A 57,671-nucleotide genomic window follows, 5' to 3' on the forward strand; every position below is an offset into this window, starting at 1 on the left:
AGATGAACGCCGCCACCAGGCCGGCCAGCGGCGCGGTCCGGTCGTCCAGCTCGCGGCGCGCGCCGCGCAGGCTCACGGCGATGGCGCCGGCGGCGACGACTCCGGTCACGGCGGAGGTCGGGGCGTTGATGAATCCGTCGGGTACGTGCACCCGACGATGATAGTGGCTTAATGCGAACGGTTCGCAAGAGCGAGAAGCTTGTCTCTTCGGGCGGGCGGGGCTCGCGGCGCCCCTGTGGCAGGCCCATGCCGAACCCGTGTATCGCACATGTGAGATATGCCTGTGCGGAGGAGCGCAATCCGCAAAATATGCGACATTGGAAGGGGAGCGGACGCACAGCTTCCGCACAGGTCACGCTGCGTGAGAGGGTCGGCCGATGTCCGTAGTCGAACAGTACGCGCGAGCCCACATCGTCACCGAGGCCGACCAGGCCGAGGAAGAACGCAGGGCCGTCCCGGTCGTCCTGCGCTACGACCCCGAGGACCCCCGGTCGGTCCGCGTAGGGCTGCCCGACCGGCGCGAGTGGACGTTCTCCCGTGACCTCCTCGAACAGGGGCTGCGTGCCCCGACCGGCACCGGCGAGGTCCGGGTGTGGCCGTGCGGGCGCGTCCAGACCGTCGTCGAGTTCCACTCCCCGCACGGCGTCTCGGTCGTCCAGTTCGAGTCGAAGTCGCTGCTGCGGTTCCTGCGCCGCACCTACATGGCGACGGCGCAGCAGCCCGTCACGCACTAGCCGGGTCGGCCCGGCGGGCGTGCCGGACCGTGCTCCGGCGGGCGTGCCGGTCGGGTGTCAGCCGCCCAGGCGCAGCAGTGACGCCACGATGGGTCCGGCCGTGTCGCCGCCGTGGCCGCCCGCCTGGACGACGCCCGCGGCCGCCAGATCGCCGCGGTAGGCGGTGAACCAGCCGTTGGGCTTGTCCTGGTTGTCGACCTCGGCCGATCCCGTCTTGGCGCCGTAGTCGGGGCCCAGACCGGACATCGCCTCGGCTGCGGTGCCGGCCGCGGCGGTGTAGTTCATCAGCTCCCGCAGCTGCGACAGCGTGGACGACGACATCGTGCGCGAGGCCGTCGCCAGCGTGCGGTCGTCCACCGACGGGGCGACCAGATACGGCTGGTGGAAGGTGCCCGCCTTCACGGTGGAGGCGACCGACGCCATGTTCAGCGGGTTCATCCGCACCCCGCCCTGACCGATCAGCGACGCCGCCATCTGGGCCGCCGACTGCACCGGCACCGAGCCGTCGAAGGACGGCACGCCGATCGCCCAGTTGTTCATCGACAGGCCGAAGACCTGCTGCGCCTGCTTGGTCAGGCTGTCGTTGTCCAGGTCGGGCGCCTGGCTGATGAAGGCGGTGTTGCAGGAGCGCGCGAAGCTCGCCTTGAAGGTGCCGCCGGTGATCTGGAAGTCGTCGTCGTTGTGGAACTTCCAGCCGCCGTACGTGAACGTCTTGGGGCAGGGGTGCACCTTGTCCGCCGACGCCAGGTCCTTCTCGATGAGGAGCGACGAGGTGATGACCTTCATCGTGGAGCCGGGCGCGAGCGAGCCGTTGAACGCGGTGTTGAAGCCGTGGCCGGCGTTGGCCACCGCGAGGATCTCGCCCGTGGAGGGGCGCATCACGACGACCGACGAGCGCGCGGTCTTCGCCACCTGCTGTTCGGCGGCCGCCTGGAGGGTCGGGCTCAGCGTGGTCTTCACGGTGCCCGGAGTGCCCTTGCTGAGCTCCAGCAGCGTCTTGTCGGAGGCCTTCTTCGCCTTCGACGCCTTGCCGCGGACGACCTGGAGCTCCACGCCCGCCTTGCCGCCCGCCTTCTTGCCGTACTTCTCCCGCAGCCCGTCCAGGACCGGCTCCAGGGAGGGGTACTTGGCGGCGGTGAGCTCGCCGCCGGCACTGTCGACGGCCTTGACCGGCGGGGTGCCGGACTCGCCGGTGACGAGCGTGTCGCCGTCCTGGAGGTCCGGGTGGACGACGGACGCGTGCCAGTCGACCTGCGCCTTGCCGTTCTCGGGGTTGCGGACGACGGTGAGGGCGCTGTCGTACGTGAGCGGCTTGCTGACGCCCTTGTACTTCACCGTGCCCTTCACGGAGAACGGGACCTTGGCGCCGGCGGCCTTGCCCGCGGTGAAGGTGGCGCCCGTGACGTGGGCGTCCTTGGTGTAGCCGGTCAGGAGGGCGGTGGCGGCCGCGGAGTCGTCCGTGGCGGCGGCCGCCCCGGACACCTTGCCCTGCTGCCAGGCCGTCAGGAACCGGGCGGCCGTGGCCTTCGCCTCGGCCGCCGACGGCGCGTCGGCCCTGACCCGCGGCACCTGCGTGCCGTTGGCCGCCGCGGCCGAACCCTCGTCGGCCGCCGCTCCGCCCCCGTACAGCGCGTAGACGCCGATGCCCGCCCCGCCCACCACGACGGCGATCATGCCGCCGACGACGGCGGGCCGCCGCTTCTTGCGCCCCTCTTCGACACGCCTTCTCTTGCCCACTGCCAGATCCTCCGGATCCCCAGGGGCCTCCCCCCAGCCCCGCTGCCCTCGTTGCCCTCACTGACCCCAACGACGGCTACCACCCTAGAGTCCCGTCCTGTGAGGGTGACGTCACGTGTGACGTCAGCCACCGTGCCGCCGCTCAGCCCGCCTGCAGCACGTCCACGACGATAGGGCCGGACGCGTCGACGCCGTGACCGCCGTCCTGGGTCATCGCGGCGGCCGCGACATCGCCCCGGTAGCCGGTGAACCAGCTGTCGGACTTGTTCTGCCCGTCGACCTCGGCGGAACCGGTCTTGGCGCCGATCCGGCCGCTCAGTCCGTTCATCACCTCGGCCGCGGTGCCGCTGGTCGCGGTGCGGTTCATCATGGAGCGCAGTTGCTGCACGGTGCTCGACGACAGGCCACGCGCGTGTGCCGGTTCCCGGCCGTCGAGGCTGAGCGGCACGATCACCGGCTGCCGGAAGGTGCCCGTCATCGCGGTCGCCGTGACCGACGCCATGTTCAGCGGGTTCATCTGGATCTGGCCCTGGCCGATCAGGCCGGCCGCGGTGTCCGGGCCGCCGGCGGCCGGGACGGAGCCGTCGAAGGACGGGATGCCGGTCTGCCAGTCGAGGCCGATCCCGAACCGGTCCCGGGCCTCGTTCGTCAGCGAGTCGACCTTCACCTCGTCCGCGAACTTCACGAACGCCGTGTTGCAGGAGCGGGCGAAGCTCTCGGCGAGGGTCGCGTTCTCATTGGGCTTCATGCCCTTGATGTTCTGGAAGGTCTGGCTCTCGGAGACGGCCGAGGGCGGACACGGCGCGGGGCCGTTCGCGGTGGTCAGGCCGTTGTCGATGAGGGTGGCCGCACTGACGATCTTCATCGTGGAGCCGGGCGCGACCTCCCCCAGGAACGCGGCGTTCCAGCCGTCCGTCCGGTTGTTGGCGACCGCCAGCACCTCGCCGGTGCTCGGCTTGACGGCCACCACCGACGACTGGTTGTACTTCTGCACGGCCTTCTCCGCGGCCGCCTGCACGTCGGCGCTGAGGGTGGTGGGCACCTTGCCCGCCTTGCCCTCGGCGAGGGTCAGCAGCGGGGTGTCGGCGGTGTCCGGGGTGGCGTGTCTGATCGCCAGCTCGACACCGGCCGTCCCGCCCGCCTTGTCCCCGTACTTGGCGCGCAACTGGTCCAGGATCGGCCCCAGGGAGGGGTACTTCTCCTTGGTGAGCACCTTGCCGTCACGGTCCACCGCCTCGATCGACGGCGCCGCCGACGAGCCCGTGACCAGGGTGTCGTCCATGGACTTCAGCTCGGGGTGGACGACCGAAGGCGCCCAGTCCACCAGCGCCTTACCGGTGGTGACGCCCCGGACGACCGTCAGCCCGCTCTTGTAGGTGAGCGGCTTGGACTTCCCCTCGTACGACACCGTCGCCCGGACCGTGAAGGGCACGCTGTCGCCCACCGACGCGCCCGGTGTGATCTTCACGCCGGTGATGTGTGCCGACTGGCCGTACGAGGTCAGCAGGGGCTCGGCCTTCGCCGCGTTGTTGGTGAGAGCGGCGGCCGCCACGGCCTGCCCCTTCTCCCAGGCCGCGAAGAACTTGGCGCTCGTGTCCTTCACCTCGGACCCGCTCGGCGGCCCGGTCTTCACGGCCACCGGCTCGCTGCCCCCCGACCCGTCGGCCCCGCTCCCGCCGCCGTTCAGCGCGTTCACGATGTTGAAGGCCCCGTATCCGGCCCCGCCCACCATCACCGCGAAGACCGAGCCGACTATCGCTGCCTTGGCCCCCTTGCGCATGTGTGCCCTCCCCGTTGTCCCCGTCGCCCTCGTGGGCGTTTCTGAACGTGTTCAGAAAGATCCGTCAGGCTCACAGTAAGCGGAAAGGGCGGCGCGTGGGGCGAGAGTTTCCGCAATCGTTAGACCCACGTATCCAGCCACATACGTGAACGCCAGTCGTCGATCGGGATCGCCTGCCCCGTGTACAGGGGCCAGAAGTAGATGAAGTTCCAGGCGATGAGCAGGACGAGGACGCCCACGCCGGTGGCGCCCGCCACGCGGCGGGTGTCGCTGGAGCCCGGGGGACCGATGAGCGCGCCGATCATCATCGCCACCGCCAGGCACAGGAACGGCAGGAAGACGACGGCGTAGAAGAGGAAGATCGTGCGTTCCTGGTACATGAACCACGGCAGGTAGCCGGCCGCGATGCCGCAGACGATCGCGCCGGCGCGCCAGTCGCGGCGGAAGAGCCAGCGCCACAGGACGTAGAGGACCGCGAAGCAGGCCGCCCACCACAGCAGGGGCGTGCCGATCGCGAGGACCTCGCGGGCGCACTTCTCGCCCGCGTCCGTCGGACAGCCGTCCTGGCCCGGGGTGGGGGACTCGTAGAAGTACGAGACCGGGCGGCCGAGGACGAGCCAGCTCCACGGGTTCGACTGGTAGGTGTGCGGCGAGGTGAGGTGGGTGTGGAACTCGTAGACCTCGTGCTCGTAGTGCCACAGGCTGCGCCACCAGTCGGGGAACAGCCAGGTCCAGTTGCCGCCCTTGCCGTCGGTGGCCGCCCAGTTGCGGTAGTAGCCGCCCTTGCCGTCGGTGGCGGACAGGATCCAGCCCGTCCACGACACCAGGTAGGTGACCAGCGCGACCGGGACCGTGGCCAGGAACGCGAAGCCCGTGTCGCGCTTCAGCACCGCCAGGTACGGGTGGCGGGCGCCCGCCACCTTGCGCGAGGAGACGTCCCACAACACCGCCATCAGGCAGAACGCGACCAGGATGTACAGGCCGTTCCACTTGGTGCCGATGGCCAGGCCCAGCATCAGACCGGCGCCCCAGCGCCAGGGGCGCCACCCCAGGCGGGTGGTCTCCGCGATGTGCGGATCGGGGCGGCAGCGGCCGTCCACGTCCCTGGGGAGCGCGGCGGCGAGTTTCTCGCGTGCCTTGTCCCGGTCGACCACCAGGCAGCCGAACGCCGCCAGCACGAAGAACATCAGCACGCCGTCGAGCAGCGAGGTGCGGCTCATCACGAAGGCGAGCCCGTCGACCGCCATCAGCGCGCCCGCCAGGCAGCCCAGGAAGGTGGAGCGGAAGATCCGGCGGCCGATCCGGCACAGCAGCAGGACACTGAGCGTGCCGAGCACCGCCGTCATGAACCGCCAGCCGAACGGGTCGAACCCGAAGAGCAGCTCGCCGAGCCCGATCACGTACTTGCCGACCGGCGGATGCACGACGTACGCCGCGTCCGACGGGATCGTGACGTGCCCGCCGGAGGAGAGGATGACGTCGTTGGCGTTCTTGTCCCAGTTGACCTCGAACCCGCGGTGGACGACCGCCCACGCGTCCTTGGCGTAGTACGTCTCGTCGAATATCACCGCCTTGGGACTGCCCAGATGCCAGAACCGGAGCACGCCCGCCAGCAGCGTGATCAGCAGCGGACCGGTCCAGGACGACCGGCGCGCGATCCGGTCCGCCCGCTCGTGCGAGATGCCCAGCGCCTGCCACAACCGGGGGCTGGGCTGGGCGAACGGCGGCACCAGCCGCTCCCGGACGTCGGCGGAGGGCTCCGCGGTGTATCCGAAACGGCGCAGCCGTTGCTGCCACGACGGCCGCTCGTCTGGCGGTGTCTGGCCCTGCCGGTAGTCCGTGGAGTCCATGGAGGACGCGGTACTGGTCACCGCGCCATCGTAGGGAACAGGTCTGTGTGAGTCCCGTGCATGGGCCCCGACCGGCCTGGTCGATCGAGTGGGACCCCGCCCTGCGAGGATGGAAACGTGACAGCTACGCCCGGAATCCTCGTTCTTGCCGGTACTCCCATCGGTGACGTCTCCGATGCCCCGCCCCGTCTCGCCGAGGAGCTGACCGGCGCCGACGTGATCGCCGCCGAGGACACGCGCCGGCTGCGGCGGCTGACCCAGGCGCTGGGGGTGACGCCCAAGGGGCGTGTCGTGTCCTACTTCGAGGGCAACGAGTCCGCCCGTACTCCCGATCTGGTCGCGGATCTGGTGGGCGGCGCGCGGGTGCTGCTCGTCACCGACGCCGGGATGCCGTCGGTCTCCGACCCCGGGTACCGGCTGGTCGCCGCGGCCGTCGAGCAGGACATCCGCGTCACCGCCGTCCCCGGCCCGTCCGCGGTGCTCACCGCGCTGGCCCTGTCGGGGCTGCCCGTCGACCGGTTCTGCTTCGAGGGGTTCCTGCCGAGGAAGGCCGGCGAGCGGCTGTCCCGGCTGCGGGAGGTCGCGGAGGAGCGCCGGACCCTCGTGTACTTCGAGGCCCCGCACCGGCTCGACGACACCCTCGCCGCGATGGCCGAGGTGTTCGGCACGGACCGGCGGGCCGCCGTGTGCCGGGAGCTGACCAAGACGTACGAAGAGGTGAAGCGCGGTCCGCTCGGCGAGCTGGCCCAGTGGGCGGCCGAGGGCGTGCGGGGCGAGATCACCGTCGTCGTCACCGGGGCGCCCGAGCGCGGTCCCGAGGAGCTCGACGCGGCGGAGCTGGTGCGGCGGGTGCGGGTGCGCGAGGAGGCGGGCGAGCGCCGCAAGGAGGCCATCGCGGCGGTGGCGGCGGAGGCGGGGCTGCCGAAGCGCGAGGTGTTCGACGCGGTGGTGGCGGCGAAGAACGCCGGGGGCCTGTGACGGTTGTTGCCCGGGTGCTGTGAAGGGACTCACACCCCCTCTGAGCAGGGCGCATGTCGTCTGAGCGTGCGCCCCATGTGCGGGCAAAGGACGCCGGGCGTTGTGGCAAGGGACGCCCAAATCGCCTTCAACAGTGCACAGGTCGAGTGCATTCGCTCCGGGCGAGGCGTCCACTGGATGACGGGACTTGAGCGGTCCCACCAGCGGACACCAGGAGCGGTCATGAGTGAGATCACAGGGCAGACCGGCCTCCGCGGCGGCGCCAGCGCCGTCGTCAACGAGTCGTACTCCTTCGCCTGCATGCGCTGTGGGCACGGCTGGGAGCAGGCCTTCGAGATAGAGCACCACACCGACGCCGACGGTCACGAGTTCGTCCTCTACGTGGCGAACGGGCGGGTCGTCCCGTCGCCGCTGAGCCGCCCCGCGTGCCAGAACTGCGACGGGCACGTCGTGCGCATCATGCGGGCGGGGCAGGTCTCGTCGGTGCTCAGCGCGGCCCGACAGCACAAGGCGCCCCCGGCCGGACCGGTCCAGGCGCCGGTCTCGGCGGCCGAGGGGCCGTCCGACGCACAGCCCGACGCACAGCCCGACGCGCAGTCCACGGCGCCGCAGCACCACCACTGGCACCTGTCCGACCTTCTGCACCCGTTCCGCAAGGCGAGCTAGCCGGGCGGGCCGATCGCCCGCCGGGGAGGGCGTGCCCCTTCCGTAGGATCGGGGCATGCCTTCGAACGCCGACAAGAACGCCGACAAGAACGCCGCGCCGCCGCTTCCGGCCCCCCTCGGGGTGCCGGTCGCCGACTCCCACACCCACCTCGACATGCAGTCGGGCACGGTGGAGGAGGCTCTCGCGAAAGCCGCGTCGGTCGGCGTGACCACGGTCGTCCAGGTCGGCTGCGACGTACGGGGCTCCCGGTGGGCGGCCGAGACGGCGGCAGCGCACGACGCGGTCCACGCCACGGTCGCCCTGCATCCGAACGAGGCGCCGCGCATCGTGCACGGCGACCCCGACGGGTGGTCCCGCCAGGGCGCGCGGACGCCGGGCGGCGCGCAGGCGCTCGACGAGGCGCTCGCCGAGATCGACCGCCTGGCCGCGCTTCCGCACGTCAAGGGTGTCGGCGAGACCGGACTCGACCACTTCCGCACCGGCCCCGAGGGCAAGGAAGCCCAGGAGAACTCCTTCCGCGCCCACATCGAGATGGCCAAGCGGCACGGCAAGGCCCTGGTCATCCACGACCGCGACGCCCACGCCGATGTCCTGCGCGTCCTGAAGGAGGAGGGCGCCCCCGAGCGCACCGTCTTCCACTGCTACTCCGGCGACGCCGAGATGGCCGAGATCTGTGCCCGCGCCGGATACTTCATGTCCTTCGCCGGCAACGTCACCTTCAAGAACGCCCAGAACCTCCGGGACGCCGTCGCGGTGGCCCCGCTGGAGCTGCTCCTGGTGGAGACCGACGCCCCCTTCCTGACCCCGGCGCCCTACCGCGGACGGCCCAACGCCCCGTATCTGATTCCGGTCACGGTGCGCGCCATGGCCGCCGTGCGGGACATCGACGAGGACACCCTGGCCACCGCCCTCGCCGCGAACACCGCACGCGCGTTCGACTACTGAGCGCACCCGCCACCCGTCGAACACAACTCTCGGTAGCCGCGCCACTTTGGAGAGTGACCGTCGCTCCGCTAGGTTCTGGGGGCCCGATCCGGACCCCTCCCCTGGAGTGTCGGCGTGAGCAACTCGCAGTACTTCGAGTACGAGCCGTACGCCGGTGGCGGGTCGTACGTCGACCTGCACAACGCCGACGTCGACCTGCACAACGCCGAGACGATCGCGTACGGCGTGTACGCGGCGCCCGGGACGTACGACGACACGTACCGCCCCGCGTACGAGACGTACGAGGCGCCGCCCCCGCCTCCCGAGACGCTCCAGCTCCCCGAGACGCTCCAGCTCCCCGAGCCGGTCCGGTTCGCCGAGCAGGACCAGCCCGCCGCGGCTGCCCCGTACGCCGAGACGGTCCAGCTCTCCGGGGCCGCCCCGTACGCCGAGACGGTTCGGCTCTCCGGACCGGTGCTGCCCCAGCAGGCTCCGCTGCCCCGGCTGTCGCCGCTGCCGCGGCGAGACGTCGGGCCGGACGTGGGGCACGACGTGGGGCGGGCCGCGCGCCGGCGCCGGACGCGCTCCGCCGAGCGTCCGGAGTCCACGATCCGCCGGCTGGTCCCGCAGGCACTCGTCGTCGCGTTCCTGGCCGGCGGCACCACCGCCTTCGTCGCCGAGGACAAGGCGGTCGAGCTGACCGTCGACGGCAAGCCGCGCACGCTGCACACCTTCGCCGACGACGTGAGCGAACTCCTCGCGGAGGAAGGCGTGCGGGTGGGCGCGCACGACGTGGTGGCGCCCGGCCCCGACACCGAACTCACCAGCGGTGACGAGATCGCGGTGCACTACGGGCGGCCCGTCCGGCTCACCCTGGACGGACACCGGCACGAGGTGTGGACGACGGCGCACACCGTGCAGGAGGCGCTCCAGCAGCTCGGGGTGCGCGCGGAGGGCGCCTACATGTCCGTCCCGCGCTCCCAGCCCATCGGCCGCGCGGGGCTCGCGCTGGACGTCCGCACCGAGCGCTCGGTCACGGTCATGGCCGACGGCCGGGCCCGCACCGTCCGCACCAACGCGGCGACCGTGCGCGAGGCGGTGGCGGAGGCCGGGATCACCCTGCGCGGCCAGGACACCACGTCCGTCGCGCCCGGCAGCTTCCCGCGCGACGGACAGACGGTCACGGTGCTGCGGATCACCGGCAGCAAGGAGGTGCGGGAGGAGGCGATCCCGTTCGACGTGCGCCGCACCGACGACTCCTCGCTGTTCAAGGGCACGGAGGTGGTGGAGCGGGCCGGACAGCCCGGCCTGCGCCGGATCACGTACGCGCTGCGCACCGTGAACGGCGTACGGCAGACCCCGCGGCGGATCCGTGACGAGATCGTGCGTGAACCGCGCGATCAGGTGGTGAGGGTCGGGACGAAGCCGCTGCCGGCCTCCGTGCGGGGCGCCGACGGCCTGGACTGGCAGGGCCTCGCGGTCTGCGAGTCGGGCGGCCGGGCGAACGCGGTCGACCCCTCGGGCACGTACGGCGGGCTGTACCAGTTCGACACCCGCACCTGGCAGAGCCTCGGCGGCAGCGGACGGCCCCAGGACGCACCGGCGGCGGAACAGACGCTCCGGGCGAAGAAGCTGTACGTGCGGCGCGGGGCCAGTCCCTGGCCGCACTGCGGGACGCGGCTGCACGGGTGAGAGGTGCGGCGGCGGACGGTGTCCGTGCGCCCCCGTACCCTTGTCCCGTGAGTACCAGCCCCGCCCCCGACGCCCTCCTGGGCCCCGCCGACATCCGTGAGCTGGCGGCGGTCCTCGGCGTGCGGCCCACCAAGCAGCGCGGCCAGAACTTCGTGATCGACGCGAACACGGTCCGCCGTATCGTCCGCACCGCGGAGGTCCGGCCCGACGACGTGGTCGTCGAGGTCGGCCCGGGGCTCGGCTCCCTCACCCTGGCGCTGCTGGAGACCGCCGACCGGGTCACGGCCGTCGAGATCGACGACGTCCTGGCCGGCGCGCTGCCCGCGACGATCGCGGCGCGCATGCCGGAGCGCGCGGACCGTTTCGCGCTGGTGCACTCCGACGCGATGCAGGTGACCGAGCTGCCCGGCCCCGCCCCGACCGCGCTGGTCGCGAACCTGCCGTACAACGTGGCCGTGCCCGTGCTGCTGCACATGCTGGAGACCTTCCCGAGCATCGAGCGCACCCTCGTCATGGTCCAGTCCGAAGTCGCCGACCGGCTCGCCGCCGGGCCCGGCTCGAAGGTGTACGGCGTGCCGTCGGTCAAGGCCAACTGGTACGCCGAGGTCAAGCGGGCCGGCGCCATCGGGCGCAAGGTGTTCTGGCCCGCACCGAACGTGGACAGCGGACTGGTGTCGCTGGTGCGGCGGACCGAGCCGATCGACACCACGGCGTCGCGGCGCGAGGTGTTCGCCGTCGTCGACGCGGCGTTCGCCCAGCGCCGCAAGACCCTGCGGGCCGCGCTCGCCGGATGGGCGGGCTCCCCGGCCCGCGCGGAGGAGGCCCTCGTGGCGGCCGGCGTCTCGCCGCAGGCGCGCGGCGAGGCCCTCACGGTCGAGGAGTTCGCCCGCATCGCCGAGGCCGCGCCGGACCGGGAGACGCCCCTCGCGTCCCCGGCGCCCCTCGCGTCGCCGAAGCGGAAGGACTCCGAGTGAGCGTCACCGTGCGGGTGCCCGCCAAGGTCAATGTGCAGCTCGCGGTGGGCGCCGCCCGCGCGGACGGCTTCCACGACCTGGCGAACGTCTTCCTCGCGGTCGGTCTGTACGACGAGGTCACGGTGACCCCGGCCGACGGACTCCGCGTCACCTGCGAGGGCCCGGACGCCCGCCAGGTGCCCCTGGACCGTACGAACCTGGCGGCGCGGGCCGCGATCGCGCTGGCCGAGCGGTACGGCCGTACGCCCGACGTGCACCTCCACATCGCCAAGGACATCCCCGTCGCCGGGGGCATGGCGGGCGGCAGCGCGGACGGCGCGGGCGCGCTGCTGGCCTGCGACGCGCTGTGGGGCACCGGCGCCACCCGTGACGAACTCCTCGAGATCTGCGCCGAGTTGGGCAGCGATGTGCCGTTCAGCCTGGTCGGCGGGGCCGCTCTCGGCACCGGGCGCGGCGAGAAGCTGGCGGTCCTGGAGACCGGCGGCACGTTCCACTGGGTGTTCGCGATGGCCGGACGGGGGCTGTCGACACCGTCGGTGTTCCGGGAGTTCGACCGGCTGGCGCAGGGCCGGGACATCCCCGAGCCGGTGGCCTCCCGGCGCCTCCTCGACGCCCTGGCCGAGGGGGACCCCGACGCCCTCGCGGCCACCGTCTCCAACGACCTCCAGCCGGCCGCGTTGTCGCTCTTCCCCGAACTCGCCGACACCCTCGCCGCGGGTCACGCGGCCGGCGCCCTCGCCACGCTCGTCTCCGGCTCGGGCCCGACCACCGCGTTCCTCGCCCGCGACACCGCCGCGGCGGAGAGGATCGCGCAGGCGCTGCGCACGTCGGGCACCTGCAGGAGCGTGCGGGTGGCGGCGGGACCGGCGCCGGGCGCGACGGTCGTCGGGGACCGCACGTGACGCGGCAGTCCTCGTCGTAGACCGCCCGTCCCGGCCGTAATTCGGCTGCTCCGAGCGGCCCCTGCCCTCTAGGCTCCCTCGGCCGGTTCCAGCAGGAGGCCGGGCCGGGGCGAAGGGGCATGCGCATGGGGTCGGCGGAGCTGGTGGCGGCGGTTCGACGCGGAGATGTCGACGCCGTCCGTGAACTGCTGGACGGCGGACAGGACCCGAACGCCCGCGACCCGGCCGACGGCGTTCCCCTGCTCTGCGTGGCCGTGGCGGCCTACGACGAACCGGTCGCCGAGGAGCTGATCAGGGCCGGCGCCGACCCGCTGCGGTCGCCGGGCGGGGCGCCCGGAGGGGATCCCGGGCTGCCCGGCGGCGACAGCGCGCTGACCCGGGCGGTGGACGGCGGCTGCTCCTGGATGGCCACCAGGCTGCTCCCCGAACTCGTGCGCCTCGACGCCGACGCGCGGGCCGATCTGCTGGCACGCGCGCGGTACTGGGCCGAGGCGGACCTCGAGACCGAGCTGCGGCGCAGGACCGGCGCGGCCGGGCCGGTCGAGCGCGGCACGGTGCGGGTCGATTCCTGGTCCTCGCGGTACGAGCGTCACTCGCTCGGCGGGCAGACCGTGTGGGACGGCCATCCGGGTGTCCTCACCGTGCTGGAGGAGCGCTTCCGGATCCGTACGCCGTTCGACGAGCTGCTCGCGCGGGCACTCACCCGCCCGGACCGGGACCACGGCGTCTGGTCCGACTCCGTCGTCCTCCTCGCCGGCCGGCTGGACGAGGAGACCTGGGGCGCCGCCCAGGCGCTGAGCGCGCACCCCGACCGCCTGCACCGGCTCTTCGCCGCGGACGTGCTGCGGTGCCTCGTCATCGGGTTCGGCGGCATGTTCTCGCGGCCGGGATCCGTCGTCCACAAACTCGCGCCCGAGGTGTTCCTGCCCTGGGCCCTGGAGGAGCCGGACCCCGAGGTGCTCGCCCTGGTGCTGTCCGGGCTGAGCGAGGAGGGCGACTCGGACGGGAACGGGGAGATCATCGAGCCCGTCGGTCTGTCGTACGCCGGGCATCCAGACCCGCGCGTCCGCCTGGAGGTGCCCGACACCCTGCGACCGGAAACCGCGGGTACGCGCGTGCCGCGCGAGAAGCTCGACGTCCTGTACGCACTCGCGGGCGACCCCGACCCCCGGGTGCGCGAGCGGGCGGCCCACTGGCTGGCGCACTGCCCCGCGGAGGCGCCCGGCGTCACCGACGTGCTCGCCGGACTCCTCGACGACGAGCTGCGGGACACCCGGGTACACGCCGCCTACGGGCTCGCGCAGCGCGACGACCCGCGCTGTGTGGCCGCCGAGCGCGCGCTGCGGCCCCTCGACGTCGACGGCGGGCCGGACGACGGCCTCGTGCGGGCGATGTGGCGCTACGAGGAACGCCACCCGGCGGTCTCCGAGCCGAGGTTCTCCGAGCCGGAGTGACGATCCCGTCCGGCGGCCCGGCGGTCCGGCGGCCCGGCGGCCCGGCGGCCCGGCGGTCCGGCGGCCCGGCGCGCCCGTGCCCGGCCCGCCCCGGCGTGCGCGAGGGGGCGTCCGCCCCGCGCGCGCAACCGTTCGCCGCGTGCCGCCGCCCGACGGGTGTCAGCGGCCGCCCGCGGGAACCACGGGGGCGTGAGCCGCTCGCGCACGCGCCGTTCGTGAACAGCGCGCACGACCGTCGCGATCCCTGCCGCACGCCGCTGCCGCCCTCATGACCGCGAAAGAAACCGGGCACCGAAGGGTGTCCGCCGCGCGGACTACCCTGGAGGGTCGAGCATCCCCCGTGGCAGGAGAGAAATGGCCGTCAATCTGGTCAATGTCGAGAACGTCAGCAAGGTGTACGGGACCCGTACCCTCCTCGACGGCATCTCGCTCGGCGTGTCCGAAGGGGACCGGATCGGCGTCGTCGGCCGCAACGGCGACGGGAAGACCACGCTGATCCGCATGCTCGCCAAGCTGGAGGACGCAGACTCCGGCCGGGTCACGCACTCCGGCGGGGTCCGCCTCGGCGTACTCACCCAGCACGACTCGCTCGACTCGGCCGCGACCGTCCGGCACGAGGTCATCCGGGACATGGCCGACCACGAGTGGGCCGGCAACGCCAAGGTCCGGGACGTGCTCACGGGGCTCTTCGGCGGGCTCGACCTGCCGGGGTTCCCGCAGGGCCTGGACACCGTGATCGGTCCGCTCTCCGGCGGTGAGCGCCGCCGGATCGCGCTCGCCAAGCTGCTGATCGAGGAGCAGGACCTGATCGTCCTCGACGAGCCGACCAACCACCTCGACGTCGAGGGCATCTCCTGGCTGGCCCGGCATCTGCGCGAGCGCCGCTCCGCGCTCGTCTGCGTCACCCACGACCGCTGGTTCCTGGACCAGGTCTGCACCCGCATGTGGGACGTGCAGCGCGGCGACGTCCACGAGTACGAGGGCGGCTACTCCGACTACGTCTTCGCGCGCGCGGAGCGTGAGCGCATCGCCGCGACCGAGGAGGTCAAGCGGCAGAACCTGGTCCGCAAGGAGCTCGCCTGGCTGCGCCGCGGCGCCCCCGCGCGGACGTCCAAGCCGCGGTTCCGTGTCGAGGCCGCCAACGAGCTCATCAAGGACGTGCCGCCGCCCCGCGACAGCAGCGAGCTGATGAAGTTCGCCTCCTCGCGCCTCGGCAGGACCGTCTTCGACCTCGAGGACGTCACCGTCCAGGCCGGTCCCAAGGTGCTGCTCAAGCACATCACCTGGCACCTCGGCCCCGGTGACCGCATCGGCCTCGTCGGGGTCAACGGCGCCGGCAAGACCTCGCTGCTGCGGGCCCTGGCCGAGGCCGCCCGCACCGAGGGCGAGGTGCAGCCCGTGGCCGGCCGGGTCGTCGTCGGCAAGACCGTCAAGCTCGCCTACCTCTCCCAGGAGGTCGCCGAACTCGACCCCGCCCTGCGGGTCCTGGAGGCCGTCCAGCAGGTGCGTGAGCGCGTCGACCTCGGCAAGGGGCGCGAGATGACCGCCGGGCAGCTCTGCGAGACGTTCGGCTTCAACAAGGACAAGCAGTGGACGCCGGTCGGGGACCTGTCGGGCGGTGAGCGCCGCCGTCTGCAGATCCTGCGTCTGCTCATGGACGAGCCCAACGTCCTCTTCCTCGACGAGCCCACCAACGACCTCGACATCGAGACCCTGACCCAGCTCGAGGACCTCCTCGACGGCTGGCCGGGCTCGATGATCGTCATCTCCCACGACCGCTTCTTCGTCGAGCGGACCACGGACCGGGTCTTCGCCCTCCTCGGCGACGCCGCCCTGCGGATGCTCCCGCGCGGTATCGACGAGTACATCGAGCGCCGGCAGCGCATGGAGGAGGCCGCGGCCGCCTCGGCTCCGGCGGCCGTCGCGAAGCCGGTGGCCGAGAAGAGCGCCGCCGACCAGCGCGCCGCCAAGAAGGAACTCCAGAAGATCGAGCGGCAGTTGGACAAGGTCTCCGAGAAGGAGTCCAAGCTGCACGCCCAGATCGCGGACAACGCCACCGACTTCGCGAAGGTCGCCGAACTCGACACCGCGCTGCGTGGATTGGTGGGCGAGCGCGAGGAACTGGAGCTGCGGTGGCTGGAACTGGCCGAGGACGCGTGAAGGGTGCGTGAAGGCGCATAACGACGGCATCACGGGCCGGTCCTCCCTTGGGAACAGGGGTGGATCGGCCCCGGGAGCCGTTCGTCGCGGGTGATAGAAAGAGCCGTCTGAGAACTTTCTGAAGACGGCTCCGGGCGGGTCACTGACCTGGGGGCGTGGCTAAAAACCAGTGACATAGGGGGAACACGCTGATGGCTCAGCCGCCCAATCAGCCGCCGCAGCCGGGTGGTTTCGGAGCACCGCAGGACCAGCCTCAGGCGCCACAGCCGCCGCAGGCATCGCAGCCGCCGCAGGCGCCACAGGGTGGCTTCGGCGCGCCCCAGATGCCGCCGCAGCCGCCCCAGGGCCCGCCCGCCCAGCTGCCGCAGCCGGGTTACGGCTATCCGCAGCAACAGCCGCAGCAGGCCGGCCCGTACGGTCAGCCGCCGCAGGCCGGTCCCTACGGTCAGCCCCAGCAGCCGGGCCCCTACGGCCAGCCCGGACAGCCCGGCCCCTACGGACAGCCGGGGCCGTACGGCCAGCAGCCGGGCTACGGCTATCCGCAGCCGCCCCAGTTCCCCGGCGCGCCCGGTGCTCCCGGTACGCCGCCCGGTGGGCGCAACCCCTTCAAGGGGCGGCCCGCGCTGGTGGTCGGGGCCGCGGTGGCGGCGCTGCTGGTGATCGGCGGGACGGTGTTCGCGGTCACGAACGGCGACGACGACGGCGGCAAGAAGCCGGTCGCCGGGCCGAGCGACGACGGCAAGGCCACGTCGAGCGGCGCACCGGTCAACCCCGGTGACGGCAGCGGCGACGGCGGCGAGGACACCGAGGACTTCAACGCGGACCGCAAGGCCGGCGAGGCGAAGGTGCTCTGGTACAAGGAGGCGCCCGACGCGCCCGCCTCCGGCGCCGACGCCCCCGGCATGTGGATCACCTCCAAGACGGCCGTGAAGGCGGCGTACAAGGAGGTCGTCGCGTACAACGTCGGTGACGGCAAGCCCACCTGGGACACCATCGCGCTGCCGCAGAAGATCTGCGCGGTCACCCCGCAGAAGACGGCGGACGACAAGGTCGTCGTGGCGTACATGAGCGGCACCAGCGACCGCGCCAAGTGCAACCAGCTCCAGCAGATCGACCTCACCACCGGCGCCCAGGGCTGGAAGGGCGTCGTCGCGGACGGCGCGCTGTTCGACAGCGCCATCAGCATCGAGCTGTCGCTGGCCGGCAACACCCTGATGGTGGGCCGCTCGCAGTCCGGCACGGCGTACGACGTCCGCACCGGCAAGAAGCTGTACGACAAGCAGAAGTACGGCGACTCCTGCTTCCCGACGGCGTTCGCCGGCGGGACCCGGCTGATCGCGGTGGCGTCCTGCGACGCGACCGAGGCCAACGAGCACGACGAGATCCAGGAGCTGGACCCGGCGACCGGCAAGGCCAAGTGGACCCAGAAGTTCGACAAGGGCTGGTCGGTCGCGAAGACGTACTCCGTCGACCCGCTGGTGGTCTACAGCACCAACGAGGACAAGAACACCTGGAACATCGCGACGTTCAAGCCGGACGGCTCCTACCGCTCGCAGGTCGGCTTCGACGAGGACTTCGCGCCCGAGTGCGACTCCGGTTTCCTCCAGCGCAACCTCACCGGCTGCACGGGCACGGCCTCCGACGCGAACACGCTCTACCTGCCGACCGAGTCGAGCAGCGGCCCCAACGAGATCGTGGCGATCGACCTCTCCACCGGCAAGGAGAAGTGGCGCGTGAAGTCCCCGACCGACGAGGCGATGCTGCCGGTGAAGGTCGAGGGCGGCAACCTCGTCGCGTACGTCGAGCCGTCGTACGACGCGGCCGGCCGGGTGGTGGGCATCCCGACGGCCGGGTCCGCCCACACGCCGACGACGCTGATGCAGCTGCCCCAGAGCACCGCCGAGATCGAGGACAGCTTCTACTCGCGCGACCTCGCCTGGGTCGACGGGCGCCTCTACCTCTCCTCCACCCGGCTGACGGGCAACGACGAGACGAAGGAGAAGCTGATGCTCGCCTACGGCAAGTGAGGCGAACCACCCTTCCCCGCCCTGTCGACGTCCCCGCCCGTCCGCCCGAGCCTTCCGAGCGTTCTCCCGAGGTATCCACACCATGACCCAGCCGCCGCCCCCGCCGCCGAACCAGCCCCCGCAGCAGCCGCAGCAGCCCGGTTTCGGCCCGCCCCAGCCGCCGCAGGACACGCCGCCGCAGGACGCCGTGCCCAAGGACGCGGCCCCTCAGGACGCCGCGCCGCAGCCTCCCGCCCCCGACCTGACGAAGGCTCCGGAGCCGGGCTACGGCTACCCGCAGGCACCCCGGCCGGGCCAGGCGCCCCAGCCGCCCCAGGCCCCGGCCCCGGCGGCTCAGCACCCCCAGCCGCCGCAGACGCCTCCGCCCCCGGCCCCGTCCGGGCCCCCGCAGCAGCCCCAGCCGGGGTACGGCTACCCGCAGGCGCCCGGACAGCCGGCGCCCCCGGCCGCCGCCCCCGGTTACGGCTACCCGGCCCAGCCGGGCACGCCCGCGCCCTCCGCGTACGGTCAGCCCCAGCAGCCGGGCCCCTACGGCCAGCCGACGCCCCCGTACGGCCAGCAGCCCGGGTACGGCTACCCGGGGCAGCCTGGTCAGCCGGGGCAGCCGGGATATCCGACCGCTCCGGCGGGTTACGGCTACCCGGGGCAGCCCACCATGCCCATGCACCCGCAGGCCGGCGGCCCCGGCCAGGGACCGGGCGGCGTCGGCAAGAAGTTCAACGCGCAGGTGGCGATCATCGTCGGGGCGGTCGTCGCGATCGCGCTGATCGTCGGCGGCGGCGTCTGGTACGCGAAGTCCAGCGACGGCGGCAAGAAGGAAGAGGCGGGTCCCGCGGGCCCGACCGGCGGCGGGGGCGACACCGGCGGCACGGGAGGCACCGGCGGAACGTCCTCCGGCGGCAAGGAGAAGGTGCCGGCCGACCCCGCCTCGGACGTCCTGTTCAAGGTCCCGATGCCCGTGATCAAGAAGGACGACAGCGTCGGCGTCAAGGGCTCCTGGCTGACCGACAAGGCGTACGTGAAGACGGGCGTCAGCGAGATCGCCGGCTACGACCTGGACAAGGGCACCAAGCTCTGGTCGGTCCCGCTGCCCGGACCGGTGTGCGAGGCCAGCAAGTTCGCCACCGACGACTACCGCACGGCGGTCACCTTCCAGGCGAGCGCCGCCGAAACGGCGTCCTGCGACCAGGTCGCGGCGATCGACCTCGCCGCGGGCAAGCAGCTGTGGAAGAAGACCGTCAACTCCGGTGACTACCCGATCAGTTTCAATAACGTGACGGTCAGCGCGAACACGGTGGCCCTCGGCAGCACCAACGGCGGCGCCGCCTTCGACATCGACTCCGGCAAGGTGCTGTGGTCGCCGAAGCCGGCCGACACCTGCTACGACGCCGGCTACGGCGGCGGCCCGAAGCTGGTGGCCGTGCGCAAGTGCGGCGCGTACGACAACCCCGAGCTGCACATCCAGACCATCGACCCGGTGTCCGGGAAGGTGATCTCCGAGTACAAGCTGGCCACGGGCATCGACTACGCGTCCGTCGTGTCCAGCGACCCCCTGGTGGTGGCCGCCGACGTCGGCGACAGCGCCGGTGACGGCAGCGGCATCTCGGACTTCTTCTCCATCGACAACAAGACCGGCAAGCTGCGCACCCGCATCTCGGTCCCGGGCGACCAGTACGCGGCCGACTGCGAGGGCATCACCAGGATCGAGGCCTGCACGGGACTGGCCGTCGGCAACGACCGGATCTACGTCCCGACCGAGGAGCACGACGGCACCGGCGAGTACAGCCGGACCAACGAGGTCATCGCCTTCGACCTGGCCACCGGCAAGCAGACCGGCCAGCGCGCGGACGCCGGCGACGGCTACACGATCTACCCGCTGCGCATGGACGGCAGCAACCTGATCGCCTACAAGCGGCCGCCGTACGACAAGGGCGGCCAGGTCGTCAGCATCGCCGGAGGCTCCTTCAAGGAGACCAAGCTGCTGGAGAACCCGGCCACGGAGGCGGTGCACGACCTGGAGACCAGCATGTCCCCGGAGTACTCCGAGGTCCTCTACTCCCAGGGACGCCTGTTCATGTCCGAGGTGTACGCCGACGACGGCTCGCTCTCGAGCGGCGACCCGCAGTACCTCGCCGTCGCGTACGGCGCGGGCAGCTGATCGTCTTAATCGCCGTGACGGCCCCGTCCCTGCTCAGGGGCGGGGCCGTTCACTTACCGCCCATGCCCCTCGAATGTGAGGAATTTCGGCGATCCGGGGCACTTCTCACCGGTAGGGGGAGCGCAACGTCGAACAAGCGTGTAGCTTCCGGGGGCATGAAGGACAGGGTGCCGGGGGGCACCCTTTGTTGGTCCGTGTGAGTCCGTGTGAGCCCGTGTGGGCATCCATGGGGGGACTGGGGGGTTGCTCGTTGGGAGTGCGGCTGATGGTGGTCGACGACCACCGACTGCTCGCCGAGGCACTGGCCTCGGCGCTCAAACTGCGGGGGCACCGGGTGCTCGCCGCGGCGGCACCTGCCGCGGGCGCGGCCGAGCTGGTGATCACCCGCGCCCCGGAGGTGTGTCTGCTGGGCACGGCGGTCCCGGCCGAGCCGGGCATCTTCGACCCGGTGGTCCGCATCAAGCGGGAGCGGCCACAGGTGGCGGTGCTGGTCCTCGGTCCGGTACCGAGCCCCCGAGGCATCGCCGCGGCCTTCGCCGCGGGCGCCTCCGGGTACGTACGCCACGACGAGCGCATAGAGGGCGTGGAGCGGGCCATCATGAAGGCGCGGGCGGGCGAGGCGGCGGTGGCTCCGGCGCTGCTGCAGGGCGCGTTCAGCGAACTGCTGAACCCGGCGGCCCAGCCGGACGACGAGGGCCAGCGGCTGCTCCAGATGCTCACGCCCCGCGAGGTGGAGGTCCTGGTCCGGGTCGCGGACGGCGAGGACACCCGCCTGATCGCCGCCGGTATGGGCATCGCCCCGTCCACGGCCCGCACGCACGTCCAGCGGGTCCTGATGAAACTGGGCGTCGGCTCCCGGCTGGAGGCGGCGGCGCTCGCGGCCCGCACGGGTCTGCTGGACCGCGCGGGCCCACTGCCGCACACCTCCCGGGACACGGAAACGGGTACGGGGCCGGAGTTCTGACGAACTCCGGCCCCGTACCGGGCAGTTGCGGGCGGGTCAGCCGAAGCGCAGCTTCGTCGTCGCCCACGCGCTGTCCGCGCTGATCACCGCCGTGCCCGTGCCGATCACCGCGGCGCCGCCCTTGTAGAAGTAGATGCTTCCGGCGCTGGACAGGGCCCAGAGGTCGGGGACGCCGTCGTCGTTGACGTCCGGGGTGCCGTAGAGGTGGCTCGTGGGCACCGTGGTGGTCGACCATCCCTCGGCGTAGACCTCGTCGGCGCCCGTCTTGGAGGCCGCCGCCGTCGACAGGGAGGCGATGGTCGAGCCGCCGGCGCTGTCCTTGATGCCGAACCGCAGGTAGAGACGGCTGGAGGAGCCGGAGCGCCACAGCAGGTCGGGGGCGCCGTCGGCGTCGTGGTCGCCGACCGAGACGAGGTCGCGGTCCAGCCACGCGGTGCTGGCGATCTTGGTGACCGCCAGGAACGTGGCGCCGGTGTAGCCCTCGAAGGCCCACATCTCGCCGCCGGTGGCGGTGGCGAACAGGTCGACGCGGCCGTCCGCGTCGTAGTCGCCCACGATGATCTGGTCGAAGGTCGCCGGGTCCGGGGAGCCCGAGGGCAGCCGGAGGGTCGTGCGCCGGGAGATGTCGACGCTGCCGTAGCCGTCGCCGGGGTACACGTACAGCTTGCCGTCGGGCATCCGGGCGAAGACGTCGCCGATGCCGTCGGCGCCGAGCGCGTCGCCGCCGTGGGCGATCAGTGCCGCCGTGCCGTCGGCGCCCATCCAGTAGGCCGGCGCGTGGTCCACGCCGTCCTCGTCCGGGTCGGAGAGCAGGCCGACGCCGTCGTCATGGGCGGCCTCCATGCCGACGTGCAGGTCACCGGCGGTCGACGAGGGGTACATCCACAGGTTGCCGCCCGAGCTGATCGCGAACAGGTCGGGGGTGCCGTCACCCGTGGTGTCGCCGGCCACGTCGGCGGTGTCGCGCGGGGTGACGTAGAACAGGTACTTCGTGCCGATCGAGACATTGCCCGCGCTGTCCACGGCCCGCGCGTACAGCACGTTGGGGCCGGCCAGCGGCGGCGGCAGCGAAACGGTCGTCGAGGCGCCCGCGGTGACGGTCTTGCTGCTCGCGTAGGTCGTGGTGTTGAACGACCACTGGAACTTGGTGACGTCGGTGTCCTCGTCCGGCGCGAAGGTGAAGTTGCCGGACGTACCGAACTTCACCGTCGACCAGACCGTGCCGTCCTCGTCCGCCGCCGGGAAGGCGGTGGAGGTGATCAGCGGCTCGTTGGGCACGCTGCTGTCGTAGATGAACCGGCACACGTACGGGTCGGAGGTCGGCGCGTACGGTGAGGCGGCTCCGCTGGAGTCGATCGCGCGCACCCGCCACGAGTACTGGTAGCCGTTGGTGAACGACGACTTGGCGACCGTGACCGACGCCTTGCCGGCGCTGGTGACCGTGACGTTCTTGTCGAGGATCTTGCTGTCGCCGTAGCCGGTCCGCCACAGCTCGAAGTCCAGGTACTTCAGGTCCTGGCGGGTGGAGGTGTCGTCCGCGTCGGAGGAGGCGGCCGACAGCACGAGGTCGCGCTTGCCGATGTGGAGGTAGGGGGTGGTGCGGTCGCAGGTGCCGCCCGGGGTCTGGACGACCGAACTCGGCGTCTTCGGCTTGCGGTTGTAGACGAGGGTGAGCTTGGGGGCGCTGTCGCCCTCCGCGCGGAACTTCTTCCAGGCGTACGCCGAGTCCTCGGTGCTGGCCCGCAGCCCGATGGTCATCGAGGACCAGCCGCCGTCCGCCGCGTCCTGCGCGACCGACTTCGCGTCGTAGCTGACGTAGGAGTCCGGGCAGGAGGAGTTGTAGCCGTACGCGAAGGACTTGGTGCCGATCTCCGACTTCCAGTCCGGCTGGTTGTTCCAGGTGGTCTTGGAGGAGATGCCGGAGGTCAGCCAGACCTGGGTCTCGCGCGCGGAGCACGACCAGGAGTAGGTCTCGCGCAGCCGTATGGAGGCCGACGAGATGCTGGCGCCCTTGATGTTGGTGGACCAGCCGAGCTTGAAGAAGGAGCGGGACAAACCCCAGGTGGTGGACTCGAAGCCGACGCGGGCCTCGGTGGTGCCGCTGTTGTAGTTGGCGCCGTCGTAGAAGCTGGAGCTCGGGTACTTCTTGTAGGCCGTGGTCCAGTTCTTCGTCTTGCCGTAGATCGTGGGGTCGACGAAGACCGGGTAGACGGTGTCCGCGTCCGCGAGCAGGTCGGCGTCCGGCACGATCGACAGGGCGGTGGAGGCGGCGCCCGGGACGCTCAACGCGGTGCCGGCGACGGCCAGATGGGTACCCGGGTCGGGTCCGGCGAGGCCCGGCAGGGCGAACACCTGGGCGTCGGTGAGGGTGGCGGAGGACGCCGGGTGGAAGGCGGCCGGGTCGGCGTCGGCCGCGCCGGAGTCCCCGGTGGCGCCGTCCTCGGACTCGCCGCTCTCGGTGGCGGTCGCCGTCGGCGCGTCGGTGTCCTGCCCGTCCTCGGGCGCGGCGCTCTCCTCGCCGACCGGCGCGCCGGGCTCCTCGGAGTAGGACGGCGCCGGCTCGGCGGTCTCCTCGGCCGGCTCGGGGTCGGCGCCCTCGGTGGCCGCGTACGTGCCGGCCGAGTCCCACAGGTAGGGGGTGGGGGAGACGGCGATCTCCTGGCCGTCGCGGTCCGTGCCGGTGACGATCTTCGTGACGGGGTCGAGGTGGAAGGTGAGGTCGGGGGAGGAGAGCCCGTAGGACAGCCGGGTGAGGGCGGGGTCGGCCGCGGCCTCGGCGCTGTGCACGACGAGGACGTGGCTGAACCCGCCGGCCTGGGCCGTCAGCATCAGGTCGACGCCGTCGAGGACCTCGCGGTACAGCGCGCTCGCCCCGCTGATCGTGGGCTCGGGCAGGGCGCCGGGCCAGCTCAGGGTGATCTCGTGGCCGCCGCTGGTGAGGGTGGCGAGCTCGGAGAAGCCCTCGGTGGCGTCGGCGACCCGCACGGCGTCACCGCCGCGCGCGACGGTGTAGACGGCGGCCCGCACGGCCGTGGACGCCGAACTCGTGCCCGAAGCGCCTCGTCCACGCGTGGTGCTCCGGCCGCTCCCGCTGTCCTTGCCGCCCGCCGAGAACACCACGGGATCGACGGTCGCCCTGGCGGCCCAGCCCTGTGCGGTCCGGGCCAGGCTCGTGTCGATGGGCTTCCAGGCGCCGTTCACCCGGGCCCGCACCGGCGCCCCGTGGGCGACCAGTTCGAAGCTGCCGTCGGGGCGCGCGTACGTCGTGGACGTCTCGTCGCGCAGGGCGGTGACCTCGACGCGCCTGCCCGCGGCGACGGCCTGTTGCTGCGCGGTGTCCTGGTCCAGCGGACGGGCGGCGGCCTTCTTCGTCCCGGCGGGGGCGTCGGCGGTGCCGGGGTCGTCGAACAGCGGCACGGCCAGCAGCCCGACGCCGATCGCGCCGGCGACGGCTGCGGCGACCCCTGCCCGGCCGCGCCCGGACGCGGGCAGGCCGAAGCGACGACGTTCCATGGGCTTGCGCCCCCTCCCCCTGAAATCCCGGGCGAGCCAGGATTCTGTGAATGAGCTATGCCGCACCCGGGGGCCTGCTTTTCGCATCCCACGCCCGGAAAGCGCGCACCAGAGCATTGCCGATGCCGAGGAGATAGCGCCACACCGCTCGTTCGCCTTTGCCTTTCTGTGACCTTGGAGATGAGACGGGACGGCCCTCGCGTACGTCCAACAGGTAGGGCTGAGCAGGGAGTTCACGTCCCGGGCGTCTTGCGTCAAACGATCACAATTTGCCCGCACGTGGCAGTGCATTGACCGGCATTTGACCTGGTCTTTCAGCGATTGAGCCGTGCTCATATCTTTTTATTCGGACTGTGGAATTTATCCGGTGAGCTAAATCACGCGCCTTCTTGGACCTGTTGACTTTCCATGAACATTTGCCAGAACATTCGTGCTCATCAATGGCCGGAACTGTGGGCGCGGGGGCTGTCGCTGTGTGGGGATCGCTGTCATGGAGCGGCAGGGGGTGGCGTGTGAGCACGCGTGCCGAACGCCGCAGACGGGCGCGGATGCGCGCCGGTGTGGTCGGTGCGCTCGCCGTGGCACTGGTGGTGGGCATCTCGCCCGCCGCCGTGGCGCTGCCGCCGGGTGACGACCGCAGCGGCGTCGATCTGGTCGACCTGCCGGACGCCGAGCAGGCCGAGGGCGAGGCCGGCGGTCAGCTCGCCGAACTGACCACGGCCGAGGCCGAGCAGCCCCTCGAGTACGACCCGAGCCAGGTCACCGCGCCGGTCGGCGGCACCGCGACGAAGGACCTCACGGGACTTGCGCCCGGCGATCTGGTGCCGCTCACCCAGGCCGACGGCACCGCGCTCCCCGTCGAGGTCGGTGCCCCCGAGGACGCCACCGCGACCGAGGCCACCGCCCTGGAGGGCGAGTGGCAGGTCACCCTCGCCGGCCAGGGCGAGCTGGCCACCACCGCCATCGAGGGCGTGGCCCTCACGGTCACCCCGCCGGCCGAGGCGACCGGCGACGCCGTGATCGCCCTGGACTACACCGACTTCTCCGAGCTGTACGGCGCGAACTGGGCCGACCGGCTGTCCTTCGTGCAGTACCCGGCGTGCTTCCTGACCACCCCGGACACCGAGGGCTGCTCGGAGCCGACCGAGGTCTCCACCGACAACGTGGTCGCGCAGACGGGCACCGACGCCGACGGCGGCGCGGTGTTCGAGCGCCGCATCCTGGCGACCGTCGACACCGAGGTCCTCGCGGCGGGCGGCACCAGCGCCTCGACCGCGTCCACGGCCGCCGCCACCGGCGCGGGCACGGTCACCGACGGCGTGTACCGCGAGGCGAAGGCCGGCGACGGAACCCGGCTGGCGACGCTCGCCGCCGCGACCGCCGACGGCTCCGGCTCCTCCGTCCTGCTCGCCACCGACTCCGGCTCCGGCTCCAAGGGCGACTTCGGCGCGACCCCGCTGGTCAGCGCCGGTTCCTGGTCGGCCGGAGGCAACTCGGGCGGCTTCACCTACTCGTACGCCCTGCAGACCCCGAGTGTCCCCGGCGGCCCCTCGCCGTCGGTGTCCTTCGGCTACAACTCGCAGGGCGTGGACGGCCGCACCTCCGCCTCCAACAACCAGCCCTCCTGGGTCGGCGACGGCTGGGAGTACAACGCGGGCTCCATCACCCGCACCTACGCCTCCTGCCGCGACGACCAGACGAACGGCAACAACACCAAGAAGACCAGCGACCTCTGCTTCGGCTCGTACAACGCCACGCTCACGCTCGGCGGCACGACGACCGAGCTGGTCCTGCCCGACGGCGCGAGCAGCCCCTACGGCGACAAGTGGGTCACCGCGAACGACGACGGCTCGCGCGTCGAACTGCTGCGCAGCACCGCCCTGGACAATGGTGACGCCGACGGCGAGTACTGGCGCGTCACCACCCGCGACGGCACCCAGTACTACTTCGGCAAGCACAAGCTGGCCGACGACTGGGCGAGCGGCGACCCGGTGACGAACTCGGTCCTCACCGCGCCCGTCGCCGGCAACCAGAGCGGCGAACCCTGCTACAAGTCCGGTGACTTCGCCGGTTCCTTCTGCGACCAGGCCTGGCGCTGGAACCTCGACTACGTCGTCGACACCAACGGCAACGCGATGACGCTGTGGTGGGCCAAGGAGACCAACCTCTACGCGAAGAACAACAAGTTCAAGACGCCCGTCTCCTACGACCGCGGCGGCTACCTCAAGCGCATCGAGTACGGCCTGACCACGGCCGACCCGTACGCGGCCCCGATCTCCAAGGTCACCTTCGACGTCGACGAGCGCTGCTTCAAGGAGGGCGAACTCGCCTGTACGGCGGAGGGCGACGAGAACGACAACTTCGCCTCCGGCGACTTCGCGAAGAACCGCATCTGGTACGACACCCCGGCCGACCTGCACTGCGCCGCCGGCAAGGAGTGCTACGTCCCCGTCCCCACCTTCTGGTCGCGCAAGCGGCTGGCCCAGGTGACGACGTGGACGCAGCGCACCCAGGGCTCCACGGCCCTGTCGAAGGTGGACAGCTGGACGCTCCAGCAGTCGCTGCCCGCCGACCTCACCGACGAGGGCACCGCCCTGTGGCTGGAGTCGATCACCCGCACCGGCTACGACACCGAGGGCGAGTCGCTCACCCTCAACCCGGTGCAGTTCCTCGCCAACAGCCAGCCGATGCCCAACCGGGTCAAGGAGGGCACGAACGACCCGAACCCGGCCTTCGACCGGCTGCGGATCGCGCGGGTCGTCAGCGAGTACGGCGGCGAGACCGTCGTCACCTACAAGGCGCCGTCGGGCGCGTGCAAGACGGGCAGCGGCTTCCCCGCCCCGGACGCGAACACCGGCCTGTGCTTCCCGGTGTTCTGGAACGCCGACCCGGACGTCGAGACGACCGACTGGTTCAACAAGTACGTCGTCGAGTCCGTCCAGGAACTCCCCGCCCTCACCGGCGTCGACGCGATCACGACCACCTACGACTACCTCGGTGACGCGGCCTGGGCCCTGAACCAGGCGGAGTTCAGCAAGAAGAAGACCCGCACCTGGGACCAGTGGCGCGGCTTCGCCCGCGTGCGCACCTACACGGGCGCCGACAGTGACGCCGCGTACGTGTCCACGAAGCGGGGCATGACGGAGACCCGCTTCTTCCGGGGCATGGACGGCGACCCCCTGTCCGGCGGCGGTACCCGCTCGGTCACCGTCAAGGACTCCGAGGGCGCGACCATCGCCACCGACGAGGAGCCGTTCGCGGGCCGCGTCGCGGAGTCCCTCACCTACGCCTCGGCGACCGCCTCCACCTGGCTGACCAGGACCGTCGACAAGCCGAAGGCCGTGAAGCTCGCCGCCCGCAGCCGCTCCGGCGGCATCCCGGACCTCAAGGCCTGGCGGGTCCTCACCCCTGAGTCCCTCACCTACACCCGCTCCTCCGGCGCCGGCGACGACAAGCGGACCGTGCGCGTCCTGCGCACCGTCACCGAGTACGAGGACACCTACGGCCTGCCGACGCAGGTCGCCGAGTACAACGACTGGTCGGCCGACGCCGCGACCGACAACACGGACGACGACACCTGCACGGTGATGTCGTACGTCCACAACACCGCCAAGCACCTCATCGGCCTGGACCGGCAGACCCTCACCACCGCCGGCACCTGCGCGCAGGCGGCCACGGCGACCGCCGCCGACTGGATCGACGGCTCCCGGGTCGCCTACGACGGCCAGGCCTACGACGCCGCTCCCACCAGCGGCAACGCCACCACCACCTGGGCGATCACCGGCGCGGGCGGCGCCTGGGTGAAGGACGGCGAGGTCACGTACGACGGCTACGGCCGTACGACGTCCACGAGGAACGCCCTGGCCATCGCGAACAGCGACACCGCGAAGGCCGTCACGACCTACGTCCCCGACAAGGGGCAGGTCTTCCAGATCACCACCACCAACGAGCTGAACCAGAGCGAGACCAGCACGCTGGAGCCCGGCCGCGGGGTCGCCCTGACCGACCAGGACGTCAACGGACGGGTCACCACCTATACCTACGACGCCCTCGGCCGCGCCACCCAGGTGTGGAACCCGTCCCGCGCCACGTCCAAGTCGCCGTCGGCGAGGATCAGTTACGACACGACGATCGGCCAGCCGGTCTCGATCACCACCGAGTCGCTCACCGACAACGGTGACTACGGCGTCTCCACCGTCATCTACGACGGCCTCGGCCGCGAACGCCAGAAGCAGGAACCGGCGGTCGGCGGCGGACGCCTCATCACGGACACCCTGTACGGCGCCAACGGCACCATCCGACAGACCAACAACGCCTACTACGACAAGGACGACCCCTCCACCGTCCTGTTCGAGCTGGAGTCGGACTACCAGGTCCCCAACGCGACGCTGTACGCGTACGACGGCCTGGGCCGCACCCTCACCGAGACCCCGTACCTCAACGGCACGGAGGTCCCGGCGAAGGCGAGCCGCTACGAGTACGGCCTCGACAACTCCACGGTGATCAACCCGACGGGCGCAGCCGCCCAGCGCACCTGGTCCGACGCGATGGGCCGCACGGTCCGCGTCGACACGTACACGGACGCGCTGCGCGCCGCCTACCGCTCGACGACGTACACGTACGACGAGCGCGGCGACCGCGTGGAGGCCAAGGACTCCCAGGGCAACCTCTGGACCTGGAAGTACGACGCCCGGGGCCGCGAGATCGAGTCGGTCGACCCGGACGCGGGTAAGACCACGACCACCTACGACATCCTGAATCGGCCGGAACTGGCCACGGACGAGAACGCGGCCGTCTACACGGTCTACGACAAGCTGTCCCGGCCGATCGAGCAGCACGAGGGCTCCGCCACCGGCACCCTGCTGGCGAAGACCACGTACGACACGCTGATCGGCGGTGTGGGCCTGCCGACCTCGCACACCCGCTACACGGACAACCAGGCGTACACCACGGCCGTGACCGGCTACACGGCCGGCTACCAGCCGACCGGCCAGAAGATCTCGATCCCCGAGTCGGTGGCGCTCGCCTACGGCCTCCAGAAGGAGTACGCGTACAGCTACGAGTACTCGGAGTCGGGCGTCGTCGAGGCGGTCAATCTCCCGTCCGTCGGCACCTTGCCCGCCGAGAGAGTGGTCGTCCGCTACAACGAGGACGGTCTTCCGGTTTCCACCTCGGGCCTGGCCTGGTACACCGCGCAGACCTCGTACTCCCCGTACGGCCAGGTCCTGCGCGCGGCCAGCGGTGAGAACCCGAACCGCGTCTGGACGACGAACCTGTTCGACGAGGCGACGGGTGAGCTGACCCAGAGCATCATCGACCGTGAGTCGACCAGTGACACCACGGCCGTCACCGGCCACCGCGTCAACTCCCGCAGCTACGCCTACGACCCGGCCGGCAACGTCACGTCGATCGCCGACACGTCGAACTCGGTGACCGACCGCCAGTGCTTCACCTACGACGCCCTGGGTCAGTTGTCCGAGGCGTGGACCGCACCGGCCGGCTGCACCGCCACCGGCAAGACGACGGCGGCCCCGAAGTACTCGGACGGCACGACCAACGTCACGGCGGCGAACAACGGTTACTGGCAGTCGTACACGTACGACGCGATGGGCAACCGGAAGAAGCTTGTCGAGCACGACCCGGGCCTGGACACCACCAAGGACGCCACGACCGACTACACGTACGGCAAGGCTGACGGCACCCAGCCGCACACGCTCACGGGCATGTCGTCCACGTACAAGGCCGAGTCCGGTGCCCAGGTGACGAAGGCGACGACGCTGACGTACGACGACGCGGGCAACACGCTGACGCGCAAGTACGACGGCTCCGAACAGGCGTTGTCCTGGACGTGGGACGGCCAGGTCGAGAAGGTCACCGGCTTCGGGGAGAACGGCGCGGGCGCGTGGAAGGGCCTGGCGAACAAGTGCCTGGATCTGTCCAACGCGGCGACGACGGCCGACACGCCCGTCCAGCTCTACACCTGCAACGGCTCCAAGGCGCAGAAGTTCCGCATCGACTCGGCCTCCTCGGCCGACCCGTCGACGGGCGCGCTGAAGATCCTGGGCAAGTGCGTGGTTCCTAAGGGCGGCGGCACAGCCAACGGCACGCTGGTCGTCATCGCGGACTGCACCGGCGCGGCGGCCCAGCAGTGGACGGCAACGTCCACCGGCACCCTGAAGCACGTCTCCTCGGGCAAGTGCCTGGACGTCCCGAGTTCCAACTCGGCGGACAGCACGGACCTCCAGCTGAACACCTGCGGGACCGCGGCGAACCAGCAGTGGGTTCCGGACAAGGAGACGAAGTACGTCTACGGCGGTGACGGGTCGCGTCTGATGGCGATCTCCGCCACCGAGCGCACCCTGTACCTCGGCGAGTCGACCATCTCGGTCAACGCGGCCGGCGGTCCCGCCTACACCGAGCGCTACTACTCCCAGGCGGGCGCTCCGACCGTGATGCGCCACGCGCAGGGTACGGGCGCGGCGGAACTGTCCGTGCAGATCATGGACCAGAACGGCACGGCGTACGCCAATGTGGCGCTGACGTCCGGCAACAAGGTCAAGTTCTCCAAGACGGACGCGTTCGGCGTGGAGCGGTCCGAGTCGACCACCTGGCGCTCGCACCAGAGCTATGTCGGTGGCGGCGACGACGCGAGCAGCGGTCTGGTCCACTTGGGTGCACGCGAGTACGACCCTGCGACGGGCCGCTTCCTGTCCGCCGACCCAGTCCTGGACCTGGCCGACCCGGTCCAGATGAACGGCTACGTGTACTGCGAGAACAACCCGGTCACCTTCGCCGACCCGTCCGGTCTGGCTTCGGAGGGCGGCAGCTCGGAGTACGGAGGGCCGTCGGCGTCGGACGAGGCGTCCGCGAAGAAGACGCTGGGCACCTCGGTGGCGGACGTGATCCTGTCCATCGGCTGGGCGGCTCTGAAGGAGTTCGTCGGCTGGAACAGCGTGGTGGGCTGCTTCTCGCGGGGTGACGTCTGGGCGTGCGGGGACCTGTTCCTCAACGCCATCCCGTGGACGAAGGCGTACAAGGCGTTCGGTATCGCCAAGGCGGCGTTCCGGATCGCGAAGGCGATCAACGCGCTGATGAAGGCCAAGCAGAAGGCCCGCAAGATCATCGAGCTGGCCCGCAAGGCCCGCGAGCTGGCGCGCAAGGCGGCCGCTGCGAAGAAGAAGGCGGCCGCGCTGGCGGCACAGCTGAAGAAGAAGGCCAAGGAAGCGGCAACCCGGCAGGCGAAGAAGGCCGCGCAGAAGACCGGAAACGCGGTCCAGAAGGCCCGGAAGGCGGCGGCGAAGAAGACGGAGCCGAAGCCGCGGCAGGCCAAAGCCAAGGACGAGTCGTCCGGGGGCGGCGGAGCCGGCGAGTGCAACAGCTTCGTGCCCGGCACGAAGGTGCTGATGGCCGATGGCACCACCAAGCCGATCGAACAGGTCAAGAACGGCGACAAGGTCCTGGCGACGGATCCGGAGACCGGCGAGACGAGTGTCGAGACGGTCACCGCCGAGATCCAGGGCAGCGGCGTCAAGCATCTGGTCAAGGTCACCATCGCCGTGGACGGCGACAAGGCCGACAGCGACAAGGCCGCCGAGAACACCGCCGAGGTGACGGCCACCGACGGACACCCCTTCTGGGTCCCGGAGTTGGGCGAGTGGATCGATGCCACCGACCTGAAGGCCGGTGAGTGGCTGCGCACCGGCTCCGGCAGCCACGTCCAGATCACGGCGGTCGAGCGCTGGACCGCACCTGCGGCCACGGTCCACAACCTCACCGTCAGTGACCTGCACACGTACTACGTGCAGGCCGGAGCAACACCGCTCCTCGTACACAACGACAACTGCCCGACCGTATCCCAGAAGGATGTGGAGGGCCTCCTGGGGAAGGCGCAATCCCTCTACGAGGCATACGGGAAGGAAAAGGCGACCGTTTCCGTCGCACGCGTCTGGAACCGGGAGACGAGGCAGGCCGAGGAATGGGTGTCGACGCACCTGAGCGACCTCCCGGCCGAGATCAGGAACAATCTTGGCGGCGCGAAGTACAAGTTCGGCGAAGGTGACGCCGAGGCGACGATTGTCGGCGCCCTAGGAGACAAGTACGACCTTCTCGGGATAGCCTCCAGTACGCGGATCTGCCCCAGTTGCTATGATGCGATCAAGGGTGTGCCCGGCATGATGGAAACGACGGTCGGGGCGACTCGTGCGCAATTGCCCAAGTACACGAAATGGCGTACCGCGATCAATATGAACTTCTGGAACGGGTCGTGAACCGTGATCTGTGACGTGTGCGGACACGAGATGCGGCTGTTGCCGGCCGACCCGGAGCAGGGGCAGGGTGAGGACTGGCTGTGCTCCTGGTGTTATGCGATGACCACGGTGGGGCCAGGGCCTCAGCAGGTGTCGCGGCCGGGGTACTCGCCGGTGAATTCACGCTGGGAGCGGGCGGTTTCCGAGAGGCTGCCCGATGGCGTCGCGCACGCGTACGCGTACTTCGATTCGACTCTCTGTGGAATTCGCCGAGAAGGCATGTCTCCGTCGCCGAATTTCTGGGTTCCGAATTGGTCCAATGCGTGCCAGGCGTGTAAGGACGCTGCCGGGATCATCGATCGACGCTGGCCGGTTGAGGTCAGGGAGAGGGGTCGGGAGCAGACCGCGCCTCCTTCCGGCACAAGCTGGCCGCCTTTCTAGATCGGTCCAATCGCGGCTTTGTGAATGAAACAGAAAGGGCAGTCATGCGGCGGTCCGGGGGATTCGTGCTGCTGGCACTGTGCGTGTCGCTGTCGGCCTGCGACGTGGCGAGCGGCGGTGGCGCCGGCGGTGAGGACGGTCTGCTGAAGCCCACCGCCCAGCCAGGGGCCACCGCGCGGGCCGGCGGCCTCGGCAGCGCGGCGCTGGTCTCGCGTGACACGAGCGGCTTCACCGTGTCCACGCCGGACGACGCCCGCAAGGTGCAGGTCATGCAGGACGCCTGCGCCCCGCTGGCCTACGCCCTGTCGGGCACGGCCGTCGGCAAGCCGGCCACCACGGTCGTACGGAAGGCCACCGGCGAGGGCGCCGAGGTCACCGTCGTCCTCGCCGAGTACGCCTCCGACGAGGCCCAGCAGGCGATGGACGCGATCGCCACCGCCCTCGACGAGTGCGCGGCCGGCTTCACCGCCACCGTCGACGGCGACGAACACAAGGTCGGCAAGGTCGCCCCGGAACTCGCCCCCGAGGGTGTGGACCAGGCGATGGGCGTGGGCGCGACGGTGACCCGGTCCGGCAGGGCGACAACGGCCAAGGCCGTGATCCTCCGCTCCGGCAACGCGATCGCCTACCTCAGCGGCACCCCGTCGATCCCGGCCACGGTCCTGGACGCCCAGTTGGTGAAGCTGCGAGGCTGACCGCATGAAGCTGCGAGCGACGGTCCGGCGGGGAGCGCGCCTCGGTGTGCTGATCGGCGCGTGGCCCGCGGGCATCGTCGGCGGCCTGTGCCTCGTGACGGCGCTCGTCTCCCTGACCATCGGCCACGACGGCACCGCGTGGACACTGACGGTCGCGGGCGGGCTCGCCGTCCTGGGCAGCATGGCGGGGGGCGTCACCCTGGGAACGGCCACCGGCCTCGCCCTGGCGCTCGCACCCCGCGGCCTCCTCACCCGCCCCCCGCTGCGCGGCCTGCTGGCGGCACTCACCGCGGGGCTGCCGGTGGCGGCCCTCTCCGTCGCCGCCCTGACCGGAGACGGCTACACCCTCGCGAGCTACCCGCCGTCGATCCACTTCCTCACCTGGTCGGCGACCTTGACGATCGCCCTGGTGGCGGCGGCCCGCAGCGGTGAGATCGCCGGGTACGGCACCGGACACTGACGGACGGCGATGAGTTTCGCCGCGATCCGCGGTCAGAGATCATGACCGAACCGGACCACAGACCCCGAGGACCTCACATGCGCACCCTGATCAGCACCGCATTCATCTCGCTCGACGGCGTCGTGGAGGCCCCGGGCGGCGAGCCCGGTTACCGGAACGCCGGATGGACCTTCAAGGACATCGAGTTCCTCCCCGAGGCCTTCGAGATCAAGGGCCGGGAGCAGACCGAAGCCACCGCGATGCTGCTGGGCCGGACCAGCTACGAGGCGTTCAGCCCCGTGTGGCCCGACATGGCGGACTTCGCCGACTACAAGGTGATGCCGAAGTACGTCGTCTCCACCACCCTCACCGAGGACGACCTGGTGTCGAACTGGGGCGAGACGACGATCCTGCGCTCGCTCGACGACGTCGCCGCGCTCAAGGAGACCGAGGGCGGCCCGATCATCGTCCACGGCAGCGCCTCCTTGAACCAGGCGCTCTCGGACGCCGGCCTGATCGACCGTTACCACCTGCTCGTCTTCCCGCTCCTGCTCGGCGCGGGCAAGCGGCTCTTCAGCGCCACGGACAAGGACACGCAGAAGCTGAAGCTCGTCGAGCACGAGGCGTACGCCAACGGCCTTCAGAAGAACGTCTTCGACGTCGTCCGCTGAGGTGTGAGGCCGGTGCGTATCCCTGCCAGGAGGTGAGCGAGGGCGACGGGCGTGGTGCTGAGGGCCGTGTCCGGGGTGTCGCTCTCGCGGAGGTGAAGGGCCGCGGGGGCGGCGGAAGCGGCGAGTTCGACGCAGGTGTTGCCGTTGCCACCGTCTGAGAACGTGGACTTCTGCCAGCGCAAGGTGTGGTCCATGGGGTGCCTCACAGTTCCTTTGTCAGGCGGTGGATGAAGTCACGTGACGCTGCTGGTTCCAGCGTCGCCTTCTCCACCCTACGGAAGAGTGTTCGGAGCTGGGCCAGTTGAGGCTCCGCATCGATGAACGCAGTTCCGGTGGGGGCGTCGCGCAGGCCGGTGTCCAGCTGGGACACGGGACCGCCGGTGTACATCAGCGAGGCTCCGGCACCGGCGAAGCCGTCCTGATCGGTGGGGATGACCCGCACGGTGGCGTGCCCCTGCTCGATCTGATCGAGGATGCGCAGGAGTTGAGCGTGCGAGGCCCTGCGGTCGGCCACTCGAAGACGCAGCGCGAACTCGTGGACGATCGTCTCGTACGGGGTGGGGTTGTCGCCTTCGATGACGACCCGGCGTCCCAATCGGTGCTCGACGCGAGGTGTCAGTTCGCTCTCGGGCAGGCCGGGCATCATGTACGCGTAGACCGCGCGAGCGTAGTCGGCGGTCTGCAGTAGCCCGGGAACGTGCGTGATCACGATTTCCCGGAGGAACTTCGCGTGGTGCTCGACCTCCGCGGTGTCCAGGAAAACAGGGGGCAGGACTCCCCGGTACTCCTCCCACCAGCCGCGTGTCCGATCGGATGCCATGGCCATCAGGGCCTCGATCAACGCCTCGTCCGCGCAGGCGTAATGGGCCGCCAAGCGGCGGACACGCTCCGGACTCACCCCCGCGACGCCGGACTCGATCTGGCTCATCTGGACCGCGTCGGCACCGAGCAGCGCAGCTGCTTCCCGCGCCTTCATTCCCGTCGCTTCGCGGAGTTTGCGCAGTTCAGCGCCCAGTCGCACCCTGCGGGCCGTGAGATGCCTCTTGGGTGGCACGCAGCGCACCTCCTCGTCTCAACTGTCCTGGTGGCATACCTCGTTCGAGGGTCAGGATAGGCCAACCGCTTGCGGCTTCCTAATGTTAGGAAATACCGTCGGTGACGCACCGCACACGCTGCGGAAGTGCACCGCTCCGTCCTGCCACGACGGTTGCGGCAATGCCACCGCGCGTAAATCCCCTCACGCCACTCGGAGTTGACGCATGTCCGATCCCTGGGAGTACTCCCTCTACATCCCCTGCGACCCCCGCGCCGTCACGGTCTGCCGCCGCACCCTGCGCCTGATCCTCACCCTGCACGGCCTGATCCACCTGGTCGACACCGCGGAGCTGCTCGCCTCGGAGTTGGTCTCCAACGCCGTACTGCACACGAAGGGGCCCGCGTGTCTGCGCCTCCGTTTCCGGGACGGGGTCCTGCAGATCGGTGCCTGGGACGCGGACCCCGAGCCGCCCGAGCCGCCGGGACGGCTGGAGGACCTGGCCGACGCCGAGAACGGCAGAGGGATGGCGTTGGTCCGGGCCTGCTCGGACCTCTGGCACTGGCAGCCGCTGTCCCGGATGGGTCATCGCGGCAAGCTCGTGTGGTGCGAGCTGGTGGCGGCATAAGGCTCAGTCCGTGGTGCAAAGCGGATAATCACGACATACGGTGCGTAACCGTAACGTCTCGCTCTGTAGCGAGGCACGCCATCCAGACGGAAAAGGGTACGCAATGCGCAAGCTCCGCAACACCGCTCTCGTGGCCGCCATGATCGGAAGCCTCGGCATGGCCGGCGCCGGATTCGCCTCCGCCGCCGTCTACGGCTCGGACGGGGACTCCCGGGAGTGCTCCAACCACGTGGAGAACATCTCGTTCGGCCTCATCAACATCCCGAACCTGAACCTCCCGCTGCTCGGCTTCTCGTCGAACCAGGACGCGACGCAGCAGATCTGCAACAACGGGGACGACGCCATCAACGCGAACGTCGCCAACCGGGAGGACTAGTCGAAGCGAGCCGGCTCCGGGACCCGACGCAACGGATCCAGGAGCCGGCTCGGCTTCGTGACCTGCAGACCCGGCCCGCGGTTACTCGCCGCGCGGGGGCTTCCCCTCCAGCGCCTCGGGCGGCAGCGTCGGGGTCACCGGCGCCACGGGCCGCAGCTTCAGCCAGGCCAGGAAGAAGATGCCCAGGGCCAGCATGGCCAGGCCGGTCCACAGGTTGATGTTGATCCCCTGGGCCTTGTCGATCTCCGCGTCGCTGTCCGTGATGCCGGCGATCGTGACGATCACGCCGTAGACGACGAACAGGCCGCCGATGATGCGGCGCAGGTCGAAGATGCGGGCCGCGGTCGCGGACTTCTCCTCGAGTTCCGTGACCTCACGCTGGACGTCGGCCTCGGAGTACCCCGCACGCCGCAGCCGCTCGGCTGCCTCGGCACGCTCGGCGCGCTCGGCGGATTCGGAGGGTTCGGAGGGTTCGAATTGCTCGGACATGGTCTCTCCAGTCTCCCGCGGTATTCGCGACCGGGCTCAGAACGAGAACGGGATGTAGCACAGGGCGGCCAGGATCAGCGCGCTCCAGCCCAGCAGTGCCGGGCGCCGGTACCACGCGTCGTCGCCCGCCGCCGGCGGCTCGGCCATGCCGGGGGAGACGGTGCCGTAGACCAGGCCCTGGAGCTCCTCGTCCCGCTTGGGGGCCGTGAACAGCGACACCGCCACCATCACGACCGCGCCCGCCACGAAGCCCGCGATCGCGGAGACGAAGTTCGCGCCCTGGTCGGTGGGGATGCCGATGATGTCCTGCTTGTAGAGGACGAAGTAGTTGACCATCGCGGCCGTCGTGCCCGCGAGCAGGCCCCAGAAGCCCGACTTCTTCGACGCCCGCTTCCAGAACATGCCGACGATGAAGACGACGAACATCGGCACGTTGAAGAAGCTGAACAGCGTCTGGAGGTAGCTCATGATGTTCGAGAAGGACGAGGCGAGGAACGCCGTGCCCACCGAGGCCGCCACGCCGATGGCCGTGATGAGACGGCCGAAGCGCACGTAGTACGCGTCCTCCCGGCCCCGCACCACGTACTTCGCCCAGATGTCCGTCGTGAACACCGTGTTGAAGGACGAGACGTTCGCCGCCATGCCCGCCATGAACGCCGCCAGCAGGCCGGTCACCGCGATGCCCAGCACACCGTTGGGCAGCAGCTCCTGCATGAGGTACGGGATCGCGTCGTTGTACTGGAGGTCGGAGTCGGCCGTGCCGATCTTCGGCACCAGCACCGCCGCCACCAGGCCCGGGATCATCACCAGGAAGACGATGAAGATCTTCGGGAACGCGGCGATGAGCGGGGTGCGCTGGGCCGCCGACAGGTTCTTCGCCGACAGGGCGCGCTGCACCTCGGCGAAGTTCGTCGTCCAGTAACCGAAGGAGAGGACGAAGCCGAGGCCCAGCACGATGGTCAGCCAGTTCGCGCCGAGCGGGTTGTCGCTGCCGATGCCCGTGCCGCCCCAGGCGGTGACGAAGTCGTCGCCGTGGGCCTCGGTCAGGGAGTCCGTCAGGCCGTCCCAGCCGCCCACCTTCTTCAGGCCGAGCACCGACAGCGGGATGAGCGCCGCCAGGATCACGAAGAATTGCAGGACCTCGTTGTAGATCGCCGAGGAGAGACCGCCGAGCGTGATGTAGGCCAGCACGAAGGCGCCGGCGACCACGATCGCCACCCACTGCGGCCAGCCCAGCAGCGCCTCGACGACGATCGCGAGGGCGTACAGGTTCACGCCGGAGATCAGGATCGCCGCGAAGGCGAACAGGGCCGAGCTCAGCAGGTGCGCGCCCCGGTCGAAGCGCAGCAGCAGGAACTCGGGGACGGAGCGGACCTTGCTGCCGTAGTAGAACGGCATCATCACGATGCCCAGGAAGACCATCGCCGGGATGGCGCCGATCCAGTACCAGTGGACGGTGTACGCGCCGTACTGCGCGCTGTTCGCGGCCATGCCCAGGATCTCGGTGGCGGCCAGGTTGGCCGAGACGAACGCGAGGCCCGTGATCCAGGCGGGCAGCGAACGTCCGGAGAGGAAGAAGTCGAGGCTGGTCTTCACCGATCTGCGAGCGGCGAAGCCGATGCCCAGGACCACGACGAAGTAGATGCCGAGGATCGTGTAGTCGAGCCAGTTCGTCGGCAGCCGGAGCTCTGCCGCCAGCCGTGCTGCCGTGTAGGCCGGGTCTGTGGGGGTTCGCATGCCCTGCTCACTTCGTTTGGTGTTCTTTGTTTGGTTGTGGTGGTGACTCGCGTGGGGGTTTATGGTTTTATGTGTTTGGTTCTGTTGGAAGCTTCGCTAGGTGTACGGATCTAGGTCTGCGGGTCTAGAGGTACGGATGGAGAGTCGCGGTGAAGAAGACCTCGACCCGCTTGGCCGACGGTCGTGAGCTGATCTACTACGACCAGCGGGACGACTCGGTGCGCGACGCGGTGGACAGGCGTCCGCTGGACCCCACGGTCACCACTTCGGAGGTACGGCGGGACCCCCTGCTCGGCGATTCCATCGCCGTGGCCTCGCACCGGCAGGGGCGCATCTACCACCCGCCGGCCGACGAGTGCCCGCTCTGCCCCTCCCAGGGCGACCGGCTCAGCGAGATCCCGGACTCGTCGTACGACGCCGTCGTCTTCGAGAACCGTTTCCCCTCGCTGGCCGGCGACTCCGGGCGCTGCGAGGTGGTCTGCTTCACCTCCGACCACAACGCGTCCTTCGCCGACCTCACCGAGGAACAGGCACGACTGGTCCTCGACGCCTGGACGGACCGGACGTCCGAGCTGTCGCATCTGCCCTCCGTGGAACAGGTGTTCTGCTTCGAGAACCGCGGCGCCGAGATCGGTGTGACTCTGGGTCACCCGCACGGGCAGATCTACGCCTACCCGTTCACCACTCCGCGCACCGCGCTGATGCTGCGTTCGGTCGCGGCGCACAAGGAGGCGACCGGCGGGGAGAACCTCTTCGACGCCGTCCTGGAGCGTGAACTCGCCGACGAGCGGGTGGTCCTGGAGGGTGAACACTGGGTCGCGTTCGTGCCGTACGCGGCGCACTGGCCGTACGAGGTGCACCTCTACCCGAAGCGCCGGGTGCCGGACCTGCTCGCCCTCGACGAGGAGGCGCGCACAGAGTTCCCCCAGGTCTATCTGGAACTCTTGAGGCGCTTCGACCGGATCTTCGGCGAAGGTGAACCGCCCACGCCGTACATCTCCGCCTGGCACCAGGCGCCGTTCGGCGCGCTGGAGGAGTTCGAGGGCGTCAACCGGGACGACTTCGCGCTCCATCTCGAGCTTTTCACCATTCGCCGCACTTCCGGCAAGCTGAAGTTCCTCGCGGGCTCCGAATCAGGCATGAACGTCTTCATCAACGACGTCCCGCCGGAGTTCGCGGCCCGGCGACTGCGAGAGGTAGCGAGTTCATGAGCGGCACCACCGGCACGAGCGGCAAGTATCTGGTCACGGGTGGCGCGGGCTACGTCGGCAGCGTGGTCGCCCGGCACCTGCTGGAGGCCGGCCACGAGGTCGTCGTGCTCGACAACCTCTCCACCGGTTTCCGCGAGGGTGTCCCGGCAGGTGCCTCGTTCATCGAGGGCGACATCCGCGACGCCGCCAAGTGGCTCGACGACTCCTTCGACGCCGTGCTCCACTTCGCCGCGTTCTCGCAGGTCGGCGAGTCCGTCGTCAAGCCCGAGAAGTACTGGGACAACAACGTCGGCGGCACCATGGCCCTGCTCGGCGCCATGCGCGAGGCCGGCGTGCGCAAGCTGGTCTTCTCGTCCACGGCGGCGACGTACGGCGAGCCGCGGCAGGTGCCGATCGTGGAGAGCGCGCCGACGCAGCCCACGAACCCCTACGGCGCCTCCAAGCTCGCCGTCGACCACATGATCAGCGGCGAGGCCGCCGCCCACGGGCTCGGTGCCGTCTCCCTGCGGTACTTCAACGTGGCCGGCGCGTACGGCGAGCAGGGCGAGCGCCACGACCCCGAGTCGCACCTCATCCCGCTCGTCCTCCAGGTCGCGCAGGGCCGCCGCGAGGCCATCTCCGTCTTCGGCGACGACTACCCGACCCCCGACGGCACCTGCGTCCGCGACTACATCCACGTCGCCGACCTCGCCGAGGCCCACCTCCTCGCCGTAGCCGCCGCCAAGCCCGGCGAGCACCTCATCTGCAACCTCGGCAACGGCAACGGCTTCTCCGTGCGGGAGGTCATCGAGACGGTCCGCGAGGTCACCGGCCACCCGATCCCCGAGGTCGTGGCCCCTCGTCGCGCAGGCGACCCGGCCGTCCTGGTCGCCTCGGCGGCCACCGCCCGTGAGCGACTGGGCTGGAACCCGTCCCGCGCGGATCTCGCGGGTATCGTCGCGGACGCGTGGGAGTTCGCTCAGCACATCGCAAGCAGCGCAAGGGAGTCGTAGTGGGGGCACAGGAAGTTCGCGAGGGTTTCGTCCGGCTGTACGGGGCCGAGCCCGAGGGCGTCTGGGCGGCGCCCGGCCGCGTCAACCTCATCGGTGAGCACACCGACTACAACGACGGCTTCGTGATGCCCTTCGCGCTGCCGCACATCGCGGTCGCGGCGGTCGCACGGCGCACCGACGGCGTGCTGCGGCTGCACTCCGCCGACCTCGACAGCGGCGTCGCCGAGCTGCGGCTCGACGAGCTGACGCCCGAGTCCGACGACGCCTGGACGGCGTACCCGGCCGGAGTCGTCTGGGCCCTGCGCGAGGCCGGGCACGCGGTGACCGGCGCCGACATCCACCTGTCCTCGACGGTCCCGTCGGGCGCGGGCCTGTCGTCGTCCGCGGCCATCGAGGTCGTCGTGGCCCTGGCGCTGAACGACCTCTACGACCTCGGGCTCCAGGGCTGGCAGCTCGCCCGCCTGTGCCAGCGCGCCGAGAACGTCTACGTCGGCGCGCCCACCGGCATCATGGACCAGACGGCGTCCGCGTGCTGCGAGGCCGGCCACGCGCTGTTCCTCGACACCCGCGACCTCTCGCAGAAGCAGATCCCCCTCGACCTGGCCGCCGAGGGCCTGCGCCTGCTGGTCGTCGACACGCAGGTCACGCACGCCCACAGCGGTGGCGAGTACGGCAAGCGGCGGGCCGGCTGCGAGAAGGGCGCCGCCCTCCTCGGTGTCGACGCGCTGCGCGACATCGCGTACGCCGACCTGGACGCGGCCCTCGCCCGGCTCGGTGACGAGGAGGAGGTCCGCCGCCTGGTCCGCCATGTGGTGACGGAGGACCAGCGGGTGGAGCAGGTCGTCGCCCTCCTGGAGTCGGGCGGCGACACCCGCGCGGTGGGGCCGGTCCTGACGGCGGGTCACGCCTCGCTCCGGGACGACTTCCGGGTCTCCTGCGCCGAGCTGGACCTCGTCGTCGACACCGCGCTCGCCCACGGGGCACTCGGTGCGCGGATGACCGGCGGGGGTTTCGGCGGCTCGGCGATCGTGCTGGCCGAGGCCACCGATGTCGAGACGCTCACCAAGGCCGTCGAAGAGGCGTTCGCGGCCGCGGGACACAAGGCGCCGAGGGTGTTCGAGGCGGTGCCCGCGGCGGGGGCGCGTCGGCTGGGCTGATTGTTCTGCGCGGGGCGGTGGGTGCGCGAGTTGATCTCGCCCCCGCCGCCCCTTCCCGTTCCCGACCCTGAGGGCTGCGCCCCCAGACCCCCCCTTTTTTCGGCCCGAAAGGGCCTCGTCCTCAAGCGCCGGACGGGCTGGAGGGGCTGGACGGGCTGGAGGGGCTGGAGGGGCTACCCCAGCCTCTTCGTCAGGGTGAACTCCGTCAGGCCCGGGGGGTAGTCCTCGATCACGCAGACCACCTCGTAGCCTCGGCGCCGGTAGAACTCCGGGGCCTGGAAGTCCCAGGTCTCCAGGCGTACGCGGTCGCAGCCGCGCTGCTCGCGGGCGATGCGCTCCGCTTCGGCGAGGAGGGCGCTGCCCAGGCCCGTGCCCCGGTGCCGGGCGTCCACCCAGAGGTAGGTGACGTGCAGCCAGGTCGTCCAGGTGTGGCCCACCAGACCGCCGGCCAGATCGCCGCCCGGGTCGGAGGCCCAGACGTGCAGCGCCGATTCGCGTTCCGCGGGGGTGCCGCGCAGTGCGCGCAGGACCGGGGAGGCCTCGGTGTTGGTGGCGAGAAGCCGCGAACGGAGAAGATCGCGGCGAGTCCTGTCGACTTCTGTCTCAAGACGAAACATGCGGCACACCATAAACGCGGTGGCCGAACCAATCCTGCAATTTGCCTTCCGCTCTACGCCCGCGGCCCTACCCTGTGAACAGTGCCGGTGGGGGCCGGTGCTGATCAGGGGGCGAGACAGTCGGGTACGGCGCCCGCGGTGGGGGTAGCAGTCTCTGCACGGCGGCGGCCGTTGCGGTAGTGGCCTCTCCTTCGGGCGTCGTGTCCGCGCGGTCGTCGTTCTCCGTCTCCGGACCTTGGGGTATCCCCTGCTCTGTCAAGGAGCTTGGGGGAGGGGGTTTCGTGGTTCGCATTCGTGTACTGGTCGTCGACGACCACCGTATCTTCGCCGAGTCACTCGCCGCGGCACTGGCCGCCGAGCCCGACGTCGACGTGTCCGCGGCCGGCAGCGGCCCGGCGGCACTGCGCAGTCTGGAACGCGCGGCCGCCGAGGGGCGCCGGTACGACGTGCTGCTCGTCGACGCCGACCTGGGCGCCGCGCTGCCGGGCATACGGCCCGCCGTGCCCGTGCAGGAGGTGGGGGAGGACGGGCTCGTCGACGGGATATCGCTGGTCGTGGGGGTCCGGTCCGCGCAGCCCCATGTCCGCATCGTCGTCCTCGCCGAGAAGGACGAGCCGCGCCGTGCGGCCCTCGCCCTTCAGGCCGGGGCGTCCGGCTGGGTGGCGAAGGACTGCTCGCTGTCCCGTCTGCTCACCGTCATCAGAGGCGTGCTGCGCGAGGAGACCCACCTCCCGCCCGCCCTGCTCACCGGCGTCCTGCGGGAGTTGACGGCCGCCCGCAAGCACCGCACCGAGAGCGAACGGCTGGTCGAGTCGCTCACGCCGAGGGAGCGGGAAGTGCTGCGCTGCATGGTCGCGGGACTGGGCAGGAAGGCGGTCGCCGACCGGCTGTTCCTCTCCCCGCACACCGTCCGCACCCATATGCAGAACGTCCTCGGCAAGCTGGGCGTGCACTCCACCCTCGCCGCGGTCGCCCTCGCCCGCCGGGCGGGCGTGGGGCCGGTGGATCTAGCCGGGGATGTTGTCGAACGGGGCGGTCAGCTGGCGTAGCAGGCCCGCCAGTTCGCCGCGCTGGGCGTTCGAGAGCTCGGCCAGGATCGCTCGTTCCTGGTCGAGCAGTCCGGCGAGTGCCTGGTCGGCGCGGTCCTTGCCGTCGTCCGTGAGGCGGACGAGCACACCCCGGCGGTCGCTCGGGTCCGGCAGCCGCTCCACCAGGCCCTTCTTCGCGAGCCGGTCGATACGGTTCGTCATCGTGCCCGAGGTCACCAGCGTCTGCGTCAGCAGCTGGCCCGGCGAGAGCTGGTAGGGCGCCCCCGCGCGCCGGAGCGCCGTCAGGACGTCGAACTCCCAGGGCTCCAGCTGGTGCTCGGAGAACGCCAGACGGCGTGCGCGGTCCAGGTGCCGGGCCAGTCTGCTCACCCGGCTGAGTACTTCCAGCGGCTCCACGTCGAGGTCCGGGCGCTCCCGGCGCCACGCTGCGACCAGCCGATCGACCTCGTCCTCCATGACGATCAGTGTAGTGGTTGTGTCGACGTGAAGTCTCTTGATATGGAGCATCTTGATATCAAGTCTCTTGACATCAAGATAAAGCGGAGGGGAAGGTGTCAGGCATGACGACCAACCCCAGCTGGGACCCCGCCCAGTACCTGCGTCACGCCGGCCACCGCGGCCGCCCCTTCGGCGACCTCCTCGCCCGCGTCCCCGGCCTGCCCGGCGACCCGCCGCGGATCGCCGACCTAGGCTGCGGCCCCGGCAACCTCACCGCCGTCCTCGCCGACCGCTGGCCCACCGCCCGCGTCACCGGCTACGACAACTCGCCGCAGATGCTCGCCGACGCGGCGGCGCACGCGGGCGCGCGACTCGACTTCGCCCACGCCGACCTCGCCACCTGGGCGCCGCAGGAGACGTACGACCTGCTCGTCTCCAACGCCGCCCTCCAGTGGGTGCCCGGCCACCTCGACGCCTTCGCCGGCTGGCTGGACGGCCTCGCCCCCGGCGGCACCTTCGCCTTCCAGGTCCCCCACAACATCGACGCGCCCCTGCACGCCCTGATGCGCGAGCTCGGCAACAGCGTCCGCTGGAAGGGCCGCCTCGGTCATGTCCTGCGGCACGAGGACTCCGTCCACGCCCCCGGCGTCTACCTCGACCGGCTGGCCCGCCTCGGCTGTGCCACCGACGTCTGGACGACCACCTACCTCCATGTGCTCCAGGGCGACGACCCGGTCCTCGACTGGGTCAAGGGCACCGGCCTGCGCCCCGCCCTCGACGCCCTCGCCGACGACCCCGAGGCCCGCGACGCCTTCGTCACCGACTACCGCGACCTGCTCCGCGAGGCCTACCCGAGCGCGGAGTACGGCACCGTACTGCCGTTCCGCCGCCTGTTCGCGGTGGCCGTGAAGGGGGCCTGACGTGCTGGCAGCCGTCGACCATGTGCAGCTCGCCGCCCCGCCCGGCTCCGAGGACCTGCTGCGCCGCTTCTACACCGGCACCCTCGGGATGACCGAGGTCCCCAAGCCGCCGGTGCTCGCGGCGAGGGGAGGATGCTGGTTCCGGGCGGGAGCCGTGCACCTGCACCTGGGGATCGAGCCGGGCTTCGAACCGTCCGCGAAGGCGCACCCCGGGCTGCGGGTCACCGGTATCGAGGCGTACGCCGCCCGGCTGGAGGCCCATGGCACACCGGTCACCTGGGACATGGACCTGCCGGGACACCGCCGCTTCTACGCCCTGGACCCCGTCGGCAACCGGCTGGAGTTCCTGGAGCCGGTCGGCGGGGTTTGAGGGGCGCCGGGCGGGTCACTCGCAGTACTGAGACCACACGCAGACCTGACTGGGAGTGATGGACAGTGGCAGGCGAGCAGAAGTCCAAGGCGAAGATGGAACAGGCCAAGGGCAAGGCGAAGGAAACGATCGGCCGCACCGTGGGCAACGAGCGGATGGAGGCCGAGGGCCGCGCCGAGCAGGCCAAGGGTGACGCCCGTCAGGCCAAGGAGAAGACCAAGGACGTCTTCAAGCACTGACGACGTCGTGAGGCACCGACGCGCCCGCGGGCGCCGACGGCACACATGCGGGCGGGGCCCCGACCTTCGTGGTCGGGGCCCCGCCCGCATGTGGTTGCCGCGTTCGTATGCGGACGGCGTCCCGTCAGGCCTTCCGGCGTCCTATCAGGTGCGGCTTCGCCTCGAGCCCGTCCAGCCCGTGCCAGGACAGGTTCACCAGGTGGGCCGCCACCTCCGCCTTCTTCGGACGGCGTACGTCCAGCCACCACTGGCCGGTCAGGGCGACCATGCCGACCAGGGCCTGGGCGTACAGCGGGGCCAGTTTCGGGTCGAAACCGCGGCTCTTGAACTCGCGGCCCAGGATGTCCTCCACCTGGGTGGCGATGTCGGAGATCAGGGACGCGAACGACCCGGTCGACTGCGGGATGGGGGAGTCCCGGACCAGGATCCGGAAACCGTCCGTGTACTCCTCGATGTAGTCGAGGAGCGCGAACGCCGCCTGTTCGAGGAGCTCGCGGGGGTGGCCCGCCGTCAGCGACGACGTGACCATGTCCAGCAGCCGGCGCATCTCCCGGTCCACCACGACCGCGTAGAGCCCCTCCTTGCCGCCGAAGTGCTCGTACACCACGGGCTTGGAGACCCCGGCCTTCGCCGCGATCTCCTCCACCGAGGTGCCCTCGAAACCCTTCGCCGCGAACAGGGTGCGACCGATCTCGAGCAGCTGCTGGCGCCTTTCCGCACCCGTCATACGGGTGCGCCGGGCGCGCCGCGGCTTCGCTTCGTTACTGGGGTTACTGCTGGGATCGGTCGCCACGCCGTCAATCATGCCGCCTCGGCGGTGGCCTTCCCCCGTCGGGAGCCGCCCTCACCGGTGTTACGGCGCGAATCGATACGCGAGCGTGACGGCCAGCGCACGTCGTAGGCCCACCCGAGCATCTCGAACCAGCGGATGAACCGGGCCGAGGAGTCCAGCTGGCCCCGCATCACGCCGTGCCGCGCCGAGGTCGGGTCCGCGTGGTGCAGGTTGTGCCAGGACTCGCCGCAGGACAGGATCGCCAGCCACCAGACGTTGCCGGAGCGGTCCCGCGACTTGAAGGGGCGCTTGCCCACCGCGTGGCAGATCGAGTTGATCGACCAGGTCACGTGGTGCAGCATCGCCACCCGCACCAGCGAGCCCCAGAAGAACGCCGTGAACGCGCCCCACCAGGACATCGTCACCAGGCCGCCCACCAGCGGCGGCAGCGCCAGCGACAGGATCGTCCAGTAGACGAACTGCCGGGAGATCGCGCGGATCGCCGGGTCCTTGATCAGATCCGGCGCGTACTTCTCCTGCGAGGTCTGCTCCTCGTCGAACATCCATGCGATGTGTGCCCACCACAGGCCCTTCATCAGGGCCGGGAGCGTCTCGCCGAACCGCCACGGTGAATGCGGGTCGCCGTCCGCGTCGGAGAACTTGTGGTGCTTGCGGTGATCGGCCACCCAGCGCACGAGCGGGCCCTCCACCGCCATCGACCCCATGATCGCCAACGCGATCCTCAGCGGCCGCTTGGCCTTGAACGAGCCGTGCGTGAAGTAGCGGTGGAAACCGATCGTGATGCCGTGGCAGCCGAGGAAGTACATGAAGACCAGCAGACCGAGGTCCAGCCAGCTCACCCCCCAGCCCCACGTCAGCGGCACCGCCGCCAGCACCGCCAGGAACGGGACGACGATGAAGATCAGCAGCATGATCTGCTCGATCGAACGCTTCTGCTCGCCACCGAGCGTGGCGGAGGGCGTGGGGGTGTCGTCGGGCGCTTTCGAAGGGTCATCGATCACGTTGGAGCTGCCTGTGGTCATGCGCGTCCCCTGGGGGGTCTTGGATTGAGGGAGATGCCGTAGTTCCGCACACCGCGGAAGGTCGCACAGCGAACCAACGCCCTGCTCCCTACGGTTCCGTAACCTACGGCATCGTAAGTATGGCAGCGCCCTGCCCGGCGGCAAGAGCCCGCCAACCTGCGCGTCCCCAGGGACACCTATCCTTGGAGACAGTCGGACAGCGCGGTCCGCTCTGTTTTCTTCCCGGATGTCCGGCCCCTATGCGACGCCCGCCGCGGGGCCGGAGTACGGGTTCCCTCCCGGACGAGCTTCAACACTGCAAGGAGCCGCACCTGTGAGCAGTGCCGACGACCTTGGCCAGGCCACCGCAACGACCAGCACCGAGCTGCGCGCCGACATCCGCCGACTGGGTGACCTGCTCGGCGAGACCCTCGTACGGCAGGAGGGCCCGGAGCTCCTCGACCTGGTCGAGAAGGTCCGCCGCCTGACCCGCGAGGACGGCGAAGCCGCCGCCGAACTGCTGCGTGGCATCGAACTGGAGACCGCGGCCAAGCTGGTCCGCGCCTTCTCCACCTACTTCCACCTCGCCAACGTCACCGAACAGGTCCACCGCGGCCGCGAACTGCGCGAGCGCCGCGCCGCCGAGGGCGGCCTGCTCGCCCGCACCGCCGACCGCCTCAAGGACGTCGACCCCGAACACGTCCAGCAGACGGTCCGCCACCTCAACGTTCGCCCCGTGTTCACGGCGCACCCCACCGAAGCCGCGCGCCGGTCGGTACTCAACAAGCTCCGGCGCATCGCCGCGCTCCTCGAGACCCCCGTCATCGAGGCCGACCGCCGCCGCTACGACACCCGCCTGGCCGAGAACATCGACCTCGTCTGGCAGACCGACGAGCTCCGGGTCGTACGCCCCGAGCCCGCCGACGAGGCCCGCAACGCCATCTACTACCTCGACGAACTCCACGCGGGCGCCGTCGGCGACGTCCTGGAGGACCTCACCGCCGAACTGGAACGGGTCGGCGTCAAGCTCCCCGAGAACACCCGCCCGCTCACCTTCGGCACCTGGATCGGCGGCGACCGCGACGGCAACCCCAACGTCACCCCCCAGGTGACCTGGGACGTTCTCATCCTCCAGCACGAACACGGCATCAACGACGCCCTGGAGATGATCGACGAGCTCCGCGGCTTCCTCTCCAACTCCATCCGCTACACCGGCGCCACCGAGGAACTCCTGGAGTCGCTGAAGGGCGACCTCGAACGACTGCCCGAGATCAGCCCCCGCTACAAGCGCCTCAACGCCGAAGAGCCCTACCGGCTCAAGGCCACCTGCATCCGGCAGAAGCTCGAGAACACCAAGCAGCGCCTCGCCAAGGGCATCCCGCACGAGACCGGGCGCGACTACCTCGGCACGGCCGAGCTCCTCGCGGACCTCACCCTCATCCAGACGTCCCTGCGCGAGCACCGCGGCGGGCTGTTCGCCGACGGCCGGATGAACCGCACCATCCGTACCCTGGCCGCGTTCGGCCTCCAGCTCGCCACCATGGACGTCCGCGAGCACGCCGACGCCCACCACCACGCCCTCGGTCAGCTCTTCGACCGCCTCGGCGAGGAGTCCTGGCGCTACGCCGACATGCCCCGCGAGTACCGCACGAAGCTCCTCGCCAAGGAACTGCGCTCCCGCCGGCCGCTCGCCCCCAGCCCGGCCCCCGTCGACGCCGCCGGCGAGAAGACCCTCGGGGTCTTCCAGACGGTCAAGCGGGCCCTCGCCGTCTTCGGGCCCGAGGTCATCGAGTCGTACATCATCTCCATGTGCCAGGGCGCCGACGACGTGTTCGCGGCGGCGGTCCTGGCCCGCGAGGCCGGACTCGTCGACCTGCACGCCGGCTGGGCGAAGATCGGCATCGTGCCGCTCCTGGAGACCACGGACGAGCTGAAGGCCGCCGACACCATCCTCGAGGACATGCTCTCCGACCCCTCCTACCGGCGCCTGGTCGCGCTGCGCGGAGACGTCCAGGAGGTCATGCTCGGCTACTCGGACTCCTCCAAGTTCGGCGGCATCACCACCAGCCAGTGGGAGATCCACCGCGCCCAGCGCCGACTGCGTGACGTCGCCCACCGCTACGGCGTCCGGCTGAGGCTGTTCCACGGCCGCGGCGGCACCGTCGGCCGCGGCGGCGGCCCCTCCCACGACGCCATCCTCGCCCAGCCCTGGGGCACCCTGGAGGGCGAGATCAAGGTCACCGAACAGGGCGAGGTCATCTCCGACAAGTACCTCATCCCCTCCCTGGCCAGGGAGAACCTGGAACTGACGGTCGCCGCGACCCTGCAGGCCTCCGCCCTGCACACCGCGCCCCGCCAGTCCGACGAGGCCCTCGCCCGCTGGGACGCCGCGATGGACGTCGTCTCGGACGCCGCCCACGACGCCTACCGGACCCTCGTCGAGGACCCGGACCTGCCGACGTACTTCCTCGCGTCGACGCCGGTGGACCAGCTCGCCGACCTGCACCTGGGCTCCCGGCCCTCCCGCCGCCCCGGCTCCGGCGTCTCGCTCGACGGCCTGCGCGCCATCCCGTGGGTCTTCGGCTGGACCCAGTCCCGCCAGATCGTCCCCGGCTGGTACGGCGTCGGCTCCGGCCTCAAGGCGCTGCGCGAAGCAGGCCTCGACACCGTCCTGGACGAGATGCGCGATCAGTGGCACTTCTTCCGGAACTTCATCTCCAACGTCGAGATGACCCTTGCGAAGACCGATCTGCGCATCGCCCAGCACTACGTCGACACCCTCGTCCCCGACGACCTCAAGCACGTCTTCGACCGGATCAAGGCCGAGCACGCCCTGACCGTCGCCGAGGTACTGAAGATCACCGGCGAACCGGAACTGCTCGACGCCACCCCCGTGCTCAAGCAGACGTTCACCATCCGCGACGCCTACCTCGACCCGATCTCCTACCTCCAGGTCACCCTGCTCAAGCGGCAGCGTGACGCCGCGGCCGCGGGGGCCGAGCCCGACCCGCTCCTCGCCCGCGCCCTGCTCCTCACCGTCAACGGCGTCGCCGCGGGCCTGCGCAACACCGGCTGACCCCCGCTCTGCGCACAAGAGGGTGCCCCCGGGTTCGTACGAACCCGGGGGCACCCTCTTGTCACACGCTCACACGCTCACACGCTCACACGCTCACACGCTCACACCGCGAGGAACGCCGCCGTCAGCAACGCGACGCCCGACCCCGCCAGCGCCCAGCCCACCCGCACCCGCCCCAGACCGCCCGCGACCACCACCGAGGCCAGCAGCAGCGCCCCGCCGAGCGGCACCCACGCGTACAGGACCCCGGCCGGACCGGACCGCACCACCTCGTCACTGCCCGGCTTGATCACCACGGTGTAGATCCCGCCCTTGCGCACCGCGACCGACTTCTCGATCGCCACGCGCGCGCGTGCCGTCGATCCGGCGGACAGCGGCGTGTACGGCCCCGCACACGTGTCCTCACCGCACCGCGTCACCTCGACCGTGCCCTGCTCCCGGCCCTTCGTCAGCATCACGTGCTGCGCGGACCCCCAGGAACCCCACACCCCCGCCAACAGGATCAGTACGGCGACCGCACCCATCGCCACGAGCCGTCCCAACCGCAACGCGGTCCCCGAGGCCGAGCCCCTGGCCGGCCTGGCTCCCTTGGCCGAGCCCCCGGCAGCCCCCTTGGCCGATGCCGATCCCTTGGCCGAGCCGGAGCCGGAGCCCGACACCGAGCCCTTGGCCGTGACCGCGCCTCTGGCCGAGCTCTTGGCCGAGCCCTTACGGGAGTGACCCCGGCGGCGGTGGGACGAGGCTGCTGTGGCAGGCATGGCCGGGATCATTGGCCATGCCTGAACGGCCCGTCAACCCGGGTGGGTGACAAGTCAGGAGTTGTACGTGCTTTGCGCCCGCTCCAGCCCCTCCAGCACCAGGGCCGCCGCCGCGTCCGCCGCACGGTCCACGAAGTAGTCCAGCTCCTTGCGCTCGGCCGAGGAGAAGTCCTTCAGCACGAAGTCCGCCACCTGCATCCGCCCGGGCGGCCGCCCGATCCCGAACCGCACCCGGTGGTAGTCCGGGCCCATCACCTTCGTCATCGACTTCAGACCGTTGTGCCCGTTGTCCCCACCGCCGAGCTTCAGCCGCAGCACGCCGTAGTCGATGTCCAGCTCGTCGTGCACCGCGACGATGTTCGCCACCGGCACCTTGTAGAAGTCCCGCAGCGCGTTCACCGGCCCGCCCGACACGTTCATGAACGACATCGGCTTGGCCAGCACCACCCGCCGGCTCCCCGTACCGGGCGGACCCAGCCGGCCCTCGACGATCTGGGCCTGCGCCTTGCCCGCCCGCTTGAACCTTCCCCCGATCCGCTCGGCCAGCAGATCCGCCACCATGAAGCCGACGTTGTGCCGGTTCATGGCGTATTCGGGGCCGGGATTGCCGAGACCCACGATCAGCCAGGGGGCATTGGCGTCGGTCGTCACGTCCATGTCTCCTTGATACGCGCAGGCCGCCGCTCCCCGGAGGAAGCGGCGGCCGACGGGATGAGGTGCCGGGAAATCAGGCCTCGGTGCCCTCGGCCTCGGCGGACTCCGCCGGGGCCTCCTCCGCCTGGGCGGCCAGGACCTGGAGGACGACCGCGTCCTCGTCGGTGGCCAGCGTGGTGCCCTTGGGCAGCGGGATGTCCTTGGCGAGGATGGCCGCGCCGGCCTCGAGGCCCGCGATGGAGACGGTGACCGACTCGGGGATGTGGGTGGCCTCGGCCTCGACGTTCAGCGTGCTCAGCACGTGCTCGAGGAGGTAGGCGCCCGGGGCCAGCTCGCCCTCGGTGTGGACGTAGACCTCGACGTTGACCTTCTCGCCGCGCTTCACGAGGAGCAGGTCGACGTGGTCCAGGAAGCCCTTGATCGCGTCACGCTGCACGGCCTTCGGGATGGCCAGCTGGGTCTTGCCGTCGATCTCGAGGCTGAGCAGGACGTTCGGGGTGCGCAGCGCGAGCTGGAGCTCGTGGCCCGGCAGCGTGATGTGCACGGGGTCGGCACCGTGGCCGTAGACCACGGCGGGAACCTTGCTGTCACGGCGGATACGGCGGGCGGCGCCCTTGCCGAACTCGGTGCGGGTCTCGGCTGCGAGCTTGACCTCGGCCATGTTCACTCCTCGTAGAAAGGGGGGAAAGGTGGTCACCCGGCCAAACCGTCGGCCTGCTACGAAGAGCGCGTCGATAACGGACAGCTGTACACAGACGTGTACGGCCTCCCTCGCCGAGCAACTGTGGCAGTTTACGCAGCGGGAAGGCCGTACAGGAAATCGATCTAGACGAGGACCGTCACTGCTCGTCGAAGAGGCTCGTCACCGAACCGTCCTCGAACACCTCGCGCACCGCGTTCGCGATCGTCGGCGCGATCGACAGCACCGTGATCTTGTCCACCTCGAGCTCACCCGGCGTCGGCAGGGTGTTGGTGAAGATGAACTCGCTGACCTTGGAGTTCTTGAGGCGGTCGGCCGCCGGACCCGACAGCACACCGTGCGTCGCCGTCACGATGACGTCCTCGGCGCCGTGCGCGAACAGCGCGTCCGCGGCGGCGCAGATCGTGCCGCCCGTGTCGATCATGTCGTCGACGAGCACGCAGACCCGGCCCTTGACCTCACCCACGACCTCGTGGACGGTCACCTGGTTCGCCACGTCCTTGTCGCGCCGCTTGTGCACGATCGCCAGCGGCGCGCCCAGCCGGTCGCACCAGCGGTCGGCCACCCGCACCCGGCCCGCGTCCGGGGACACGACCGTGAGCTTGTCGCGGTCCACCTTGCTGCCCACGTAGTCGGCGAGCAGCGGCAGCGCGAAGAGGTGGTCCACCGGGCCGTCGAAGAAGCCCTGGATCTGGTCCGTGTGGAGATCCACCGTCAGGATCCGGTGCGCGCCCGCCGTCTTCATCATGTCGGCGATCAGACGGGCCGAGATGGGCTCACGTCCGCGGTGCTTCTTGTCCTGCCGGGCATAGCCGTAGAACGGCACGATGACGGTGATCGAGCGGGCCGACGCGCGCTTCAGCGCGTCGATCATGATCAGCTGCTCCATGATCCACTTGTTGATCGGAGCGGTGTGGCTCTGGATCAGGAAGCAGTCCGCACCTCGCGCCGACTCCTGGTAGCGGACGTAGATCTCACCGTTGGCGAAATCGAAGGCCTTGGTCGGGACGACCCCGACACCCAGCTGGTGGGCGACCTCCTCGGCAAGCTCGGGGTGGGCGCGGCCGGAGAAGAACATCATCTTCTTCTCGCCGGTCGTCTTGATCCCGGTCACAGCACTGTCTCCTCAGAGGTGTCTCAGCTGGGTGTCGAGAAGCCTCGCCGCTGGGCGCGACGGGGCCGTCTCAGCTGGTGGGGTGCGGGTGTGCACTTATCACGGTACGCCGTGTCCGACGTGCCCGTTTCCGGTCAGCTTTCGCTTTCCGCCTGGCGGGAGGCCGTCTCGGCCGCCTTCGCTGCCGCGCTGCCGGGGCGCTTGCGGGCCACCCAACCCTCGATATTCCGCTGCTGACCACGGGCCACGGCCAGCGAACCGGGCGGTACGTCCTTCGTGATCACGGACCCGGCAGCGGTGTAGGAGCCGTCCCCGACCGTGACGGGAGCCACAAACATGTTGTCCGAACCCGTACGGCAGTGCGACCCGACGGTGGTGTGGTGTTTGTCCTGTCCGTCGTAGTTCACGAACACGCTCGCCGCGCCGATGTTGGTGTACTCACCGATCGTCGCGTCACCGACGTAGGAGAGGTGCGGGATCTTCGTCCCCTCGCCGATGGCGGCGTTCTTGGTCTCGACGTACGTGCCGATCTTGCCCTTCGCCCCGAGACGGGTGCCGGGCCGCAGGTACGCGAACGGCCCCACGGACGCGTCCGGACCGATACGGGCGCCGTCGGACACGGTGTTGTCGACCCGGGCTCCCGCGCCGACCTGGGTGTCCTTGAGCCGGCTGTTGGGGCCGACCTCGGCGCCCTCGCCGAGGTGTGTGCTGCCGTGCAGCTGCGTACCGGGGAGGACGACGGCGTCCCGCTCGAAGGTGACGGTGACGTCGATCCAGGTCGTCGCCGGGTCCACGACGGTCACGCCGGACAGCATCGCGGCGGTCAGCAGCCGGTCGTTGAGGATGCGGCGGGCCTCGCTGAGCTGCACCCGGTTGTTGATGCCGGCGATCTCCCGGTGATCGGCGGCGACGGACGCGCCGACCCGGTGACCGGCCTCCCGGAGGATCCCGAGGACGTCGGTCAGGTACTCCTCGCCCTGGCTGTTGTCCGTGCGGACCTTCTTCAGCGCGTCGGCCAGCAGTGCCCCGTCGAAAGCGAAGACCCCGGAGTTGATCTCACGGATCGCGCGCACCGCGTCGTTGGCGTCCTTGTGCTCGACGATCGCGGTGACGGTCCCGGAGGCGCCGTCCCGGACGATCCGCCCGTAGCCGGTCGCGTCCGGCACCTCGGCGGTGAGGACGGTGACGGCGTTGCCGTCCGCGTGGTGGGTGGCGGCGAGCTCCGCGAGGGTCGCGCCGGTGAGCAGCGGGGTGTCGCCGCAGACGACGACCACCGTGCCGTCGATGTCGCCGCCGAGCTGCTCGAGCCCCATCCGGACGGCGTGCCCGGTGCCGTTCTGCTCCTCCTGCACGGCGGTGCGTACACCGGCGTCGACCTCGGCGAGATGCGCCGTGACCTTCTCCCGTGCGTGTCCGACGACGACGACCAGGTTCTCGGGGTCCAACTCACGGGCCGCGGCCAGCACATGACCCACGAGGGAGCGGCCGCTGATCTCGTGCAGGACCTTCGGTATGGCGGACTTCATACGGGTGCCCTCACCCGCTGCGAGAACGACGACGGCTGCCGGGCGAATGGCGCTCACGGAAGTTGCCCTTCGGCTGTGGAGTGGGGTGGGACATCCGAAGGATACCGGGGCGTTTCTTTGGGGACATGAGAGCGGGCCCTGACCGTGCTGTCAGGGCCCGAACCTGGTAAGGCTCCCCCGCCAGGACTCGAACCCGGACAAATGGCACCAAAAGCCACGGTGCTGCCAATTACACCACGGGGGAATGATGACGACACGACCGGACAATCAGTCAGGCCGTCGAGTGGCGCCTCCTACTATGCCGCACCATCAGCCCTCGATGCGACGGTGTTCGCCGGTGCTCCGGAGCGCGGTCACCGCAGGGCAATCGTGGTCGCCCTCGCCGGGGTTGGCGGCGCCCGTCCGCCCTGGCGTGACCCAGGGTGGAATCGTCGGTTCCGCCCTCGAACAGGCGTGGTTCGGCAGTTCGAGGGATACCGGTGGGTTTCGATGCTGTTCGGTTACGGAGTGTGGTGTCGGCCGGTCGGGGAAAGTCGCCGGAAAAGCCGGGGGTCGCGCCCGTAGGCTGGAGGCATGACCACGACGGGGGAAGAGGACACGGCGGCCCTGGGAGGGCCGTGGTGGTGGGCCAGATGGCGGAGCGCGGCGTTCGACTGGAGCCTGGGACTCGTGTCCGCCGTGGAGTGCGCGGTGGAGGGGATCCCGTTCGCGCGGGACGCGGGGATCCCGGCGGCGGCGGGGGTGGTGTTCGGACTGCTCGCCGGGTCCGTTCTGGTGGTGCGCCGGAAGTGGCCCATCGCGGTGGTGCTGGTGTCGATCGCGATCACCCCGGCCCAGATGGGCTACCTGATGGGCATCGTGGGGCTGTACACCCTCGCCGCCTCCGAGCTGCCCCGCCGGATCATCGCCTCGCTCGCGGGGATGCAGCTGGTGGGGACGTTGATCGTGACGTTCGTGCGGGTGCGGCAGAGCATGGACCAGGGCCGGCTGACCATCGGTGACTGGTTCATCCCGTTCGCCGCCATCACGACCTCGCTGGGGCTCACCGCCCCGCCGCTGCTGCTCGGGATGTATGTCGGCGCTCGGCGGCGGCTCATGGAGAGCCTGCGGGAGCGGGCGGACAGCCTCGAGCGGGAGTTGCAGCTGCTCGCGGAGCGGGCGGAGGAGCGGGCGGAGTGGGCGCGCGGCGAGGAACGGACCCGGATCGCGCGTGAGATGCACGACGTGGTCGCGCATCGCGTGAGTCTGATGGTCGTCCACGCCGCGGCGTTGCAGGCCGTTGCGCGCAAGGACCCCGAGAAGGCGGTGCGGAACGCGGCGCTCGTGGGTGACATGGGGCGGCAGGCGTTGACCGAGCTGAGGGAGATGCTCGGGGTGCTGCGCAGCGGTGGTCCGGGAGAGCGGGCGGCGTCGGTGCCGGTGGTGGCGGTGGGGGTGGCCGCCGCGGTGGTGGTGGAGGAGGGCGAGGGGCCGTGTCTGTCCGAGCTCGACGAGCTGGTGGGGCAGTCGGCGGCCGCGGGGATGGTCGTGGAGCTGCTGGTGGAGGGGGAGGTGCGGCCGTATGCGGCGGACGTGGAGCAGACGGCGTACCGGGTGGTGCAGGAGGCCCTGACGAACGTCCACAAGCATGCGGCCGGCGCCAAGACGCATGTGCGCCTGGCGCATCGGGAGGGGGAGATCGCGATGCAGGTGGAGAACGGGCCGCCGCCGGAGGTGTCGGCGTTGTCGGCGGGGTTCCCGTCGGGGGGCAACGGGTTGGTGGGGATGAAGGAGCGGGTGATGGCGCT

45 protein-coding genes and 1 tRNA gene (2 of these 46 cut by a window edge) are annotated in these 57,671 nt (G+C 70.6%); 27 read left to right on the plus strand and 19 right to left on the minus strand.

Annotated elements, in window-relative coordinates; genetic code table 11:
• A protein-coding gene (locus OG933_RS25425; RefSeq protein ID WP_362523675.1) for an energy-coupling factor ABC transporter permease crosses the window boundary here: on the minus strand, nucleotides 1-151 show its start. The gene continues 920 nt to the left of window position 1, outside the view; 151 of the gene's 1,071 nt are visible here — the first part of the coding sequence; the start codon lies at nucleotides 149-151; its stop codon lies beyond the left edge, outside the window.
• Nucleotides 152-377: 226 nt separating this feature from the next.
• On the opposite strand from OG933_RS25425, the gene OG933_RS25430 reads away from it, so the two are divergent.
• Nucleotides 378-734, plus strand: a complete 357-nt coding sequence (locus OG933_RS25430) for an SsgA family sporulation/cell division regulator (RefSeq protein WP_054244095.1) — start codon at nucleotides 378-380, stop codon at nucleotides 732-734.
• Between the two features lie 57 nt (nucleotides 735-791).
• On the opposite strand, the gene OG933_RS25435 is transcribed toward OG933_RS25430, so the two are convergent.
• The 3 genes from OG933_RS25435 to OG933_RS25445 form a co-directional block, all read right to left on the minus strand.
• Nucleotides 792-2,471 carry a penicillin-binding transpeptidase domain-containing protein gene (locus tag OG933_RS25435; RefSeq protein WP_405629056.1) on the minus strand — a complete coding sequence of 560 codons (1,680 nt, stop codon included), beginning with the start codon at nucleotides 2,469-2,471 and terminating at the stop codon, nucleotides 792-794.
• Nucleotides 2,472-2,613: 142 nt separating this feature from the next.
• A complete protein-coding gene (locus tag OG933_RS25440) occupies nucleotides 2,614-4,251 on the minus strand; it encodes a penicillin-binding transpeptidase domain-containing protein (protein WP_405629058.1) in 1,638 nt (545 codons plus the stop codon).
• Between the two features lie 119 nt (nucleotides 4,252-4,370).
• Complete coding sequence (locus OG933_RS25445) at nucleotides 4,371-6,122, minus strand: dolichyl-phosphate-mannose--protein mannosyltransferase (protein WP_405629059.1); 1,752 nt, start codon at nucleotides 6,120-6,122, stop codon at nucleotides 4,371-4,373.
• Nucleotides 6,123-6,218: 96 nt separating this feature from the next.
• On the opposite strand from OG933_RS25445, the gene rsmI reads away from it, so the two are divergent.
• The 11 genes from rsmI to OG933_RS25500 all read left to right on the plus strand — a co-directional run bounded on the left by rsmI (nucleotide 6,219) and on the right by OG933_RS25500 (nucleotide 21,001).
• A complete protein-coding gene (gene rsmI, locus OG933_RS25450) occupies nucleotides 6,219-7,079 on the plus strand; it encodes a 16S rRNA (cytidine(1402)-2'-O)-methyltransferase (protein ID WP_362523684.1) in 861 nt (286 codons plus the stop codon).
• Nucleotides 7,080-7,301: 222 nt separating this feature from the next.
• Nucleotides 7,302-7,745: a hypothetical protein gene (locus tag OG933_RS25455; RefSeq protein WP_405629061.1), complete on the plus strand. Its 444-nt coding sequence runs from the start codon at nucleotides 7,302-7,304 to the stop codon at nucleotides 7,743-7,745.
• A 55-nt stretch (nucleotides 7,746-7,800) separates the two neighbouring features.
• A complete protein-coding gene (locus OG933_RS25460; protein WP_362523687.1) occupies nucleotides 7,801-8,691 on the plus strand; it encodes a TatD family hydrolase in 891 nt (296 codons plus the stop codon).
• A 114-nt stretch (nucleotides 8,692-8,805) separates the two neighbouring features.
• Entirely contained in the window at nucleotides 8,806-10,362 is a 1,557-nt protein-coding gene (locus OG933_RS25465) for a ubiquitin-like domain-containing protein (RefSeq protein ID WP_405629063.1), read from the plus strand.
• A 47-nt stretch (nucleotides 10,363-10,409) separates the two neighbouring features.
• Complete coding sequence (gene rsmA, locus OG933_RS25470; protein WP_362523692.1) at nucleotides 10,410-11,336, plus strand: 16S rRNA (adenine(1518)-N(6)/adenine(1519)-N(6))-dimethyltransferase RsmA; 927 nt, start codon at nucleotides 10,410-10,412, stop codon at nucleotides 11,334-11,336.
• The gene (locus OG933_RS25475; protein WP_405629065.1) at nucleotides 11,333-12,238 is read left to right on the plus strand and encodes a 4-(cytidine 5'-diphospho)-2-C-methyl-D-erythritol kinase; all 906 of its coding nucleotides are present in this window, start codon (nucleotides 11,333-11,335) and stop codon (nucleotides 12,236-12,238) included. The genes rsmA and OG933_RS25475 overlap by 4 nt, the downstream gene beginning before the upstream one ends.
• Nucleotides 12,239-12,363: 125 nt before the next feature.
• Nucleotides 12,364-13,692: a hypothetical protein gene (locus OG933_RS25480; RefSeq protein WP_405629067.1), complete on the plus strand. Its 1,329-nt coding sequence runs from the start codon at nucleotides 12,364-12,366 to the stop codon at nucleotides 13,690-13,692.
• Nucleotides 13,693-14,046: 354 nt separating this feature from the next.
• Nucleotides 14,047-15,852, plus strand: coding sequence for an ABC-F family ATP-binding cassette domain-containing protein (locus OG933_RS25485; protein ID WP_362523696.1), 1,806 nt, complete (start codon nucleotides 14,047-14,049; stop codon nucleotides 15,850-15,852).
• A 191-nt stretch (nucleotides 15,853-16,043) separates the two neighbouring features.
• Nucleotides 16,044-17,879 carry a PQQ-binding-like beta-propeller repeat protein gene (locus OG933_RS25490; protein ID WP_405629069.1) on the plus strand — a complete coding sequence of 612 codons (1,836 nt, stop codon included), beginning with the start codon at nucleotides 16,044-16,046 and terminating at the stop codon, nucleotides 17,877-17,879.
• Between the two features lie 82 nt (nucleotides 17,880-17,961).
• Entirely contained in the window at nucleotides 17,962-20,037 is a 2,076-nt protein-coding gene (locus OG933_RS25495; protein WP_362523700.1) for a PQQ-binding-like beta-propeller repeat protein, read from the plus strand.
• Nucleotides 20,038-20,302: 265 nt separating this feature from the next.
• A complete protein-coding gene (locus OG933_RS25500; RefSeq protein WP_020128422.1) occupies nucleotides 20,303-21,001 on the plus strand; it encodes a response regulator transcription factor in 699 nt (232 codons plus the stop codon).
• A gap of 36 nt (nucleotides 21,002-21,037) precedes the next feature.
• On the opposite strand, the gene OG933_RS25505 is transcribed toward OG933_RS25500, so the two are convergent.
• On the minus strand, nucleotides 21,038-24,514 hold the full coding sequence (locus OG933_RS25505; protein ID WP_405629071.1) for a DNRLRE domain-containing protein: 3,477 nt from the start codon (nucleotides 24,512-24,514) through the stop codon (nucleotides 21,038-21,040).
• Between the two features lie 548 nt (nucleotides 24,515-25,062).
• Here OG933_RS25505 and OG933_RS25510 point away from each other — a divergent pair.
• From OG933_RS25510 to OG933_RS25525, 4 genes are all read left to right on the plus strand, one after another.
• A complete protein-coding gene (locus OG933_RS25510) occupies nucleotides 25,063-32,781 on the plus strand; it encodes a ricin-type beta-trefoil lectin domain protein (RefSeq protein ID WP_405633506.1) in 7,719 nt (2,572 codons plus the stop codon).
• 464 nt (nucleotides 32,782-33,245) lie between these two features.
• Nucleotides 33,246-33,896 (plus strand): hypothetical protein, encoded by a 651-nt coding sequence (locus tag OG933_RS25515; RefSeq protein ID WP_405629073.1) that lies wholly within the window; start codon nucleotides 33,246-33,248, stop codon nucleotides 33,894-33,896.
• Between the two features lie 4 nt (nucleotides 33,897-33,900).
• A complete protein-coding gene (locus OG933_RS25520) occupies nucleotides 33,901-34,356 on the plus strand; it encodes a hypothetical protein (protein ID WP_405629074.1) in 456 nt (151 codons plus the stop codon).
• A gap of 77 nt (nucleotides 34,357-34,433) precedes the next feature.
• Nucleotides 34,434-35,006: a dihydrofolate reductase family protein gene (locus OG933_RS25525; protein ID WP_362523708.1), complete on the plus strand. Its 573-nt coding sequence runs from the start codon at nucleotides 34,434-34,436 to the stop codon at nucleotides 35,004-35,006.
• Here OG933_RS25525 and OG933_RS25530 read toward each other — a convergent pair.
• Entirely contained in the window at nucleotides 34,976-35,200 is a 225-nt protein-coding gene (locus OG933_RS25530) for a DUF397 domain-containing protein (protein WP_362572292.1), read from the minus strand. The two genes, OG933_RS25525 and OG933_RS25530, sit on opposite strands and share 31 nt — an antisense overlap.
• An 8-nt stretch (nucleotides 35,201-35,208) precedes the next feature.
• Entirely contained in the window at nucleotides 35,209-36,060 is an 852-nt protein-coding gene (locus tag OG933_RS25535; protein ID WP_362523712.1) for a helix-turn-helix transcriptional regulator, read from the minus strand.
• A 205-nt stretch (nucleotides 36,061-36,265) separates the two neighbouring features.
• Between OG933_RS25535 and OG933_RS25540 the strand changes: the two genes are divergently transcribed.
• Nucleotides 36,266-36,667 (plus strand): ATP-binding protein, encoded by a 402-nt coding sequence (locus tag OG933_RS25540; RefSeq protein WP_405629077.1) that lies wholly within the window; start codon nucleotides 36,266-36,268, stop codon nucleotides 36,665-36,667.
• A gap of 103 nt (nucleotides 36,668-36,770) precedes the next feature.
• Nucleotides 36,771-37,043 carry a hypothetical protein gene (locus OG933_RS25545; protein WP_362265331.1) on the plus strand — a complete coding sequence of 91 codons (273 nt, stop codon included), beginning with the start codon at nucleotides 36,771-36,773 and terminating at the stop codon, nucleotides 37,041-37,043.
• 81 nt (nucleotides 37,044-37,124) lie between these two features.
• Here the strand turns inward: OG933_RS25545 and OG933_RS25550 are convergent, their stop codons facing one another.
• Together OG933_RS25550 and OG933_RS25555 are read right to left on the minus strand one after the other, a co-directional pair.
• Nucleotides 37,125-37,532 carry a hypothetical protein gene (locus tag OG933_RS25550; RefSeq protein WP_230195500.1) on the minus strand — a complete coding sequence of 136 codons (408 nt, stop codon included), beginning with the start codon at nucleotides 37,530-37,532 and terminating at the stop codon, nucleotides 37,125-37,127.
• Between the two features lie 36 nt (nucleotides 37,533-37,568).
• Entirely contained in the window at nucleotides 37,569-39,269 is a 1,701-nt protein-coding gene (locus OG933_RS25555; RefSeq protein ID WP_362523717.1) for a sodium:solute symporter family protein, read from the minus strand.
• A gap of 149 nt (nucleotides 39,270-39,418) precedes the next feature.
• Here OG933_RS25555 and galT point away from each other — a divergent pair, with 149 nt between their 5' ends.
• The 3 genes from galT to galK are packed head-to-tail and all read left to right on the plus strand — an operon-like array spanning nucleotide 39,419 to nucleotide 42,629.
• Nucleotides 39,419-40,480: a galactose-1-phosphate uridylyltransferase gene (galT, locus tag OG933_RS25560; RefSeq protein ID WP_054244120.1), complete on the plus strand. Its 1,062-nt coding sequence runs from the start codon at nucleotides 39,419-39,421 to the stop codon at nucleotides 40,478-40,480.
• Nucleotides 40,477-41,472, plus strand: coding sequence for a UDP-glucose 4-epimerase GalE (gene galE / locus OG933_RS25565; protein WP_362523719.1), 996 nt, complete (start codon nucleotides 40,477-40,479; stop codon nucleotides 41,470-41,472). The genes galT and galE overlap by 4 nt, the downstream gene beginning before the upstream one ends.
• A complete protein-coding gene (galK, locus tag OG933_RS25570; protein WP_385250220.1) occupies nucleotides 41,472-42,629 on the plus strand; it encodes a galactokinase in 1,158 nt (385 codons plus the stop codon). Before galE ends, galK begins: the two co-directional genes overlap by 1 nt.
• Before the next feature lie 173 nt (nucleotides 42,630-42,802).
• Here galK and OG933_RS25575 read toward each other — a convergent pair whose 3' ends face one another.
• Complete coding sequence (locus OG933_RS25575; RefSeq protein ID WP_327183494.1) at nucleotides 42,803-43,258, minus strand: N-acetyltransferase; 456 nt, start codon at nucleotides 43,256-43,258, stop codon at nucleotides 42,803-42,805.
• Between the two features lie 269 nt (nucleotides 43,259-43,527).
• Here OG933_RS25575 and OG933_RS25580 point away from each other — a divergent pair, with 269 nt between their 5' ends.
• Complete coding sequence (locus OG933_RS25580) at nucleotides 43,528-44,295, plus strand: response regulator transcription factor (protein ID WP_142264710.1); 768 nt, start codon at nucleotides 43,528-43,530, stop codon at nucleotides 44,293-44,295.
• On the opposite strand, the gene OG933_RS25585 is transcribed toward OG933_RS25580, so the two are convergent.
• Nucleotides 44,254-44,751: a MarR family winged helix-turn-helix transcriptional regulator gene (locus OG933_RS25585; RefSeq protein ID WP_020128438.1), complete on the minus strand. Its 498-nt coding sequence runs from the start codon at nucleotides 44,749-44,751 to the stop codon at nucleotides 44,254-44,256. The two genes, OG933_RS25580 and OG933_RS25585, sit on opposite strands and share 42 nt — an antisense overlap.
• A gap of 104 nt (nucleotides 44,752-44,855) precedes the next feature.
• Here OG933_RS25585 and OG933_RS25590 point away from each other — a divergent pair, with 104 nt between their 5' ends.
• The 3 genes from OG933_RS25590 to OG933_RS25600 all read left to right on the plus strand — a co-directional run bounded on the left by OG933_RS25590 (nucleotide 44,856) and on the right by OG933_RS25600 (nucleotide 46,262).
• Entirely contained in the window at nucleotides 44,856-45,653 is a 798-nt protein-coding gene (locus OG933_RS25590) for a trans-aconitate 2-methyltransferase (protein WP_362523724.1), read from the plus strand.
• A gap of 1 nt (nucleotide 45,654) precedes the next feature.
• Nucleotides 45,655-46,023 carry a VOC family protein gene (locus OG933_RS25595; RefSeq protein WP_405629079.1) on the plus strand — a complete coding sequence of 123 codons (369 nt, stop codon included), beginning with the start codon at nucleotides 45,655-45,657 and terminating at the stop codon, nucleotides 46,021-46,023.
• 65 nt (nucleotides 46,024-46,088) lie between these two features.
• Nucleotides 46,089-46,262 carry a CsbD family protein gene (locus tag OG933_RS25600; protein WP_020128441.1) on the plus strand — a complete coding sequence of 58 codons (174 nt, stop codon included), beginning with the start codon at nucleotides 46,089-46,091 and terminating at the stop codon, nucleotides 46,260-46,262.
• Nucleotides 46,263-46,386: 124 nt separating this feature from the next.
• On the opposite strand, the gene OG933_RS25605 is transcribed toward OG933_RS25600, so the two are convergent.
• Both OG933_RS25605 and OG933_RS25610 read right to left on the minus strand, forming a co-directional pair.
• Complete coding sequence (locus OG933_RS25605; RefSeq protein WP_028806628.1) at nucleotides 46,387-47,067, minus strand: TetR/AcrR family transcriptional regulator; 681 nt, start codon at nucleotides 47,065-47,067, stop codon at nucleotides 46,387-46,389.
• On the minus strand, nucleotides 47,064-48,077 hold the full coding sequence (locus OG933_RS25610) for a fatty acid desaturase (RefSeq protein WP_362523729.1): 1,014 nt from the start codon (nucleotides 48,075-48,077) through the stop codon (nucleotides 47,064-47,066). Before OG933_RS25610 ends, OG933_RS25605 begins: the two co-directional genes overlap by 4 nt.
• 313 nt (nucleotides 48,078-48,390) lie before the next feature.
• Here OG933_RS25610 and ppc point away from each other — a divergent pair, with 313 nt between their 5' ends.
• The gene (ppc, locus tag OG933_RS25615) at nucleotides 48,391-51,132 is read left to right on the plus strand and encodes a phosphoenolpyruvate carboxylase (RefSeq protein ID WP_405629082.1); all 2,742 of its coding nucleotides are present in this window, start codon (nucleotides 48,391-48,393) and stop codon (nucleotides 51,130-51,132) included.
• A 101-nt stretch (nucleotides 51,133-51,233) separates the two neighbouring features.
• Here ppc and OG933_RS25620 read toward each other — a convergent pair whose 3' ends face one another.
• The 6 genes from OG933_RS25620 to OG933_RS25645 form a co-directional block, all read right to left on the minus strand.
• Nucleotides 51,234-51,680, minus strand: coding sequence for a hypothetical protein (locus OG933_RS25620; protein WP_362523893.1), 447 nt, complete (start codon nucleotides 51,678-51,680; stop codon nucleotides 51,234-51,236).
• A gap of 264 nt (nucleotides 51,681-51,944) precedes the next feature.
• Entirely contained in the window at nucleotides 51,945-52,547 is a 603-nt protein-coding gene (pth, locus tag OG933_RS25625; protein ID WP_405629083.1) for an aminoacyl-tRNA hydrolase, read from the minus strand.
• A gap of 70 nt (nucleotides 52,548-52,617) precedes the next feature.
• Nucleotides 52,618-53,205 (minus strand): 50S ribosomal protein L25/general stress protein Ctc, encoded by a 588-nt coding sequence (locus OG933_RS25630; protein ID WP_054244131.1) that lies wholly within the window; start codon nucleotides 53,203-53,205, stop codon nucleotides 52,618-52,620.
• Nucleotides 53,206-53,383: 178 nt separating this feature from the next.
• On the minus strand, nucleotides 53,384-54,358 hold the full coding sequence (locus tag OG933_RS25635) for a ribose-phosphate diphosphokinase (protein WP_020128448.1): 975 nt from the start codon (nucleotides 54,356-54,358) through the stop codon (nucleotides 53,384-53,386).
• A gap of 134 nt (nucleotides 54,359-54,492) precedes the next feature.
• Entirely contained in the window at nucleotides 54,493-55,941 is a 1,449-nt protein-coding gene (gene glmU / locus OG933_RS25640; protein WP_362523734.1) for a bifunctional UDP-N-acetylglucosamine diphosphorylase/glucosamine-1-phosphate N-acetyltransferase GlmU, read from the minus strand.
• Nucleotides 55,942-56,056: 115 nt separating this feature from the next.
• A tRNA-Gln gene (locus OG933_RS25645) sits at nucleotides 56,057-56,128 on the minus strand.
• Nucleotides 56,129-56,457: 329 nt separating this feature from the next.
• Between OG933_RS25645 and OG933_RS25650 the strand changes: the two genes are divergently transcribed.
• On the plus strand, nucleotides 56,458-57,671 hold the 5' portion of the coding sequence (locus OG933_RS25650; protein ID WP_405629086.1) for a sensor histidine kinase. It continues 73 nt past the right edge of the window; 1,214 of the gene's 1,287 nt are visible here — the first part of the coding sequence; the start codon lies at nucleotides 56,458-56,460; its stop codon lies beyond the right edge, outside the window.

This window comes from Streptomyces sp. NBC_00016 (genome assembly GCF_045040885.1).
Lineage (GTDB): Bacteria > Actinomycetota > Actinomycetes > Streptomycetales > Streptomycetaceae > Streptomyces > Streptomyces coriariae.

Bases quoted from the DNA above. Each gene is read 5' to 3' on its own strand.
- OG933_RS25430 (WP_054244095.1), top strand. From the start codon at position 378: ATGTCCGTAGTCGAACAGTACGCGCGAGCCCACATCGTCACCGAGGCC.
- OG933_RS25440 (WP_405629058.1), bottom strand. From the start codon at position 4,251: ATGCGCAAGGGGGCCAAGGCAGCGATAGTCGGCTCGGTCTTCGCGGTG.
- OG933_RS25455 (WP_405629061.1), top strand. From the start codon at position 7,302: ATGAGTGAGATCACAGGGCAGACCGGCCTCCGCGGCGGCGCCAGCGCC.
- OG933_RS25460 (WP_362523687.1), top strand. From the start codon at position 7,801: ATGCCTTCGAACGCCGACAAGAACGCCGACAAGAACGCCGCGCCGCCG.
- OG933_RS25480 (WP_405629067.1), top strand. From the start codon at position 12,364: ATGGGGTCGGCGGAGCTGGTGGCGGCGGTTCGACGCGGAGATGTCGAC.
- OG933_RS25485 (WP_362523696.1), top strand. From the start codon at position 14,047: ATGGCCGTCAATCTGGTCAATGTCGAGAACGTCAGCAAGGTGTACGGG.
- OG933_RS25490 (WP_405629069.1), top strand. From the start codon at position 16,044: ATGGCTCAGCCGCCCAATCAGCCGCCGCAGCCGGGTGGTTTCGGAGCA.
- OG933_RS25495 (WP_362523700.1), top strand. From the start codon at position 17,962: ATGACCCAGCCGCCGCCCCCGCCGCCGAACCAGCCCCCGCAGCAGCCG.
- OG933_RS25500 (WP_020128422.1), top strand. From the start codon at position 20,303: ATGGTGGTCGACGACCACCGACTGCTCGCCGAGGCACTGGCCTCGGCG.
- OG933_RS25505 (WP_405629071.1), bottom strand. From the start codon at position 24,514: ATGGAACGTCGTCGCTTCGGCCTGCCCGCGTCCGGGCGCGGCCGGGCA.
- OG933_RS25510 (WP_405633506.1), top strand. From the start codon at position 25,063: ATGCGCGCCGGTGTGGTCGGTGCGCTCGCCGTGGCACTGGTGGTGGGC.
- OG933_RS25515 (WP_405629073.1), top strand. From the start codon at position 33,246: ATGCGGCGGTCCGGGGGATTCGTGCTGCTGGCACTGTGCGTGTCGCTG.
- OG933_RS25520 (WP_405629074.1), top strand. From the start codon at position 33,901: ATGAAGCTGCGAGCGACGGTCCGGCGGGGAGCGCGCCTCGGTGTGCTG.
- OG933_RS25525 (WP_362523708.1), top strand. From the start codon at position 34,434: ATGCGCACCCTGATCAGCACCGCATTCATCTCGCTCGACGGCGTCGTG.
- OG933_RS25530 (WP_362572292.1), bottom strand. From the start codon at position 35,200: ATGGACCACACCTTGCGCTGGCAGAAGTCCACGTTCTCAGACGGTGGC.
- OG933_RS25540 (WP_405629077.1), top strand. From the start codon at position 36,266: ATGTCCGATCCCTGGGAGTACTCCCTCTACATCCCCTGCGACCCCCGC.
- OG933_RS25545 (WP_362265331.1), top strand. From the start codon at position 36,771: ATGCGCAAGCTCCGCAACACCGCTCTCGTGGCCGCCATGATCGGAAGC.
- OG933_RS25550 (WP_230195500.1), bottom strand. From the start codon at position 37,532: ATGTCCGAGCAATTCGAACCCTCCGAACCCTCCGAATCCGCCGAGCGC.
- OG933_RS25555 (WP_362523717.1), bottom strand. From the start codon at position 39,269: ATGCGAACCCCCACAGACCCGGCCTACACGGCAGCACGGCTGGCGGCA.
- galE (WP_362523719.1), top strand. From the start codon at position 40,477: ATGAGCGGCACCACCGGCACGAGCGGCAAGTATCTGGTCACGGGTGGC.
- OG933_RS25575 (WP_327183494.1), bottom strand. From the start codon at position 43,258: ATGGTGTGCCGCATGTTTCGTCTTGAGACAGAAGTCGACAGGACTCGC.
- OG933_RS25585 (WP_020128438.1), bottom strand. From the start codon at position 44,751: ATGGAGGACGAGGTCGATCGGCTGGTCGCAGCGTGGCGCCGGGAGCGC.
- OG933_RS25590 (WP_362523724.1), top strand. From the start codon at position 44,856: ATGACGACCAACCCCAGCTGGGACCCCGCCCAGTACCTGCGTCACGCC.
- OG933_RS25605 (WP_028806628.1), bottom strand. From the start codon at position 47,067: ATGATTGACGGCGTGGCGACCGATCCCAGCAGTAACCCCAGTAACGAA.
- OG933_RS25610 (WP_362523729.1), bottom strand. From the start codon at position 48,077: ATGACCACAGGCAGCTCCAACGTGATCGATGACCCTTCGAAAGCGCCC.
- pth (WP_405629083.1), bottom strand. From the start codon at position 52,547: ATGGACGTGACGACCGACGCCAATGCCCCCTGGCTGATCGTGGGTCTC.
- OG933_RS25630 (WP_054244131.1), bottom strand. From the start codon at position 53,205: ATGGCCGAGGTCAAGCTCGCAGCCGAGACCCGCACCGAGTTCGGCAAG.